The sequence below is a fragment of the Aliiglaciecola sp. M165 genome, assembly GCF_007197995.1.
In the GTDB taxonomy this organism is placed as follows: domain Bacteria; phylum Pseudomonadota; class Gammaproteobacteria; order Enterobacterales; family Alteromonadaceae; genus Aliiglaciecola.
The window spans coordinates 1-57,671 of sequence record NZ_VKKH01000006.1 but is presented as its reverse complement, the minus strand read 5'-3'; the positions used below and the strand labels follow the sequence as shown (position 1 = coordinate 57,671).

At 43.5% G+C, this 57,671-nt stretch carries 53 protein-coding genes and 2 rRNA genes (1 of these 55 running past the window's edge); 26 read left to right on the top strand and 29 right to left on the bottom strand.

The window, feature by feature from the left end:
* Nucleotides 1–218 carry the final stretch of an EAL domain-containing protein gene (locus FM019_RS12090; RefSeq protein WP_260681613.1) on the top strand. The gene continues 2,116 nt to the left of window position 1, outside the view, so the window shows 218 of its 2,334 coding nt (coding positions 2,117–2,334); the start codon falls outside the window, past its left edge; the stop codon is at nucleotides 216–218.
* A gap of 10 nt (nucleotides 219–228) precedes the next feature.
* The gene (locus tag FM019_RS12085; RefSeq protein ID WP_143836204.1) at nucleotides 229–1,446 is read left to right on the top strand and encodes a hypothetical protein; all 1,218 of its coding nucleotides are present in this window, start codon (nucleotides 229–231) and stop codon (nucleotides 1,444–1,446) included.
* 102 nt (nucleotides 1,447–1,548) lie between these two features.
* Here the strand turns inward: FM019_RS12085 and FM019_RS12080 are convergent, their stop codons facing one another.
* The 3 genes from FM019_RS12080 to FM019_RS12070 all read right to left on the bottom strand — a co-directional run bounded on the left by FM019_RS12080 (nucleotide 1,549) and on the right by FM019_RS12070 (nucleotide 4,332).
* On the bottom strand, nucleotides 1,549–2,307 hold the full coding sequence (locus tag FM019_RS12080; protein WP_143836203.1) for a YdiY family protein: 759 nt from the start codon (nucleotides 2,305–2,307) through the stop codon (nucleotides 1,549–1,551).
* Nucleotides 2,308–2,452: 145 nt separating this feature from the next.
* The gene (locus tag FM019_RS12075; RefSeq protein WP_143836202.1) at nucleotides 2,453–3,250 is read right to left on the bottom strand and encodes a YdiY family protein; all 798 of its coding nucleotides are present in this window, start codon (nucleotides 3,248–3,250) and stop codon (nucleotides 2,453–2,455) included.
* A gap of 242 nt (nucleotides 3,251–3,492) precedes the next feature.
* Entirely contained in the window at nucleotides 3,493–4,332 is an 840-nt protein-coding gene (locus tag FM019_RS12070) for an HDOD domain-containing protein (protein WP_143836201.1), read from the bottom strand.
* Nucleotides 4,333–4,568: 236 nt separating this feature from the next.
* Between FM019_RS12070 and FM019_RS12065 the strand changes: the two genes are divergently transcribed.
* The 3 genes from FM019_RS12065 to FM019_RS12055 are packed head-to-tail and all read left to right on the top strand — an operon-like array spanning nucleotide 4,569 to nucleotide 7,745.
* Nucleotides 4,569–6,026 carry a WS/DGAT/MGAT family O-acyltransferase gene (locus tag FM019_RS12065; RefSeq protein WP_143836200.1) on the top strand — a complete coding sequence of 486 codons (1,458 nt, stop codon included), beginning with the start codon at nucleotides 4,569–4,571 and terminating at the stop codon, nucleotides 6,024–6,026.
* Nucleotides 6,027–6,040: 14 nt separating this feature from the next.
* On the top strand, nucleotides 6,041–6,841 hold the full coding sequence (locus FM019_RS12060) for a hypothetical protein (RefSeq protein WP_143836199.1): 801 nt from the start codon (nucleotides 6,041–6,043) through the stop codon (nucleotides 6,839–6,841).
* 25 nt (nucleotides 6,842–6,866) lie between these two features.
* Nucleotides 6,867–7,745: an alpha/beta fold hydrolase gene (locus FM019_RS12055; protein ID WP_143836198.1), complete on the top strand. Its 879-nt coding sequence runs from the start codon at nucleotides 6,867–6,869 to the stop codon at nucleotides 7,743–7,745.
* A gap of 15 nt (nucleotides 7,746–7,760) precedes the next feature.
* Here FM019_RS12055 and FM019_RS12050 read toward each other — a convergent pair whose 3' ends face one another.
* Nucleotides 7,761–8,015, bottom strand: a complete 255-nt coding sequence (locus FM019_RS12050; protein ID WP_143836197.1) for a DUF1289 domain-containing protein — start codon at nucleotides 8,013–8,015, stop codon at nucleotides 7,761–7,763.
* A 155-nt stretch (nucleotides 8,016–8,170) separates the two neighbouring features.
* Here FM019_RS12050 and FM019_RS12045 point away from each other — a divergent pair, with 155 nt between their 5' ends.
* Nucleotides 8,171–8,878: a 2OG-Fe(II) oxygenase family protein gene (locus tag FM019_RS12045; protein WP_143836196.1), complete on the top strand. Its 708-nt coding sequence runs from the start codon at nucleotides 8,171–8,173 to the stop codon at nucleotides 8,876–8,878.
* 102 nt (nucleotides 8,879–8,980) lie between these two features.
* Here the strand turns inward: FM019_RS12045 and lpdA are convergent, their stop codons facing one another.
* The 6 genes from lpdA to ampD all read right to left on the bottom strand — a co-directional run bounded on the left by lpdA (nucleotide 8,981) and on the right by ampD (nucleotide 17,753).
* Nucleotides 8,981–10,402 carry a dihydrolipoyl dehydrogenase gene (gene lpdA, locus FM019_RS12040; RefSeq protein ID WP_143836195.1) on the bottom strand — a complete coding sequence of 474 codons (1,422 nt, stop codon included), beginning with the start codon at nucleotides 10,400–10,402 and terminating at the stop codon, nucleotides 8,981–8,983.
* A gap of 150 nt (nucleotides 10,403–10,552) precedes the next feature.
* Nucleotides 10,553–12,529 (bottom strand): dihydrolipoyllysine-residue acetyltransferase, encoded by a 1,977-nt coding sequence (gene aceF, locus FM019_RS12035; RefSeq protein WP_143836194.1) that lies wholly within the window; start codon nucleotides 12,527–12,529, stop codon nucleotides 10,553–10,555.
* A gap of 18 nt (nucleotides 12,530–12,547) precedes the next feature.
* Nucleotides 12,548–15,220: a pyruvate dehydrogenase (acetyl-transferring), homodimeric type gene (gene aceE / locus FM019_RS12030; protein WP_143836193.1), complete on the bottom strand. Its 2,673-nt coding sequence runs from the start codon at nucleotides 15,218–15,220 to the stop codon at nucleotides 12,548–12,550.
* A 127-nt stretch (nucleotides 15,221–15,347) separates the two neighbouring features.
* Nucleotides 15,348–16,103 carry a pyruvate dehydrogenase complex transcriptional repressor PdhR gene (pdhR, locus tag FM019_RS12025; RefSeq protein WP_143836192.1) on the bottom strand — a complete coding sequence of 252 codons (756 nt, stop codon included), beginning with the start codon at nucleotides 16,101–16,103 and terminating at the stop codon, nucleotides 15,348–15,350.
* Nucleotides 16,104–16,361: 258 nt separating this feature from the next.
* The gene (ampE, locus tag FM019_RS12020) at nucleotides 16,362–17,186 is read right to left on the bottom strand and encodes a beta-lactamase regulator AmpE (protein WP_143836191.1); all 825 of its coding nucleotides are present in this window, start codon (nucleotides 17,184–17,186) and stop codon (nucleotides 16,362–16,364) included.
* Nucleotides 17,187–17,201: 15 nt separating this feature from the next.
* Nucleotides 17,202–17,753, bottom strand: a complete 552-nt coding sequence (gene ampD / locus FM019_RS12015) for a 1,6-anhydro-N-acetylmuramyl-L-alanine amidase AmpD (RefSeq protein WP_143836190.1) — start codon at nucleotides 17,751–17,753, stop codon at nucleotides 17,202–17,204.
* Between the two features lie 69 nt (nucleotides 17,754–17,822).
* On the opposite strand from ampD, the gene FM019_RS12010 reads away from it, so the two are divergent.
* The 10 genes from FM019_RS12010 (at nucleotide 17,823) to FM019_RS11965 (ending at nucleotide 25,080) form a co-directional block, all read left to right on the top strand.
* Nucleotides 17,823–18,350: a TIGR02281 family clan AA aspartic protease gene (locus FM019_RS12010; protein ID WP_143836189.1), complete on the top strand. Its 528-nt coding sequence runs from the start codon at nucleotides 17,823–17,825 to the stop codon at nucleotides 18,348–18,350.
* Between the two features lie 42 nt (nucleotides 18,351–18,392).
* A complete protein-coding gene (gene nadC, locus FM019_RS12005) occupies nucleotides 18,393–19,232 on the top strand; it encodes a carboxylating nicotinate-nucleotide diphosphorylase (protein ID WP_143836188.1) in 840 nt (279 codons plus the stop codon).
* A 203-nt stretch (nucleotides 19,233–19,435) separates the two neighbouring features.
* Nucleotides 19,436–19,858, top strand: coding sequence for a prepilin-type N-terminal cleavage/methylation domain-containing protein (locus FM019_RS12000; RefSeq protein WP_143836187.1), 423 nt, complete (start codon nucleotides 19,436–19,438; stop codon nucleotides 19,856–19,858).
* Nucleotides 19,859–19,940: 82 nt separating this feature from the next.
* Nucleotides 19,941–21,149, top strand: a complete 1,209-nt coding sequence (locus FM019_RS11995) for a type II secretion system F family protein (protein WP_143836186.1) — start codon at nucleotides 19,941–19,943, stop codon at nucleotides 21,147–21,149.
* A gap of 130 nt (nucleotides 21,150–21,279) precedes the next feature.
* Nucleotides 21,280–22,158, top strand: coding sequence for a prepilin peptidase (locus FM019_RS11990; protein ID WP_143836185.1), 879 nt, complete (start codon nucleotides 21,280–21,282; stop codon nucleotides 22,156–22,158).
* Entirely contained in the window at nucleotides 22,155–22,760 is a 606-nt protein-coding gene (gene coaE / locus FM019_RS11985) for a dephospho-CoA kinase (protein ID WP_143836184.1), read from the top strand. Before FM019_RS11990 ends, coaE begins: the two co-directional genes overlap by 4 nt.
* 189 nt (nucleotides 22,761–22,949) lie before the next feature.
* Entirely contained in the window at nucleotides 22,950–23,702 is a 753-nt protein-coding gene (gene zapD, locus FM019_RS11980) for a cell division protein ZapD (RefSeq protein ID WP_143836183.1), read from the top strand.
* Between the two features lie 11 nt (nucleotides 23,703–23,713).
* A complete protein-coding gene (yacG, locus tag FM019_RS11975; protein ID WP_143836182.1) occupies nucleotides 23,714–23,950 on the top strand; it encodes a DNA gyrase inhibitor YacG in 237 nt (78 codons plus the stop codon).
* A 6-nt stretch (nucleotides 23,951–23,956) separates the two neighbouring features.
* The gene (locus FM019_RS11970) at nucleotides 23,957–24,511 is read left to right on the top strand and encodes a peptide deformylase (protein ID WP_143836181.1); all 555 of its coding nucleotides are present in this window, start codon (nucleotides 23,957–23,959) and stop codon (nucleotides 24,509–24,511) included.
* Nucleotides 24,512–24,600: 89 nt separating this feature from the next.
* The gene (locus FM019_RS11965; protein WP_143836180.1) at nucleotides 24,601–25,080 is read left to right on the top strand and encodes a DUF4920 domain-containing protein; all 480 of its coding nucleotides are present in this window, start codon (nucleotides 24,601–24,603) and stop codon (nucleotides 25,078–25,080) included.
* 23 nt (nucleotides 25,081–25,103) lie between these two features.
* On the opposite strand, the gene recJ is transcribed toward FM019_RS11965, so the two are convergent.
* From recJ to FM019_RS11930, 7 genes are all read right to left on the bottom strand, one after another.
* The gene (gene recJ / locus FM019_RS11960; protein ID WP_143836179.1) at nucleotides 25,104–26,828 is read right to left on the bottom strand and encodes a single-stranded-DNA-specific exonuclease RecJ; all 1,725 of its coding nucleotides are present in this window, start codon (nucleotides 26,826–26,828) and stop codon (nucleotides 25,104–25,106) included.
* Nucleotides 26,829–26,902: 74 nt separating this feature from the next.
* Complete coding sequence (gene dsbC / locus FM019_RS11955; protein ID WP_143836178.1) at nucleotides 26,903–27,628, bottom strand: bifunctional protein-disulfide isomerase/oxidoreductase DsbC; 726 nt, start codon at nucleotides 27,626–27,628, stop codon at nucleotides 26,903–26,905.
* A gap of 190 nt (nucleotides 27,629–27,818) precedes the next feature.
* The gene (gene xerD / locus FM019_RS11950) at nucleotides 27,819–28,721 is read right to left on the bottom strand and encodes a site-specific tyrosine recombinase XerD (protein ID WP_143836177.1); all 903 of its coding nucleotides are present in this window, start codon (nucleotides 28,719–28,721) and stop codon (nucleotides 27,819–27,821) included.
* 25 nt (nucleotides 28,722–28,746) lie between these two features.
* Nucleotides 28,747–31,458 (bottom strand): tetratricopeptide repeat protein, encoded by a 2,712-nt coding sequence (locus FM019_RS11945; protein ID WP_143836176.1) that lies wholly within the window; start codon nucleotides 31,456–31,458, stop codon nucleotides 28,747–28,749.
* Nucleotides 31,458–32,306 (bottom strand): co-chaperone DjlA, encoded by an 849-nt coding sequence (gene djlA / locus FM019_RS11940; protein WP_185969271.1) that lies wholly within the window; start codon nucleotides 32,304–32,306, stop codon nucleotides 31,458–31,460. Before djlA ends, FM019_RS11945 begins: the two co-directional genes overlap by 1 nt.
* A 2-nt stretch (nucleotides 32,307–32,308) precedes the next feature.
* The gene (murU, locus tag FM019_RS11935; protein WP_313901701.1) at nucleotides 32,309–32,974 is read right to left on the bottom strand and encodes an N-acetylmuramate alpha-1-phosphate uridylyltransferase MurU; all 666 of its coding nucleotides are present in this window, start codon (nucleotides 32,972–32,974) and stop codon (nucleotides 32,309–32,311) included.
* Between the two features lie 8 nt (nucleotides 32,975–32,982).
* Nucleotides 32,983–33,984: an aminoglycoside phosphotransferase family protein gene (locus FM019_RS11930; protein ID WP_143836174.1), complete on the bottom strand. Its 1,002-nt coding sequence runs from the start codon at nucleotides 33,982–33,984 to the stop codon at nucleotides 32,983–32,985.
* Nucleotides 33,985–34,218: 234 nt separating this feature from the next.
* Between FM019_RS11930 and FM019_RS11925 the strand changes: the two genes are divergently transcribed.
* From FM019_RS11925 to FM019_RS11895, 7 genes are all read left to right on the top strand, one after another.
* Nucleotides 34,219–36,435 carry an LPS-assembly protein LptD gene (locus tag FM019_RS11925; protein WP_143836173.1) on the top strand — a complete coding sequence of 739 codons (2,217 nt, stop codon included), beginning with the start codon at nucleotides 34,219–34,221 and terminating at the stop codon, nucleotides 36,433–36,435.
* Between the two features lie 53 nt (nucleotides 36,436–36,488).
* Complete coding sequence (gene surA, locus FM019_RS11920) at nucleotides 36,489–37,793, top strand: peptidylprolyl isomerase SurA (RefSeq protein WP_143836172.1); 1,305 nt, start codon at nucleotides 36,489–36,491, stop codon at nucleotides 37,791–37,793.
* Between the two features lies 1 nt (nucleotide 37,794).
* Nucleotides 37,795–38,775: a 4-hydroxythreonine-4-phosphate dehydrogenase PdxA gene (pdxA, locus tag FM019_RS11915; RefSeq protein WP_143836171.1), complete on the top strand. Its 981-nt coding sequence runs from the start codon at nucleotides 37,795–37,797 to the stop codon at nucleotides 38,773–38,775.
* Nucleotides 38,772–39,575 (top strand): 16S rRNA (adenine(1518)-N(6)/adenine(1519)-N(6))-dimethyltransferase RsmA, encoded by an 804-nt coding sequence (gene rsmA, locus FM019_RS11910; RefSeq protein ID WP_143836170.1) that lies wholly within the window; start codon nucleotides 38,772–38,774, stop codon nucleotides 39,573–39,575. Before pdxA ends, rsmA begins: the two co-directional genes overlap by 4 nt.
* An 8-nt stretch (nucleotides 39,576–39,583) precedes the next feature.
* Nucleotides 39,584–39,958, top strand: coding sequence for a Co2+/Mg2+ efflux protein ApaG (apaG, locus tag FM019_RS11905; protein WP_143836169.1), 375 nt, complete (start codon nucleotides 39,584–39,586; stop codon nucleotides 39,956–39,958).
* Between the two features lie 5 nt (nucleotides 39,959–39,963).
* Complete coding sequence (locus tag FM019_RS11900) at nucleotides 39,964–40,776, top strand: symmetrical bis(5'-nucleosyl)-tetraphosphatase (protein ID WP_143836168.1); 813 nt, start codon at nucleotides 39,964–39,966, stop codon at nucleotides 40,774–40,776.
* A gap of 215 nt (nucleotides 40,777–40,991) precedes the next feature.
* On the top strand, nucleotides 40,992–43,016 hold the full coding sequence (locus FM019_RS11895) for a methyl-accepting chemotaxis protein (protein WP_143836167.1): 2,025 nt from the start codon (nucleotides 40,992–40,994) through the stop codon (nucleotides 43,014–43,016).
* 50 nt (nucleotides 43,017–43,066) lie between these two features.
* Here FM019_RS11895 and lysC read toward each other — a convergent pair whose 3' ends face one another.
* On the bottom strand, nucleotides 43,067–44,419 hold the full coding sequence (gene lysC / locus FM019_RS11890) for a lysine-sensitive aspartokinase 3 (protein ID WP_143836166.1): 1,353 nt from the start codon (nucleotides 44,417–44,419) through the stop codon (nucleotides 43,067–43,069).
* A gap of 134 nt (nucleotides 44,420–44,553) precedes the next feature.
* Nucleotides 44,554–44,934: a GFA family protein gene (locus FM019_RS11885; RefSeq protein WP_143836165.1), complete on the bottom strand. Its 381-nt coding sequence runs from the start codon at nucleotides 44,932–44,934 to the stop codon at nucleotides 44,554–44,556.
* Nucleotides 44,935–45,052: 118 nt separating this feature from the next.
* On the opposite strand from FM019_RS11885, the gene FM019_RS11880 reads away from it, so the two are divergent.
* Entirely contained in the window at nucleotides 45,053–46,573 is a 1,521-nt protein-coding gene (locus tag FM019_RS11880) for an amidase (protein WP_143836164.1), read from the top strand.
* A 25-nt stretch (nucleotides 46,574–46,598) separates the two neighbouring features.
* Here the strand turns inward: FM019_RS11880 and FM019_RS11875 are convergent, their stop codons facing one another.
* From FM019_RS11875 to FM019_RS11855, 5 genes are all read right to left on the bottom strand, one after another.
* Nucleotides 46,599–47,042, bottom strand: a complete 444-nt coding sequence (locus FM019_RS11875) for a DUF192 domain-containing protein (RefSeq protein WP_143836163.1) — start codon at nucleotides 47,040–47,042, stop codon at nucleotides 46,599–46,601.
* A complete protein-coding gene (locus FM019_RS11870; protein ID WP_143836162.1) occupies nucleotides 47,027–47,245 on the bottom strand; it encodes a hypothetical protein in 219 nt (72 codons plus the stop codon). The genes FM019_RS11875 and FM019_RS11870 overlap by 16 nt, the downstream gene beginning before the upstream one ends.
* Nucleotides 47,246–47,318: 73 nt before the next feature.
* Nucleotides 47,319–48,530: a DUF819 domain-containing protein gene (locus FM019_RS11865; RefSeq protein WP_143836161.1), complete on the bottom strand. Its 1,212-nt coding sequence runs from the start codon at nucleotides 48,528–48,530 to the stop codon at nucleotides 47,319–47,321.
* 182 nt (nucleotides 48,531–48,712) lie between these two features.
* Nucleotides 48,713–51,325, bottom strand: coding sequence for a bifunctional aconitate hydratase 2/2-methylisocitrate dehydratase (gene acnB / locus FM019_RS11860; protein ID WP_143836160.1), 2,613 nt, complete (start codon nucleotides 51,323–51,325; stop codon nucleotides 48,713–48,715).
* Between the two features lie 163 nt (nucleotides 51,326–51,488).
* Nucleotides 51,489–52,619, bottom strand: coding sequence for a PQQ-dependent sugar dehydrogenase (locus FM019_RS11855; RefSeq protein WP_143836159.1), 1,131 nt, complete (start codon nucleotides 52,617–52,619; stop codon nucleotides 51,489–51,491).
* A gap of 155 nt (nucleotides 52,620–52,774) precedes the next feature.
* Between FM019_RS11855 and FM019_RS11850 the strand changes: the two genes are divergently transcribed.
* The gene (locus tag FM019_RS11850) at nucleotides 52,775–53,236 is read left to right on the top strand and encodes a hypothetical protein (RefSeq protein ID WP_143836158.1); all 462 of its coding nucleotides are present in this window, start codon (nucleotides 52,775–52,777) and stop codon (nucleotides 53,234–53,236) included.
* Here the strand turns inward: FM019_RS11850 and FM019_RS11845 are convergent.
* From FM019_RS11845 to FM019_RS11835, 3 genes are all read right to left on the bottom strand, one after another.
* Entirely contained in the window at nucleotides 53,214–54,335 is a 1,122-nt protein-coding gene (locus FM019_RS11845) for a serine hydrolase domain-containing protein (RefSeq protein WP_260681612.1), read from the bottom strand. The genes FM019_RS11850 and FM019_RS11845 overlap by 23 nt on opposite strands.
* Nucleotides 54,336–54,730: 395 nt before the next feature.
* The gene (locus FM019_RS11840; RefSeq protein ID WP_143836156.1) at nucleotides 54,731–55,456 is read right to left on the bottom strand and encodes a hypothetical protein; all 726 of its coding nucleotides are present in this window, start codon (nucleotides 55,454–55,456) and stop codon (nucleotides 54,731–54,733) included.
* A 422-nt stretch (nucleotides 55,457–55,878) separates the two neighbouring features.
* Complete coding sequence (locus FM019_RS11835) at nucleotides 55,879–56,208, bottom strand: hypothetical protein (protein WP_143836155.1); 330 nt, start codon at nucleotides 56,206–56,208, stop codon at nucleotides 55,879–55,881.
* Nucleotides 56,209–56,913: 705 nt separating this feature from the next.
* Here FM019_RS11835 and FM019_RS20815 point away from each other — a divergent pair.
* On the top strand, nucleotides 56,914–57,072 hold the full coding sequence (locus tag FM019_RS20815) for a hypothetical protein (RefSeq protein WP_185969269.1): 159 nt from the start codon (nucleotides 56,914–56,916) through the stop codon (nucleotides 57,070–57,072).
* A gap of 240 nt (nucleotides 57,073–57,312) precedes the next feature.
* On the opposite strand, the gene rrf is transcribed toward FM019_RS20815, so the two are convergent.
* Nucleotides 57,313–57,428, bottom strand: a 5S ribosomal RNA gene (gene rrf / locus FM019_RS11830).
* Between the two features lie 116 nt (nucleotides 57,429–57,544).
* A 23S ribosomal RNA gene (locus tag FM019_RS11825) occupies nucleotides 57,545–57,671 on the bottom strand; the annotation flags it as partial.

The following is a 57,671-nucleotide window of genomic DNA, read 5'->3' as shown; positions in this document are numbered from 1 at the left end:
CAGACAATAACGATGACAAAGTGATGGTCAAGACATTAGTTGCTCTGGCGACGAATCTCGGCTTGACAACAGTAGCCGAAGGCGTCGAGAATCAGCAATCTCTTGATTATCTTGCTGAAATTGGTTGCACAAAAGGGCAAGGTTTCTTTATGAGCCGCCCATTACCCATTGACAAGTTTGACGAATGGTTTGCTCAATACACAAGCAATAATAACTAAAATAAGAAACATGAATCATAAAACCCTATTTATTAGTGTGTTTCTATGGGCTGCCATCGCAGCTTCAAGTCACGCTAATCAACTCAAGGGGATTGTTCAAGTCTATCTTTCCCAAGCGAACGATCTGGCCAGCTATCAAAATCAAGGGACTGGTATACTGCGTTATGATGAAAACAAACTGGGTGTTCAACAAGCACTGTTAAGCGGCGATCTGGATCTTAGTTCATCACTTTCCTTAAACGTTGTGGCTAATTATTATCAAGATGGAGAGCAAAATCTTGGATTTACCCAGGCACAGTTGATCTACAAACCTCTGAGTAATGATACTGTTCGATTTAAAGGTCGTGCTGGCTTTTTCTACCCAAGAGTGTCGCTGGAAAACGTTGATGATGGTTGGCTCTCTCCTTTTACTTACACTCAATCAGCGATTAATAGTTGGATAGGCGAAGAACTTAGGACCGCCGGCGTTGAATTTTCCTTATACAGTCCTGGTAGAGCGAGAAATAGTCCATGGTCTTGGGAGTTAATTGCTGCTGGCTATAAAGCAAATGACCCGCTAGGTACCTTGATTAGTTGGCGCGGCTTTGCAATGCACGACCGGCAATCATTACATAACGATAAAATACGCTTTGCTCCCTACCCTACGGTGATAGATAGAGAAATTATCTGGCACCCTTCGTATGTTGAACCCTTCCATGAACTCGATGGTGATTTGGGTGTTTATATTGGTGTCCATGCAAATTATTTTAATAGAACAACCTTTCGCTATTACTACTTTGATAACTTGACCGATCCCCTAGAAATCAACGAACAAAGCTTATACGGCTGGCGCACAAAATTTCATTCAATGTCATTTCAACACAAGTTTACCCCAAAGACTCGGGTCATAAGTCAATGGATGTCTGGAAGCACTTTGATGGGAGAGCGTTTTGTTTTTGTCGATTTTAACGCTTGGTATGTAATGTTAAGCCACAAGATAAATCAACATAGATTTAGCGCGCGCTTTGATCGTTTTATAGTGCAGGAAGATGATGCCATCCCTGTCGATCAGAACGATAGTGATGGAATGGGTTTAACCTTTGCCTGGCGCTATGATCTGGACACTCGGTGGCAGCTTGGCTTTGAGCAACATTTCAATCGCAATTCTGCTCAAAACAGAGCTACATTAGGTCTTCCCGTCGATACCAATCAACAACAATCTTTGTTTGTCGTGCAATTTCGTTGGTAATGAATCACAGGCACACCGAAGCCTGTATAAAAAAACCGACAAAAATGTCGGCTTTATCACTTAAATTCAAATATTTACGAAATCATAGACTTCATTAAACGTTTAGAAGAACGTATAAACCAAGGTAACAGCTGTTTGCGTATCGAGGTTATCTCTATTGTCTGCTACATCAGAGTTATGATCCAATGTAATGGAAAACTTCATCGATAACGAGCCGTTAATTTGTGCCGATAGTGATGTTTCAGACTTTGACTTGGTATTGTCATCACCAACTTCTGTACTTAGCAATTGTTTGAACGTTGCTGTGTCAGAGATTTTCCATTGGTAATCCAGTGCACCACGAATGATCATGCCGCTAATCGTCTGATCATTATTGTCTTTAGCGTAAGAATAACCAGGACCGATACTGTACTCAAAAGAACTGGTTTCATCTGACCACACTTTTTGGTTCCAACCTGCAGCTATAGTTGATTGAAAATCAAAATTGCTGAAGCGATCATCCTCATAGGAAGCAAAGCCGAATATGCGATGATCTGGGTTTTCTAGTTTGTAGTTACCTTGACCAGAAACGAACCACTTCTGCGCAGTTGTTTGACTGGTCTCTACAGGGTCAACACCTACCTCGCCGCTGTCTACTAGTACTTCATCCTTTTTATATAAGCCTTCTGCGATAAAATCGTTGCTCCATTTGTCTAACTCCTGGTGCGCAGAAAGTTTTCCTTTTACTGAGGTAGTATCTGTATTGCCCGTGGTCACGATCAAGCCAAACTCACCGTCCATTGTAAATGGTTTCTGCTCTTCAGCAGCTGCGGTTGCGCTTACTACACATGCAATTGCAGCACATATTGTTGACATTTTCATTGTCTGTTCCTTAACCTAATTTTTTAAATAATGTTTTAGCTATTCTTTTTGTTATCGCTATTAAGTCTTAAATTTTTCCTGTTTATTTCATGAAAATAACAAGAGTTTGCCATCCAGAAAATTACCGCTTTTCTTGACGGTGTCGCTAAAAAAATTGATAAACTAACGTAACCGAAGTTTGAGTATCTAAGGGCTCATCTAATGTATCGGGGGCCCTATTGTGTACCATATTTATCGATAACTTCATTGCCAAAGCCCCATTGATTTTGGCAGAAAGTGAAGTTTCAGAAACAGACTTTGAAAAGTCATCATCTGTTTCTGTACTCAGATATTGCCTAAAGATGGCAGAATCGCTTAGTTTTTTCTCATATTCCAATGCTGCGCGGACGATCAATCCCGTTTGACTGATTGCGCTTGTATCTTGCTTGGCGATAGACCTTGCATATCCTGGTCCAACGGAATAAGTCAACTCACTTTCTTCGTTTGACCACAGCTGTTCAGTCCAGCCCAATGCAAATGCTGCCTGGTATTTGTAGGCGTTAAACCTATCATCTTCATACTCACCATAGGCAAATAATCGTTCGCTTGGGTTGTTTAACTTATAGTCAATTTGAGAGGACAAAAATACGCGTTGCGCGCTGGTCAACAATTCCCGCTGCTCGTTAACTTCACGTTCACTTTGGCGATATAAGATGTTGGCGGTATAACGGTTATACCAGTTTTTTAAATTCTGCTTGCCATTTAATTTAGTGGTCAAGGTAGTACCCGTTGTATTACCACTAGAATATATGACGCCTAATTCGCCATTCAGCTCAAAGAACTCTTTGTCTAGTTCTTCACCATGAAAAGGCGCTTCTGTTAAAAAAAGCGTTCTAAGTACGTCGGTGCGACAAGTCGCGGAAAACGAAGTTGTAATAAAAAGAATGGCGCAAATCAGCTTCATAAAATAACGAAAAACAAGTTGTTCTTAATTTTTGCCGTATTGTATAGAAAATCTCAGCACTTGTGCAGGGTCAAAACCGATTAAAAATCAATCAAATGCTAGAGATTTAATATTTAGTGTGAAGAGTAATACCTAAATGATGCAAATTGGAGACAACTAAGCAGTGAAATTCAACTAAACAGCCCGGTTTGCCTCAACATAGGCCTTTACGTTGCAGGCGGTTGTTTGACGGTAAATGTAGCTTAACTTGCCATTCCTGGATTGAAGATTGCCATCATCTTACTGATCTCTTGGCGACTAAAATTGACAGCGTCCTGTAGAATTTCCTCGCCGATTCCTGCATTTTTCATCACCACAGGGTTGGCAAGGCTGGTTATATCGCCGCTAAATCCCTTGGACAGCCCATAGCCAATGCGGGCACTCACAAACATTATCCCCACTTCCTTATTGTCGATAGCCTTGTCTTCGTTGTGGATGTCAGCAACAGGAAAAGACAACTGAGTGGGAAGATTCCAAGCTTGCAATATCTGAGAACTGCATTGCGCGTAGTTAAACCCAAATACTTTTTTTTGCAGCGCCCAAGGAGCTGTTTTACCGTCTTCAGGTAAGCATTTACGCGCTAAATCCGGCGATTCTTTAGTCACCACAAGTTCCGCTAAATTGTGTAGCAACCCGAGCAAAAAGAATCGTTCAGTACCTCTAACCCGCATTAATTTTGCCAGGTGTTTGGCTACCAATCCTGCATACAAACTTTGGTTCCAGAAGCGGTTCAGGTCAATGTCTTCACTAGAGAAATGCTCAAATGCGTCTTTAGCCGTTTCTGCCATAACCAAGTTGTACAAGGCTTCGCCACCTAAAACATTAACAGCCTTGGCGATACTGTCTACTTGCGAACGGAATCGAAAAAGCGGGCTATTTGCCAACTTTAAAAGTTTTGCAGCTAGCGATGGGTCCATGCTGACCAAATTACCAATATCTTCAATGTCGGAATTATGATCATCAAGCATTTGACGGATACGCAGACATATATCTGGTAAGGCGAATGACGTTGCAGCTCTGGTGGCATAATCTATTGCTTGCATAAAACTTTGGCTAGTAACCTGTTCAGTAATAGTAGCTCGACATTATAGCCATGCTCACGGTGAATTGCGGTATTTTTTTCACTAGTCTTATCTATAAAAACACACCTTTGACCAAAACAACCCGGAATATGACCTCTGCAGCACAATTAAGCAATTCGTGGCGTTAAAATAGTTGTTGATATTTTTTAGGGTATGAGTACCGTAGACTGATAACAATTTATTAACAGGATGCAATTGTGGAAGAATTATCAGGTCTTGATGCGTCTTTTTTATTTCTAGAGACTGAAAAAATTCCGATGCACATAGGTGGTGTAGCGATTTTAGAAGGGTCTATGAAGTTTGAAGACTTTTATACCTTCATCCAAGATCGTGTGCATCTAGTTCCTAAGCTGACACAGAAATTGGTGTCTATGCCGATGAGCATGGATAAGCCCTGCTGGGCAGAAGATCCTGACTTTGATCTCAATTTGCATATTCGACGCACCAAATTACCCGCTCCTGGCTCGTGGAAAGAATTGCGTTATTTGGCGTCGCAGCATTTTTCTAATGTGATGGACCGTAATCGACCGCTTTGGGAATTCATTTTTGTTGAGGGCCTGGACAATGTTTCCCAAGTACCTAAAGGGTCAGTTGCGCTTATCAGCAAAGTTCACCATGCAGGATTTGATGGAAAATCCGGCGCTGATTTAATGGCTATGTTATTTGATGTGTCGCCCAAACCTAGACCTTTTCCGGCACCCAAACCAAAAATTAAAGAAGAAATCCCAGGCACGATGGGATTAGTTGCTCGTAGCGCGTTTAACCTTGTAACCAAGCCTGGAAAACTTCCCGGGTTGTTATGGGAATCAGGCAAAGCAGCGTTTAAAGCAGGCTATTTGTCTAGAGTTCATGGTATTAAAATGCCGACGCTTCCTTTTAGTGCGCCGAAAACACCATTTAATGACGTTGTGGAACAAGAAAGAAAATGGAATTCAGCACTACTCGACTTGAAACGGGTTAAATCACTGCGACATATCGTTGATGGTGCAACGCTTAACGACGTCGTCCTGGCCATATGCGCTGGTGCATTGAGACGTTACCTGCTGGATAAAGGCGAACTTCCAGACAAACCCCTAGTAGCGATGGTGCCCGTTTCGACGCGCACGGAAGAAGAAAAGAACGCCATGGGTAATCAAGTGTCGGCGATGTATATTCAATTGGCAACAGACATCGAAGATCCGTTAAAACGTCTCGAGAAAATTCATATCAATACCCTGGTAGGTAAGTTGTATCAGGATGCGATAGACGCGCGAAGTCTGATGGGCTTTGCTGAAATGATCCCTTTTGGTTTAGCTGGTGTGGCGTCTCGATTTTATTCTCGGACTGCGCTGGCGAAAAGACATAGCCCATTTTTTAACTTGGTGATCACCAATGTACCAGGCCCAAATATTCCTTTGTATCTGGCGGGCCACAAGTTGTTGGCTAACATGGGAACAGCACCGGTTTTTGATGGTATGGGGTTAATTCTTCCTGTACTGAGCTATAACGGCACGATCACGATTAGTCCAACAAGTTCGATGAATTTAATGCCCGATCTAGATCTATTTACCAAATATATTCTGGACTCAGCCAACGAACTAGAAGAAGCCGTGCAACAAAAACAAACCGCAATGGCGGCATTCAATGCACTGTTAAATGATAAATCCGACCAATAATATAGGTAGTAGTTATGACGTCATTGGCCCACATAAAATCTAACCGACCCAAAATTAGACACCTATTGAGCGAAGGACGCGCCTTATTCGAATTTGGCACCACCAGCATGTTGATGCCTTTGTTATTGCAAGCCCCCCGTGGTGATGATCATCCTGTTATTGTTATCCCTGGCTTTTTGGCCAGCGATATAAGTACTAAGCCTTTGCGCAGTTTTCTTAAGCTCAAAGGTTATCAGCCCTCTGGTTGGAATTTGGGACGCAACCTTGGCACCCACATAGTCGGTGGTAAGCACATTGTGAGTGATAAACTCATTAACCAGGTAATTAAAGCCCACGTCAAACATGATCGAAAAGTGAGTATTGTCGGCTGGAGTTTGGGAGGCATCTTGGCCCGCGAAATAGCGAGAGCTATTCCGGATTGCGTGCGTCAGGTTATTTCCCTTGGAAGTCCTTTTAATGGTCCGCAAGGCTCTGCTCCTGTTGCATCAAAAATGTTTGAGTTGATCAACGGCGACCTGTCCAAACGAGAACCCCATGCTGTTGCAAAAATTATCCCTCCGCCACAAGTTCCGTGCACTGCAATATTTTCGCGAAGCGATGGCGTTGCGCATTGGAAAGCCTGTAAAAATCATGATGAGCACCTACACGAATTGTCTGAAAACATTGAAGTGAAAGGCAGTCATATGGGATTGGGTCATAATGCTCAAGTTCTATGGATCATTGCCAACAGATTGGCTCAAAAAGAAGGTCAATGGACACCTTTTTTGCACAAAAACCTTCATCGGATCGTGTATCCTAATCCCAATAGAGCCTAGTAGCCCGAGGTAAAATTTACGTCATATGAGTGAATTGTTTGTAGAGCTGGACCAGCTGTCTATTTGTTACGAAACCTTTGGTGATGAAAACGATCAACCTTTGTTGCTAATCATGGGGCTTGGCACCCAAATGATTCATTGGGATGAAAGGTTTTGTCAACAATTGGCTTCTCAAGGTTATTGGGTGATTCGTTTTGATAATCGGGACATCGGCAAAAGCACTAAACTCAGTCAGCTAAAAGCCCCCAGCATGCCTTATGTACTGGCCAATCAATTGTTTGGTGCCAAATTAAAAGCACCATATGATCTTAATGACATGGCCCGCGATGCCTTTGCATTACTGGACCATTTGAACATCGATAGCTGCCACGTCGTGGGCGTATCCATGGGTGGAATGATAGCGCAATGCATGGCGATTAACGCGCCCCACCGCGTGTTGAGTTTGACATCAATTATGTCCACTACCGGCGACACTTCCTTACCCAAAGCTAAAAAATCCTTCATGCTTAAAGTGATGCAGCCACCACCAAAAGAATTAGATGAATATGTACAATACGCCACTAAACTGTGGAGGTTATTGCACGCCAACCATTTCACATTTGACCAAGAAAGAATCGAAAAATTAATGGTAAGAGCCCGAGAAAGAAGTTTTTGCCCCGCTGGCGTATGGCGTCAAACATGTGCCATATTGGCTTCTCCTGACCGGACTAAATCGCTCAACACTTTGCGAGTGCCCAGTCTGGTGTTGCACGGAGATCTCGATCCTTTGGTACCACTGGAGTGTGGTTTAGCCACCGCAAAGGCGATTCCTGATGCTAAGTTGAAAGTCTTTGAAGGTATGGGCCATACGTTACCAGAACAGTTGTGGCCAAGCATGATTGACGAGATTCGAACATTGCGCTAGAGCAGTTTTCTTCGCTTACTCATCATCAGAAAACAAACTCTCCTGAATATTCATCGTCTCACTGAATTGCTCAGTTCGAATTTGTTTTTCCGCAACTTTTTTACGCCGAATACACGCTTTCACAATCATCCGTTTTGCATAGGGTGTCGCTTGGTTCCAATAAAGTCGCTCGTCGCGACTGCGAAAACATCCCACACAATACTCGCCCTTCCCTGTTTGGCAGACGCCGATACAAGGGCTGGGAATATCAAAAAATTCGAGCTGATCCATAAAACAAGTTAAGGTTGCTAAAGACTTCTAAACACCAAGTATGACCTGTATTCCCACCTAGTTGAATCTTTGCCTATAAAAAACTGTTAAAACCCGACAAAATTCATTGAAGATACGTTAAAATCCGCTGAAGTCTCAATAAGAAGTAAAACACAATGACAATTGAATTTAATTCCAGTGTCGACATAGACGCTGCAACCGCTGAATATGCGGTGGACAAACGCGCTCGTATATTTAATGTACTTGATCTAGAAACCGCTGGCGATCTCACCATGTATATCCACGGCAATGTGCCGTTTGAAGCAGCCTATGTATTAAATGGCGAATTCAAATCATCGGGCCTTGACGAGCTTCGTGCAATGCCTAAAGCGCAACTTGATGGAATAATGCAACAAATCCACGCTGACGCAGGTAAAGGTGTGGGATTTTACTATGGAAGACATAAAGTCGATCCCAAGCCAATTGCTGACAATAAAGTCCAGGAGGCGTTTGAGTTTCTCAACGCACCAGCTACGTTGGATGCGATCAAAAAAATATCAGGTTTTGACGATATTGTCGCCGCTAGCGCGCAGGTGACACGTTACCATCCAGGAAACTTTCTGACTCGCCATAACGACATTAATGCCAATGAAGAACGCCGTGTTGCCTATGTCTTAAATCTGACGCCGGACTGGCATCCTGATTGGGGTGGTTTGCTACAATTTTACCAAGCGGATGGCACTCCCAGAGATGCTTGGGCGCCTATGTTTAATTCTCTGGCATTATTTGATGTCAATCATGTGCACGCCGTTACCTATGTCGCGCCCTACGCAACAAAACCTAGATTCTCAATTACCGGTTGGTTCAGAGCAAAACCTTTGTGACGGAGCTTTGTTAATCTGGCAACGGATAAACTAGAAAATGACGAACACAAAAAAGGCGATGAGATATCATCGCCTTTTTCATATTTTTGAAGCGTTAAATCGTTATTTTTTCTTCGCTTTGGGATTCGGTAAGTCAGTAATACTGCCTTCAAATATCTCCGCTGCTAAACCAATAGACTCATTTAACGTTGGGTGAGCATGAATGGTTAAAGCAACGTCTTCAGCGTCCGCGCCCATTTCGATAGCCAAACCAATTTCTCCCAACATTTCACCTGCATTGATACCAATGATTGCACCACCAATGACACGGTTGGTGTCTTTTTCGAAGATCATTTTTGTCATGCCTTCGGTTCGACCCGATGCGATGGCTCGACCTGAGGCCGCCCACGGGAAGGTTGCAGATTCATACTTGAGCCCTTGCTCTTTTGCTTCTTTTTCAGTGACACCGACCCAAGCAACCTCAGGATCAGTATAAGCCACAGAAGGAATACATTTAGGATCAAAGTAGTGTTTCTTACCAGCGATAACTTCCGCAGCAACATGGCCCTCGTGAACAGCTTTGTGAGCTAGCATTGGCTGGCCTACCAAATCACCGATAGCGTAAATGTTTGCGACGTTAGTACGCATTTGTTTGTCAACATTGATAAAACCGCGTTCATCAACTGCCACACCTGCTTTTTCAGCATCAACCAAACTTCCATTTGGACGACGACCCACTGCAACAAGTACTTTGTCATATTTGACAGGCTCTGCCGGGGCTTGTTTACCTTCAAAAGTAACGTATAGACCATCTTTTTTGGCTTCTACGGCAGTCACTTTTGTTTCTAACATGACATTGAATTTATCTTTAACGTACTTTTGATAAACTTTGATGATGTCTTTGTCAGCAGCAGGGATGAGCTGGTCAAGGAACTCAACCACGTCAATTTGTGAGCCTAGTGCACGATAAACGGTTCCCATTTCCAAACCGATAATACCGCCACCAAGGACCAACATTTTGCCTGGGATGTCTTTCATTTCCAGGGCGCCCGTTGAATCGATTACTCGCTCATCATCATGAGGAATAAACGGCAGCTCTACAGGCTCAGAGCCAGCCGCTATAATCGCATTGTCAAAAGATATCGTCGTTTTACCGTCTTTACCTTCAACTTCTAACGTATTGGAACCGGTAAACTTACCATAACCTTGCACATGCTTAACTTTGCGCATTTTGGACATGCCAGACAAGCCTTTGGTCAGCTGAGAAACAACACTATCTTTCCAGCTACGGACTTTATCCAGATCAATTTTTGGCTCACCAAACACAACACCGTGATGTGCCATGTCCTTTGCATCATCGATAACTTTTGCTACATGAAGCAATGCCTTCGAAGGGATACACCCAACATTTAGACACACACCGCCCAAGGTTTCACGGGCATCTACAATTACAGTTTCTATACCTAGGTCAGCGGCTCTGAATGCAGCTGAGTAACCACCGGGTCCTGCGCCTAGCACTACCAGTTGTGTTTTAATTTCGCTCATTATGACCTCAAATTTTAGCGTTCTATTCTGTCAGACCTGCAAAATTCTACCTATCCAGCGGTCTGTTAGCAAAGAAAAGCGCTCGTAAACGCTTAAAAACTCATAAAAAATTGTGCAACTGAGTGAACAGTTGCGCAAAAATTTATTTACCTATAACAAAATTTGTCTTAAATCAGACAATACACTGCTCAAATGCACTGCAAATCTCGCGGCCACTGCACCATCAATGACTCGATGATCGTACGACAAAGACAATGGCAGCATGAGTTTAGGCTCAAATTCTTTGCCATTCCATTTTGGTTTCATTTCACTTTTTGAAACACCCAATATGGCAACATCTGGCGCATTCACAATAGGAGTAAATGCGGTGCCACCAATTCCACCCAAACTGGAAATGGTAAAACAGCTGCCTTGCATGTCAGCCGCCTTGAGTTTTCCGTCTCTGGCTTTAAGACTGATTTCCGTCAACTCACGAGAGATGTCTAAAATACCTTTTTTGTCTACGTCGCGCACAACAGGAACAACTAAGCCTCCCGGTGTGTCTACCGCAATACCAATGTGGTAATACTTCTTCTGGATCAGGCTCTCACCAGACTCAGATAACGATGTATTAAACACCGGATAAGCTTTTAGCGCATCGGCAACAGCTTTCATCATAAACACTAACGGCGTGATCTTGACACCTAACTTGCGTTTTTCTGCAATCGCGTTTTGCTCTTTACGAAACGCTTCCAATTCAGTGATGTCGGCTTCCTCAAATTGTGTAACGTGAGGAATCGTTACCCAGTTGCGATGCAAATTTGGGCCGGAGATTTTCTGAATTCGGGTAAGTGGTACTTCTTCAACTTCGCCAAATTTGGAAAAGTCGACTTTAGGTGGCGCAAGGACTTGCAACCCACCAGAGCCTGACCCGACCGACGAGCCTGGCGTCATTTTAGGACGAGACAATTCGTATTTCACATAAGATTGCACGTCTTCTTTAAGAATTCGTTTTTTCGGACCACTTCCAGAAACCTGAGAAAGATCAACACCAAACTCTCTTGCCAAACGTCTTACCGAAGGTGAGGCATGGATAATGCCACCTGGCTTTTTATCTCCTGCTGATGGATGGTGCGGCACTGGAGGAGGTTTAGGCCCATCGGCCGGCTTAGCAGCGCTAGACGATGCAGCTTGCTGCGCCGGAGCAGGTTCAGGTGCAGATTCGGCAGCTGGTGCAACACCTTGCTCAGTTACTTCTAAGGTAATAACCAAAGATCCTTCTGAGACTTTGTCACCGGTTTTAACTGCAACACTTTTGACCGTACCAGCTTTAGGCGAAGGCACGTCCATTGTTGCTTTATCGGTTTCCAGAGTGATCAGCCCCGCCTCAGCTTCAATCTTTTCACCAGGCGCTACGAGCACGTCAATGACGTCAACATCGGTGTCACCACCAATATCTGGCACTTTTACGTCAATAACACTAGTGGTGGACGTTGCTGCAGCGGGTGATGCCGATTCTGCAGGTGCTGGTGAAGGTGCCTCTTCAGAGTCGGGCGCTTCGCTAGCTGCTGTTGGTGCAGCACCACTGGTTTCAAGCAACAATACAAGGGTGCCTTCCGACACTTTATCACCCGTTTTAATTTTCAAAGACTTAACTGTACCGGCAACAGGTGACGGTACATCCATCGTTGCTTTGTCTGTTTCAAGGGTGATCAAACCCGTCTCAGCTTCGATTTTGTCCCCCTCGGCAACCAATACCTCGATGACATCCACATCCGTATCATCACCAATATCTGGCACAGTAACTTCAATAACTTCGCTAGCGGAGCTAGTGGCAGGTGCTGAAGCAGGCTCAGCGGCTGTAGGTGAGTCAGTAGATTCCTCTGCTGGCGCTTCTGTTGCCGCTCCATTGCTGGTCGCAAGTTTGGCAATAAGGGTGTCTTGACTAACTTTGTCGCCAACCTTGACTAAAATTTCACTGACGTTGCCGGCAAAAGGCGCTGGAATATCCATGCTAGCCTTATCGCTTTCTACGGTAATCAGTGCGGTCTCCGATTCAACATCTTCACCGACAGAGACACATATTTCAATGACTTCAACCTCTTCACCGCCGACGTCGGGGACCAATACATCTTTCAATTCTGACATTTTGATTTTCTCCCTATTTTACGCGTACAGCGGGTTAAGTTTGTCGCCGTCAATGCCAAACTCTTTAATTGCAGCTGAGAGCACTTTTTTCTCCACATCGCCAGACTTAACTAGCTCGTGTAGTGCAGCGACAGCAATAAATTTTGCGTCCACTTCAAAGTGATGACGCAAGTTTGCACGACTATCTGAGCGGCCAAAACCATCGGTTCCTAACACTTTATATTGGCCAGGCACAAATGCTCTGACTTGATCAGCATAGTTTTTAACATAGTCAGTTGCGGCTATGGTTGGGCCATCAAAACCTTCTTGTAATGCGGTAGTGATGTAAGGCACTTTTTCTTTTTTGCTCGGGTTAAGCATGTTGAAACGTTCACAGACTAAACCTTCTCGCGCCAACTCATTGAACGAAGGCACACTGAACACTTCTGATGCCACGCCAAATTTGTCTTTAAGTAATTTGGCAGCTTCTCTGACTTGCAGCAATATCGTGCCACAACCCAGAAGTTTTACTTTCTTCTTAGTTTTGGCAGTCCCCACTTTCTCCAGCGAGTAGATTCCCTTGATGATCCCTTCTTCGGCACCTTTTGGCATTTCTGGTTGAACGTAGTTTTCGTTCATAACGGTTAAGTAGTAAAAAACGTTTTCACGGTTTTCACCCATACGTCTTAAGCCGTCTTGAACAATGACTGCCACTTCGTAGCCGTATGTTGGGTCGTAAGTAATACAGTTGGGGATCAGTGCAGCCTGAACATGACTGTGACCATCCTGATGCTGCAGGCCTTCACCATTTAGTGTTGTGCGACCGGCAGTTCCACCCACCAAGAAGCCTCTGGCTTGGCTATCCCCTGCTGCCCAAGCCATGTCACCGACACGCTGGAAACCAAACATCGAGTAATAAATATAAACAGGGATCATTGGCAGATTGTTAGTGCTGTAAGACGTCCCTGCTGCCAACCATGACGCCATGGCTCCTAGCTCGTTAATCCCTTCTTGTAACACCTGTCCTTTTTTATCTTCACGATAATAAGCCACCTGGTCAGCGTCTTGCGGCACGTATTTTTGACCTTGACTAGAATAAATACCAACTTGACGGAACAAGCCTTCCATGCCGAAGGTGCGCGCTTCATCTGGGATGATAGGTACTATACGGCCACCCACTTGTTTGTCTTTGAGCATCACGGTTAAGACACGAACAAATGCCATAGTGGTGGAGATTTCACGCTCACCGGAGCCTTTGGTTACCGCTTCAAAGGACTTCAGCGGGATTGCAGGCAGATCTTCTGTGGTGTCTTTCAGACGCACAGGCATGAAACCGTGCAAGCTATCGCGACGCTGCTTTAAATATTGCAGCTCGGGGCTATCCTCTGCAAATTTGTAGTAGGGCAAATTCTCTAGATCTTGATCGGATACTGGAATGTTAAATCGGTCACGGTATTGACGTACCGCTTCGATATCCATCTTTTTCACGTTGTGGGCGATATTTTTTCCTTCGCCTGCGGTACCTAACCCATAACCTTTTACTGTTTTAGCCAGGATAACCTGAGGGCGGCCTTTGGTATCGGTTGCGCGCTTGTATGCAGCGTAAACCTTCACCGGATCATGACCACCACGATTTAATCTCCAAATGTCGTCATCAGACATGTTGGCAACCATTTCTTTTAATTCAGGATATTTACCGAAAAAGTTCTCACGGGTGTATGCACCACCTTTGGCTTTGTAGTTCTGATACTCACCATCAACGGTTTCATTCATGACATCAAGTAATTTACCTGACGTGTCTCTGGCTAAAAGAGGATCCCAGTAACGTCCCCAAATGACCTTAAATACTTCCCAGCCGGCACCTCGGAATGTCCCTTCCAATTCCTGGATAATTTTGCCGTTTCCACGAACAGGGCCATCCAAACGTTGTAAATTACAGTTGATGACAAATGTAAGGTTATCGAGGCCTTCTCGTGAAGCCAGACCAATCGCGCCTAAACTTTCTGGCTCATCCACCTCACCGTCACCCATAAAACACCAAACGCGTTGTTCAGAGCAATCTTTTAATCCTCTATTAGTCAGGTATTTAAGGAAACGTGCAAGATAAATGGCTTGCATTGGCCCTAAGCCCATTGACACTGTTGGGAACTGCCAGAAGTCAGGCATCAACTTAGGATGAGGGTAAGAGGACAAGCCGTTGCCATCAGCTTCCTGACGGAAGCCATCTAATTGTTGTTCAGATAAACGCCCTTCGATATAAGCTCTGGAATAGATACCTGGTGCAGAATGTCCCTGAACAAAAAGGAAGTCACCACCGTCTTTTTCATTTGGGGCGCGGAAAAAATGGTTAAACCCAACATCATAAAGCATGGCTGACGAGGCAAAACTCGATATGTGTCCGCCAAGTTCTAGGTCTTTTTTGGAACCTCGAAGCACCATCATCATTGCATTCCAGCGGATCGCATTGCGGATTTTTGCTTCAACTGTCTGATCGCCCGGCATTGTGGGTTCTTGCCCAGCAGGAATCGTATTGATGTAAGCGGTGGTAGCAGTGTAAGGCAAATGTGCTCCGCTTCTTCTACCTTTTTCTATTAGGCTTTCCAATAGAAAATGCGCGCGCTCTACCCCTTCTTCTTGCAATACTGCTTCAAGGGCCTCTATCCATTCCTGGGTTTCTTGTGGATCCACATCCGGATGCATCATATCAGCCATGGTGCTTTCCTTTAGTTAATTAAATTGAGTTTACTGGCTAAGAAAGTTAAGAATAGTGCACAACACATAATTTTCCTTTCTTTTCCAATACGTTAATTCAGAAAAAGCAGCTATAACTGCTCAATCTCTATTTTTTTACTTCGATTCTTCTCAGCGCTCGTTGAATTCGAGTGTCCTGTCGATTAATTTCCAAAAGTGTATCTTCAATAAATGCTAAATGTTCGTTACTGGCTTGACGGGCCAATTCAGGGTCCCTGGCGAGTATGGCGGCCAAAATGCCTTCCCGCTGCTTTAGGATTTCTTGCGACGTAGCTTGGTTGTCTACAAGCATTTCCAAGTTTGCCCGAATATTGTCTTTCATCATGGGTTGCAAGCTTCGCATAACATGAATCAACACCATATTGTGAGAGGCCTGGGCCATCGCTAAATAGAAATCAGACAACGCAGCGGCCTCTTCTTCTTTTTCCACATTAACTGACAACAACTTCACTGAAGCCAAGGCTTTGTTCAATGCAACGTGATCATCGGGTTGCCCTCTCAGTGCAGCGTAATAGGCAGCCATTCCTTCTAGCGCATGACGAAACTCTAATAGGTCAAACTGTGTTTCTGGACGCTGAGCAATAAGCTCTAAAAGCGGGTCAGTGACCGAAGCAGTCAATTTTCGTTTAATGAAAGTGCCACCGCCTTGTTTACGTAGCAATAATCCGCGCGCTTCCAAGTTCTGAATGGCTTCACGCAGCGAAGGACGCGATACTGCGAACTTTTCAGCTAGCTCTCGCTCGGGCGGCAGCTTTTGTCCGGCCAGCAATCGTCCGTCAATAATCATCGACTCCAATTGTTCGGTGATCACATCGGACAGTTTTCGAGACTGAATTCGCTGCATATTTGCTTACTTAACCTTTTGCTGACAATTAATCATTGACCAACCCGCCACCTTCGACCTTATATACAAATTGGCCTCACCAACAAAATTGGTAAGACCATTTAACCCAATAGCATAGTCTAGTTGAAAGCGTAGGTAAACATTCTTCCTATAATTGCGAAGATAAACCTGAACATAATTGTACGTTTAGCCCCGAATTACGAGGCTTTGAGAAGAATTAAGTGCGTGGTCAGACCAATGACCAACGACGGAAGAAAGTTAGCGAAGCCAGCCTGAAAGAGATAAAACAGAGATAAATACAACTAAAAACATCACGTTTCGCTTCGCCAACCTGACCAAAGTGCAAGGTTCTTCTGTGCAGTCATGTTCATCCGGTTCGACGTCTTCAGCCGCTTTTGCGACTTCACAGAGTAACTCTTTGGCAGGTTTATCGACACTTGCGAAATGAGACAACCAAATAGGTAGCGCCTTGGAAAAATGCCCGACAAGCAACAATCCTAACGCAGTAATGCGCACGGGTAACCAGTCCAAAACCATCATCACCTTCTTGGCAGCAGGCAGCTCTACCTGCTTTTCATTTTCTAACCAATGGTGAGTGCTCAAAGCAAGAACGTACAATACAGAGCCTGCGGGGCCGAGGATCGCAAACCAAATGATAACTGCCGCATAATGCTGATAATTCAACCAAACCAGGTTTTGTCCGAAAGAGCTGGGGCTATTGCTAGAGTGTCCAAGTTGGTCTGCATACATACTGCACGCTTGAAAATCTCCCCGGTTAGCCGCTTGCAAATAACTTTTGTAAGTTGCCCGTAATGATGGGCAGCCAATACATACCATTAAAATTGCGGAATCAAACACCAGTCTGAGCAATGCACTGTCAACGGTACCTAGCAATAGATATAAGACAAGGGGAGGAATCGCCACAATCAGCAGATAATGACTGCCTTTACTGTTCTCGTCTAACCATCTCCGTTTTATCAGTTGAGATTGGTACAAGCCGTTGTAAAAACTTTCTTGCCAGAATTTGGATTGAATCGCGATCCGTTCTGCAAGCAAAACCACAATCAAACTAATTAATGTCATTCAGTGCTCTCTATTTTATTGTTGTAAGCAAACCTGTTGGCGAAATCTGGTCCAGTCAAATGCCACCCCAGGATCGGTCTTACGTCCCGGCGCAATATCAGCATGTCCGACGATTCTTCCCAGAGAGATATTCGGATAAGCATGCATAATCTGACAAGTGACCTGCTTTAACGCAATGTACTGCTCTTCTGTATAGTGAATATTATCTGCGCCTTCCAGCTCAATGCCAATGGAAAAATCGTTACATCTGGTACGACCTTGAAAACTGGACACCCCAGCGTGCCACGCCCGATCTTCAAAACTGACAAACTGAACAACTTCGCCCGTGCGTCGTATGTACAAATGTGAAGACACTCTCACTTGATAAATGGATTCGAAGAATGGATGCTCTGTTGGGTCAAGCTTTCCGGCAAAAAAAGTTTCAACATGATCCGAGCCAAATTGATTTGGCGGCAAGGAAATATTGTGAATCACCAGCAGACTGATATCATTGGGTGAAGGGCGAGCGTCATAATGCTCACAAGGCGCGCGTGTTGATGTTGTCAACCAACCTTGCAAAATATCCATACAAGCTCCACAACATTAAATAAGAACGTATTTTTCATGACCGCTAGCATAACAAGGTAAAGTACTTAAATGGAACAAAATCAGCCACAATCTGACAGCTCAAAATCCATGGGACGCTGGATGCTTTTGGCTTTTTGGATTGTCGGCTTGGTATTACTTACCAGTTTCTTTGTTGGCGTGCTTGAGCGTCAACATAATCCAAATCAAAACCCGATTAGTCAGGTTGAAGGCCAATCAATAGAGGTAAAACTGAAACGCAATCGCATGGGTCACTATGTTGCTACAGGGTTTATCAACAACCAACCTGTTACCTTTTTACTAGACACTGGGGCGACTAACGTTTCTGTTCCCGCCCATCTTGCGGGCGAATTGGGATTGGTAGCCGGCCAGCGCTACACCGCATCAACGGCTAACGGCAATGTAACGGTAGCGCAGACCACTATTGATCAACTTGATTTGGGTGGTATTCAGCTCAACGATGTAAGAGCCAGTATCAACCCAGGTATGAGAGAAGACGAAGTGTTGCTTGGCATGAGTGTACTAAAGCACTTAGAATTCACCCAACGAGGCGATTGGTTGATTCTGCGTTATTTATAATCCTCCATATATCCTAATTACAGATTTCAATAAGAATTAACTATGACTCAACTAACCATTGAACAAGACGTTTTGCGCGCGTTACAAGAAGATCTCAATAATGTATCTGCCGAACAAGGCGATATCACTGCTGCACTGATCACAGACAATAGAGAAGTCACCGCTTCGATTATCACCCGCGAAGATTGCGTTTTATGTGGTACAAAATGGGCCGAAGAAGCCTTTCATCAGGTAGATAGACGGATATCCGTCAACTGGCTCAAACTCGATGGAGATTTTTGCCAAGCCAATACCTTGCTGTGCGAGCTGACTGGCCCTGCCAAAGGGATATTGACGGCTGAGAGAACTGCTTTGAACTTTTTGCAAACGCTATCCGCCACGGCCACCACAACTCGGCACTATGTAAAACAGTTGGAAGGCTCAGGGATCACACTGTTAGATACGCGAAAAACAATACCTGGATTAAGAATGGCACAAAAATATGCGGTGACCTGCGGTGGTGGCAAAAACCATCGTATAGGATTGTTTGATGCTTTCTTGATCAAAGAAAATCACATAATCGCCTGCGGTAGCATTGCCAATGCCGTTTCACAAGCTCGAACAAACCACCCTGATGTTAAAGTTGAAGTCGAAGTTGAAAGTATAAAAGAGCTGGAACAAGCCATAGATGCCGGCGCAGACATCGTTATGTTAGACAATTTCAACCATGACATGCTTTGTCAAGCGGTTGCAATCAACAAAAAACAAGTGAAATTGGAAGTATCGGGCAACATTAATGATAAACAATTGGCGAAATTGTACGATACAGGTATAGATTTCGTCTCATCTGGTGCATTGACCAAGCACATTCAGGCTATAGACTTATCTCTAAGAATCAAATAGTTAAGATGCTTTAGCGGGGAAAAATGTTTCACTTCGTACACTTGAGTATGTTTCTACATACTTGTCAGTAAGCAAACTCGTTCTATACTGATTATGAATTCAACGAGGACGCCAGTTTACACACACAGGAATTTGGCAGTAACTATTTAAATTTATACTTTACAGTAACTTAATCGCACTTCGCCGTGCAGGAGATCGACACCATGAAAATGACTCAAATGACAAACAACAAAGGCTTTACATTAATCGAATTGATGATCGTGGTAGCGATTATCGGTATTCTAGCAGCTATCGCGTTACCTGCATATCAAGGCTTCACTGACAAAGCGAAATTCTCTGAAGTAGTTAATGCTACTGCAGGGGCAAAATCTGCGGTTGAGGTTTGTGCAAACATCGAAGGTAACGACCCAATCACCTCGTGTGGCCAAACGCAAAACGGCGTTCCAGCTGACGTAGTTCTTAGTGCAACCACTCATGGATTGACTACTTCTGCAGCTGGCGTAATCGTTGGCACATACAAGAGTGATCTTTCTTCATTGGATGGCGAAACTATCACGATGACACCAGCATTCGCCAACGGCCGCGTAGAATGGACTGTAGTTTGTAGTGACCCAACTCTTTGCTAAGCAACGCTTTGTTCATTAAAAGATAATTGTTCGAGCCCAGCTTAGCCTGGGCTTTTTTATTCTTTCTTTAGGCAACCTAACTATGGCAAAAACAGCGGATATTTATGTTTGGAGCGGAACAGACCGTTCCGGTCAATCGCAAAAAGGTGAAATCAGTGCAACCACACTAAATGAAGCCAAAAACCTGTTGCGTCGCAAAGGTATTTCTGCGACCAAAGTGAAAAAAATGGCCACGCCTTTATTTGGCAAGAAAGACAAAATAAAAGCAACAGATATCTCGATATTATCTCGACAGATTGCAACCATGCTAGGCGCCGGTGTAACCCTTATTCAGTCCATCGATATGATTGCGCAGGGACATTCAAAAGCGAGTATGCGCAAAATGCTCACCGCCATTGCGGATGATGTGAAAGCGGGTAATCAGCTATCTAGTGCACTTAGAAAACACCCTGAACAATTTGAAGATTTATATTGTGATCTGGTCGATACCGGTGAGCAATCCGGCGCGTTAGAAACCATTTACGATAGAATCGCAACCTACAAAGAAAAAGCCGAAGCCCTCAAGTCGAAAATCAAAAAAGCGATGTTTTATCCTGTTGCAGTCATCGTCGTTGCATTTATTGTAACCACCATCCTGCTAATTTTTGTTGTGCCGCAATTCCAGGAAATATTTAGCAGCTTTGGCGCTGAATTGCCTGCATTTACTCAATTTGTATTGGCAATATCACAATTTGTACAAGACTACGGAATATTTATTGCGGCTGGAATGGCCACTGCGGGTGTATTGTTTATCAGGGCACATAAAAAGTCGAAAAAACTCAGAGATGCGGTAGATGTTAAGATTTTAAAAATTCCGGTTATTGGCGAAATTTTGAAAAAGGCCTCAATCGCTCGATTTACTCGCACATTATCCACTACTTTTGCCGCGGGTGTTCCGCTTATCGGCGCCCTTGATTCAGCTGCTGGCGCGTCAGGCAACGCAGTGTTTCGAGACGCTATTCTATTTATCAAAAAAGAAGTCGCCGGCGGTATGCAAATGAACACGGCAATGCGCGCTACAGGGGTATTTCCTGACATGGTTACGCAAATGATCGCTATTGGTGAAGAATCCGGTGCTGTTGACGATATGCTAAGCAAAATAGCAACTATCTACGAAGCCGAAGTAGATGATATGGTTGATGGCCTGACGAGTCTTTTGGAACCCATGATTATGGCCGTACTGGGTGTGGTCATTGGCGGATTAATTGTTGCCATGTACTTGCCTATCTTTCAAATGGGTAACGTGGTTTAAGTCAATCATCGGTGATGAATCGCCATCACAAGATCGGGTTGTAATATTTATGCCAGAACATTTCCGCCAACGGGGATTTTCTGGCATTCTAATATGAGTATCCGTTCGCCAAATCAAAAGAATACAATTTATGCCAGCAATGTTTGAGCTTCTCGCACAATCCCCCGCGTACTTTTTAAGTTTTGTTTTTATATTGAGTTTACTAGTTGGCAGTTTCCTAAATGTAGTGATATACCGGCTACCCGTTATGATGGAAAAGGGGTGGAAACAAGAATTTCACGCCTACTTTCACCCTGAGCAGGTTGAAGATGAACAGCAGGACACCTTCAATCTCGTCAAGCCAGATTCGACCTGCCCTAAATGTCAGCACAAAATCCGCGCTTGGGAAAATATCCCGGTAGTTAGCTGGCTTTTGCTGCGCGGCAAGTGTAGCCAATGCCAAAACCCTATCTCAGCACGCTACCCTGCCGTTGAACTACTCACCGCTTTGGCGAGCGTGTCAATTGCTTGGCATTTTGGATTTGGCTGGCAAGCTGCTGCTGCGGTCTTTCTGACCTGGTGCTTGATGGCCCTAATTTTCATTGATATCGACAAGATGTTGCTGCCTGATCAAATTACCCTGCCGCTTTTGTGGCTGGGGTTGTTGTTAAGTACTGCAGGAGTATTCGTCGATGCAACTGATGCCATTATTGGCGCAGCGGCAGGCTATTTGAGTTTATGGAGTGTTTACTGGTTATTTAAACTGTTAACCGGAAAAGAGGGCATGGGTTACGGCGACTTCAAATTACTCGCAGCCCTGGGTGCGTGGATGGGTTGGCAGCATTTGGCAATTATCATTTTGTTGTCTTCTTTTGTTGGTGCTGTGATTGGTATTTCTTATTTGATCATAAAAGGAAAAGAAAAAGGTAGTCATATACCTTTTGGCCCCTACCTGGCAATAGCTGGATGGTTAACGTTAATGTTTGGTGGACAAATCGCAGATCTTTATTGGCAGTGGGCTCTGGCATGAGTCACATCGTAATAGGGTTAACCGGTGGTATTGGCAGTGGTAAAACTGCTGTGTCTGATATGTTTGAGACTTTAGGAATCGATGTTGTAGACGCGGATATCGTCGCCAGACAAGTCGTCGCAAAAGGTTCAACTGCCTTAGACGCCATCGAAGCACATTTTGGCAAACAGGCGATTACAAATTCAGGCGAACTAGATCGACAATATTTGCGTGAGCGAGTATTCGCAAAACCCAGTGAAAAGCGTTGGCTGGATGATTTATTACACCCTTTGATTCGCCAGCAAATGGTTGCCGATGTTAAGGCTGCCAACTCTGCGTACTGTATACTGGCAGTACCGCTACTCGTCGAGAACAATATGATGGGAATGGTGGACCGTGTTTTAGTTGTTGATGTTGATGAACAGCACCAATTAACTCGAGCAGCGGGGCGCGACCAACAGTCTATAGAAAAAATCCAACAAATCATGTCTCATCAAGCGACACGTCAACAGCGGCTAGCCGTTGCGAATGATGTGATCGACAACAACAAAAATTTAGACGCCTTAAAAAAACAAGTTTTACAGCTCGATAAGAAATATCGGATGCTTGCGAGCAATAATTAACTTCCTAGTTCGCTGTAGCGAAAATTGCTTGCAACAGGACTTGAAATCTCTTTCGATTTGCGTTGTAGTGCGCATTTCCAGATAACCTGAACTCGCAGGCAAGCTGACTGTCTGATTTATTGTTATTCTTGGAGTGCCTATTGAATTGCACTGATACAAGTGCGCCAATTCGAAACAAAAGGAAAGCGAATGTCGCAGGCTGTTTATGAATTTCCATTGAACGAAAAGGTCAGAACCTATCTGCGCCTAGAACAGCTTTTCTTACAAATTGAACAGTGTACCGAAGCTGAAACTAACTGGCATTTCATCAGTTTTTTCGAAGCGCTATTCACGCTGCTTGACTTGTTAGAACGTCTGGACATCCGCAATGATGTACTCAAAGACATAGAAGTACACGAAAAGAATCTGGTTTTTTGGTCACAACACCCCAAGATTGACTCGGAAGCACTGCAAGCTGCATTGCAAAAAATCTTGCGATTAAGAGATCAGCTTAAACATTCAAAAAAAGTGGGCGCAAATTTGAAAGAAGACAAGTTTTTGGCTTCTATTCGCCAAAGGTTTTCAATTCCAGGCGGTACCTGCAGCTTTGACTTGCCGAATTTGCACTACTGGATAAACCAACCATTAGAAACCGTTCGTCAAGATATTGTGGGTTGGTTGCAGGAATTTGAGCTAATCCGAGAAGCCATTGAAATTACCTTATCTTTTTTACGAGAACGGGGACGATTTGCTTCAACATTAGCAAAAAATGGTTTTTATCAGGGCGTAGCGGATGATAAAAACGAATTAATACGGGTGAAAAGCCCAATCGACAAAGGCTTTTACCCTATGTTGAGTGGCAATAAATACCGCTATGCCATTCGTTTTATGTTGTTTACTCCAGATGAACATGGTAGCAACCAGGTAAATGAAGATATCGAATTTCACCTCGCAAGTTGTTAAAGAGGCCCTTAATGCAAGTAGACTGTCCAACCTGTAAAACAAAAGTGGAATGGCATAATAAAAATGAATTTCGCCCCTTTTGCAGTAAACGATGCCAATTGATTGATTTAGGCGAATGGTCAAATGAAAGTCATGTCATTTCAGAACAATCGAAATCCGATCCTGACTTAACTGAAAAGCCCGAAATCGATGTAGAAGAAATTGAGGCGATGCTGGCTCAACAAAATCAATCGTTCTTCAAGGAGTGAAAAAGCATGCGTATCAAGCAGTTTGGCGATCCAATACTACGGAAAGTGTCACAACCGATTTCTCAACAAGATATTCATTCTGATCACATCCAATCTACGTTGCAAACAATGAAAAACGTATTGAATGGAATAAAAGCTATTTCTGATGAAAACGGAAACGCATTGTCTGCACCTCAGGTCGGCCATTTGGTGAGAATGGTGCTTCTCAGGTTAGATGGGCAGTTTGTTCCTATGCTAAACCCAAGTATTAAAGCTCTGAACGAAGGTGAATTTGAATTTGAAGAGGAGTGCTTTAGTTTTTATAACTTACGCGCAAAAGTCAGCCGTGCGAGTAAAGTGGAGGTCAATTATTGTGACGAGCATGGCAAAGCTCATTGCATTGTTTTAGAAGGCGAAGCCGCTGGTTTAATTCAGCATGAAATTGATCATTTAGACGGTGTGCTATTCTTGGATCGTGTAAAGAACACGTCATCGCTAGTTTCAATCGATTACCTGCTGCAAAACAATCAACCAAGACTTCAACAGGTAAAGTCTATGATTGATTACATGACAAGTGACTAATCTATATTAATTTTTTTAGGCAGCGCAGTGAAGTATTTGACCCCACGCCTGGATTGGGGCTATTTAACGGACGTAAAGGAGTTTATAGTATGACGAAAACACTGTTAAGTTTCATAATGTTTTTTTGCCTATCAAGTGCGTTGGCCGATACCATCAGATTGTCGGAGCCTGTCTTTCAAAATCCCAACAGTGAAACTTTCGGTACCAAACTAGATATGTCATTACCCAAGACAAGTTTAGCGTCATTGCTCACTGAACCAGATGGACACCTAGGCAGTCGTTTTATTGTAGAAACGCGGATATCAAAAGTTTGTCAACGCAAAGGATGTTTCTTTATTGCCCAACAAGATCAACATATGGTTCGCGTATCGTTCAAGGATTATGGTTTTTTTATTCCCACAGACAGCAATGGCAAAACTGTAATGCTCTCAGGTGAACTTATTGAAAAAGAACTGAGTGTTGAACAAGCAGCCCATTTCTCATCAGATTTAGACTCAAACTCACAGGCGATCAAGCCCGGTGTAGTCTATGAGATCGTTGCAGACAGCGTCACAATTCCTCGTACCTAGGGCGAACTCATCTTCATAATCATTTACAGCGGCTCAAGCGCTTCAATCATTAACTGTAAGTTGGTTCGTCCTCGAAAGACATTGATATCCAATTTATAAGCTAATTTGACTCGTTCGGCCCGTTCACTAGGCAAGCTTTGAGTGTCGACGTTAAATGCAATCCCATCAATAAGCTGACCATCAGACGAACTCAATAGTAATTTGAGGTGTTTGCCTGAGAGCAGTTTTTGTTCATGAATACGAAATTCACCGTCAAAAATTGGTTCAGGAAACCCTTGTCCCCAAGGCCCTGCATTTTTTAGTTGTTGGGCAAAATCAATACTAAAATCAACGTCCTGAAGCTCGCCATCGGTCATGACATTGTCGGTCAAATCATGTGCTTCGAGCCACTTTTGACTCACATGCGCGAATGCGCGTTGAAACGCCTCTAGTTGCTCAAGTTTCAATGTTACGCCAGCCGCCATGGCATGCCCGCCAAATTTATCAATAACCTGAGGAAACTGATTGTTGATATCCTCCAATAAATCGCGGATGTGAATACCTTGGATGGAGCGAGCGGACCCTTTCAGGAGACTGTCTGTTTGATGAGCAAACGCAATGGTCGGACGATTATATTTGTCTTTGATTTTGCCAGCCAAGATACCCACTACACCTTGATGATAGTCTTGTTTGTAAAGCACAATACCTGCACGGGATTCAAGGTCAGAGTGTTCGATGGACTGTAAAGATGACAGCGCTTCTTGCTGCATCGACTCTTGAATTTCACGCCTTTCTTTATTGAGGTTGTCCAGCTGCAACGCCATTTTTCTCGCGTCACGGGGGTCATCACATAAAAGACACTCTATTCCCAACGACATGTCGTCCAAACGTCCTGCTGCGTTGAGTCTTGGCCCTAATACAAAACCAAGATCTGAGGCAACCATGGTGCTAGCATTTCTTCCTGCGATGTCGATAAGTGCAGTAATACCCGGACGACATCTGCCACTGCGGATGCGCTGCAGACCTTGATGTACCAAAATCCGATTATTTTCATCCAATGGCACTACATCAGCAACAGTTCCCAGGGCAACAATATCTAAATATTCAGCCAGATTTGGCTCGACAATAGCGGTTTTTTCAAACCAATTTTTCGACTTCAGGTGGCTTCTTAAGGCGAGCATGACGTAAAATGCCACACCAACGCCAGCTAAATGCTTGGATAAAAAGTCGCAACCTGGTTGATTAGGATTAACGATGGCATCTGCATTTGGCAGCTGGTCTGCGGCGAGGTGGTGGTCGGTCACTACCACACGCATATTATGTTGTTTAGCTCTGTCGACACCTTCGATACATGCAATACCGTTGTCAACTGTCATGATTACTTGTGCGCCCTGCTGATGGGCAACATCTACAATCTGTGGGCTCAAACCATAACCAAAATCAAAACGGTTGGGGACTAAATATTCAATGTTTTCAGCGCCCATGCGACGCAGACTTAATATGCTCAATGCGGTACTTGTTGCACCATCTGCATCAAAATCACCGACAATAATTATTTTTTGCTTGTTGGCAATTGCGTCAGCAAATACCTGAACTGCACCATCAATCCCCTGCAATTGCTGGTAATGCAACAAAGCGTTCACGCGTTTATCTAACTGGGTAGTCGAGTCTACGCCTCTATTGGCATATATTTGGCGAATAACCGGATGAGAAATATCACTGAGATGACTATCGTCTACCGGGGCTCTTCGTTTTATTGCAGTTGGCATGATTCAGAAGAAGGCATAAAAAAAGGTAAGATAGTGTACCTTACCTTTTGTACTTCATTTAACAAATGTGTACTTTAAATATTCTTTAACGTATTGAGCAACGCATGGGCGGGTTGGTAACCAGGCACCATAGAGCCATCAGGTAGAATGATGTTAGGAGTTCCTGTCACACCAACTTGTTGACCAAACGCGTATTGTTGCGCGACGCTGTTAGCACAGCTTGACTCAGCGACACTGCCGCCACTTTTGGCCGTTGTCATTGCGTCATGTTGGTCTTTAGCACACCATACGGATACCATATCTTTATATGATTTGCTGCTCAGTCCACCACGAGGAAACGCCAGATATCTAACGGTAATACCATTAGCATTATATTCTTCAATTTCGCGGTGAAGCTTGCGGCAATATCCACACGATATATCGGTAAAAACGTTTACCACAAATTTTTCGTCTGGTGCTTTGAATTCAATGACTGATTGATTGAAATCGGTAATTCCATCTAGACGCAACTTCGCTAAAGATTTTTCTGTCTCATCACGCATACCTTCTTCTACGTTGAATATTTTACCGCTGATAAGAAATTTCCCATCAACGCTGGTGTAAAAGAAACCGCGGTTAGTGGATACTTGAACCAGTCCAGGAACTGGCGCGTCACCGATTGCTAGCACTTCAAAGCGCAATATATTTTCAATATTCTGTTTGACCGCTTCATAATCCTTGCCTTCGCTTTCAGCCAGGCTGCTCGGAGCGATAGTGCTAAGTGATACAAAAAGGGCAAATGCTTTAATCCAAAATTTCATACTAATTCCCAAGTTTAATAATGCTATGAATGTTCAGACCACAGTCTTGCCGGAATAATTGCATTATTATATGACTAAATTTATTTGTGTAAGTGTAACGCCAATTGCACGCCGAACCAATGGCCTATAGTCATCAAATGCTATACCCATGAATAATACCCCGTGGTAGTACTAAAGATGATCAGAAAGTTTAACCCCGTGGATGGTGCTGTGCCACCAAACTCTGCAGGCGCTCAGTGGCAACATGCGTATAGATTTGGGTCGTAGACAGATCGCTGTGACCGAGTAATAGTTGCACCACACGCAGATCAGCCCCGTGATTTAATAAGTGTGTTGCAAAGGCATGGCGCAGAGTATGCGGAGAGAGATGCACGCGCACGTCTGCTTTTTGTGCATAAAATTTAATTCGGTGCCAAAACGTTTGTCGGGTCATCTTCACCCCGCGGCTACTAGGAAAAACGATATCTGACTCTGTCTTGAGCAGGGCGGGACGTCCCACTTTTAGAAACGTCTGTAGCCACTCTATCGCCTGCTCCCCTAACGGCACTAAACGTTCCTTATTGCCCTTGCCAACCACCCTAATGACACCTTGCTGCAAACCCAATTGATCCATTCGTAGAGATACCAGCTCAGTCACTCTTAACCCTGTTGCATAAAGCACTTCGAGCATGGCTTTATCTCTCAACTCAATCGGGTTTTCAGTATTTGGCGCAACTAACAGATCTTCTACTTGTTGCTCTGATAGCGTCTTAGGCAGGGGCTGAGCAAGTTTTGGGTTGCGCATTTGACCCATTGGATTATCTTCACGTTGTTTTGATTGGATCAAAAAAGCGCAAAAAACACGTAAACTACTCAACAAACGGGCAACACTTCGCTGAGACAACCCGGAATCGATTCTTGATGCGACATAAGCATCGATATCGTCTTTATGAAAATGCAAAAAAGAAAAAGGTTTGGAACTCATCGCGCCGTAGGCAGCAAATTTGCTCAGATCAGTGCGGTAAGCATTTAGGGTGTTTTCGCTAAGACCTTTTTCAATCCAAAGATTATCAATGAAGGCTTCAATGAGCTCTTCGTCACTGAGTATTTTCATTTAGGCAAGCCAGAAGAGCAACGTTTCATAAGCTATTAAGGACATTTTTTGCCTCTTCAGAGCCCTCAGATATTGCTTTTTTCAACCAGTCTCGAGCTAATGATTTATTCGTTCGAGTGCCTAAGCCTTTTATGTAGGCGTTGGCAAGTGCAATCATTCCATCGATGTACCCCCATTGGGCACTTTGTTCGTAATATACTTTTGCTAACACTGCGTCCTCTCTAACGCCTTCACCGGTTTCGTAAAGCTGACCTAATTGATACGCTGCTCGTGGACTTTGCAATTTATAGGCACGTTTTAAATAGTCTAACGCCAAGGGTACATTTCTTTCGACCAACTCCCCGTCGGAATACAAATATCCCAGTTCCACCATAGCTTCGGGATTATCGACCTGTACGCTACGCTCTAATAACTTTAGGCCTTTTTCAACGTCTTGTTCTCGACCTTCTCCATAGACAAAACAATAGGCCAGATCATAGAGCGCGTCAGTGGCACCTCTGGTCACTGCCTGTTCATAAAAATGGCATGCTTTTTCATAATCTGGTTCACCAAGCTCGCCAAAATAATACATGTCACCCAAATTTTCTGCAGCATAGGTATTACCTTGTGCATAAGACTTTAAGTACAGTTTATAAGCAGCTTGAGGGTCTTTTTCAACGTTGGTGCCGTAACGTAAAAATGAAGCGTAATTGTTTTGCCCGGTAGCAGACCCTCGGTCCGATGACAATTTGTAGTAGTGCAGTGCTTTAGCATTGTCTTTTGTGACGCCTTCTCCCGACTCGTAGAGATAGCCAAGATTTGCTGCAGCTCTGCCACTACCTTGTTCAATGGCGCGTTGATAATAGGTTATTGCCTTATCTGCATTAGCCTCCACACCTTTGTTATCTGTGTATATGATACCTAGTTCAAACATAGCATTTTGATCACCCAAATCAGCAGCCATATCCAACATTTTTAGCCCCGCTTGATAATTCTCCAGTTCGTGAAACTGAACATACCCCAACCCAAATGTGCAGGCTTTAATAGCTTCTGCATCACTATCTTCAGCGTTAATGGTCGCTTGGTATGCCTGCACTGCCAACTCATAATTGAGCACATCAATTTCTTCGCTGTAGATATCACCTATTCGACAACCTGCTAGGTCAAACCCGTTTTCCCAGGCTTGTTGAAAATATTCAATCGACATGACCAAATCTTTTTCTACGCCTCGCGAATATCGGTAGGCTAAACCTAGATTATAAAGGGCGCTTCGATTCCCCTGCTCGGCTGCCTTTTGGTACCAATAAAACGCTTTCGTTCGGTCCTGTTCGATACCATACCGTCCCGCTGAATAAAAAAGACCATAATCCAATTGGGCACTGTCATAACCTGACTCCGCCAAAGATTCAACTAAAGCCAGTCCTTTATCTATATCTTTTGGGATCCCCCACCGCCCGCTAATATTTAGATAGGCATAATCTAATCTTGCTCTGGGGTAACTCTCTCCTAGCGCCACCAGCAATCGCTGCAATTTTGAATAAATGGTGTTAGAGACCCCACCAAAAACATTATCGTAGCGGTAAATGCTATTGCGCCAATTGGCGTAATAAGACGGCTCTAATTGGTTGATCAATATCAAGAAAGTGTCAACACCGTCAGTCTGTTTAAGCAAGGCATCGAGCCATATCCATGTTGCCTCACTACCCCCTAATTGCCTGACATTTACTCTAAACAAGTTTGCTGCGTCTTGCTGTTCCATTACATCATCAGAGGACAGCATGGATACGCCGAGAATAGCGCTCGCTTCTACAAAACCGATCTCTGAAAACATCAACAAATTATCTATTTGTTGCTCAAATTTCTTCGTTTCACTTTTTTGAAAATAGGCTTGTGACAAAAGAACACTTGCCAATGGCCCTAAATCGCTGGATGTAGACAATCGTTCAATGACTTCATCAGCTTTGTTATTGCGCAACCAATCCGAAAATTGCAACAGTTGCGCAGGAACACTCCCGCCGTTCAGGAGTGCTGCTACCAAATAATCAGCAATTTGTTGTTTGCTGTACGACTTAGTGGCCATCGAATGGATGTTTCGAGAGAAATATTCAGTATTGTCGGCGTAAAACACCACATATTGACCTGAATCAGGCATCAATGCATGTATGCGAAACAGCGCTTTATCTGCCAAACGCAGAAGTTCAACGTCAAACACGTTGTAACCCGCCCATTGAAAAATGATTTGAGCTTCGTACGCGTCTCTTGTTTTAACCGCAGTCGAAGGCGATTGGGCATTCCCAGAGCGCATGAGCAAATCGGCTATAGCGAATAGAGCTTTTTGTGATTGCTCTGACAACTCATCATCGCCTAAACGTTGACCACAATGGGCATTTAACGAATAAGCAAGCAAGCTTGTCCTGTTCAACTCAATAGCTTGTTGGATCTTTTCCATGTGAGTATCGGTGCAGTATTGCTCTTCAGGCCAATTGTCTAACTCATTTATCAAACGTACATGTGGTATTTTTACCGTGCGTAAATCTGCTCGATAAAACTGATTAATTTGATCTTGCCAATAAATTTGTTCAGGCGTAAGTTCGGCGGGATCAAAGTCTAGCATTTTGTCCGGAAGTGCTTGGATATGCGTCACACTTGCAACATTTTCAGTGCGCAGAGAGCTCGCACACCCAGTTAAAATCAACATAAAACTTATCAGTGCGATAAATCGCCAGTGCTTAGTCAAATCGGCAAATCCGTTGTACATTACTTAAATCCTTTGTGTTGCTTGACTAGATCATAGGCAGCTTGAATGTCTTGTGCTTTATGTTTAGCAATTTCGATTGCTTGTTTAGGAAGCCCTTTAGAAACAAGTTTGTCTGGATGATGTTCAGCCATTAATCTGCGATAACTGCGTTTGACAGTTTTGACATCGTCAGTCGATTCAACTCCCAGTATTTTGAAAGCATCATCAATTGACTGTTGTTGTGAATAGGCGCCTGAACTTCGATGAGTACGGGACGAGCCTTGTGCCCCTCTTGCAGAGCGAAATCGCACCTCAGCCTCATACATCGACAGCAAGTATAAAAATTCGTGCTCTTTAAAGCCTAATTGTTGTGCCACTTTCTCGAGCAATTGTTGTTCTTTTTTGACGAGACGCCCATCAGCGAAAGCGGCTTGAATAAGGATTTCCAGGAAAACCTGCATAACATCTCGCCGACCATGGCAAGACGCTTTAAATTCCTTTAGTATTTGTACAACCGGAAAATCAGCGTCTTTACCATCCCTGAAAGCTTGTTGCGCTTCCTTTCTTGTTTCTCCTTGCAGATCCATCTGATCCATCAGCGTAGAGGCCATCCTAATTTCAGCATCCGTGACTTGACCATCTGATTTGGCTACGTGACCCATCACGGAAAACAACGCGTGGAAAAAAATTGCCTGGGATTTTAGTTCATCTTGGCTGGTGAAAAAGCGGCTAAAGCCTCCCATCTGATTAAAATCTTGGCTATATCCGCGATCAAATAAGTGACCTACAATAAAGCCAATAATTGCACCTACCGGCCCTCGAAACATAAAGCCAAATATCGTACCAATTATTTTTCCCCAAATAGGCATGTTTAGATCTCCATTTGATTCAAATAATCAAGACGCTGCGGCGTGCCAACATCAAACCAAAAACCATTATGCAGTTGCCCGCTCAGTCGATTTTGAGCAACTTTTTCAAACAATAATGGCGCCAGCGCAGATTTTTCTGCAATTAATGAGGAAAACATCTCTTTATGGTACACAGCGATTCCACTGAATGTGAATTGATTTTTTTTCAGCCTATGCATTTCACTGCCTTTTAAACTGAAGTCTCCATTGGGATTGTGAACAGGATTGTCAACGAGTATCAGGTGGCCAAGCTTGTCTTCAAGGTTTGTGGGTAAAGCAGAAAAATCAAAATCGGTGAAGATGTCCGCATTGATCACAGCAAACTCTTGTTGCTGTTCAAGTAATGGAAGCAATATTGGCAAGGCATTGACGATACCTCCGGCAGTTTCTAGTGCTTCTTTCTCATCACTAAAATGTATTTTTAGATTGAAACGAGAACCATCACCTAATGCATGAATGATTTGTTCACCTAACCAGGCGACATTGATAACGACATGGGTAAAACCAGCCAAAGCTAGTTTGTTCAGATGATGCTCGATCAATGGAATACCCTTCACGGTCAATAGTGGCTTAGGAGTTTGGTCTGTAAGAGGTTTCATTCTTTCCCCTCTTCCAGCAGCCAGTATCATTGCAACTTTCATTCAAGGGTGCTCAGCATTGCAGGCTTAATTACCTGATCTACAAAGGTCGCCAGCGAAGTGGTTTCCTCGTAGCGATATCCAACATTGACAATATAATCTAAGGTGTGAGGAATATCATTCAAATACCCTGATTTACCATCGCGATGCCACAACCGACAAAATATGCCGCTAGCCTTAATGTGGCGTTGAATACCGGTCAAATCAAACCAGCGTTCAAAATCACTCCAAGAATGTTGTGGGTAGTATTGATGATGAAAGTCCTGAAGTAGCGCAGAAATAGAAGATTCTGGCCAATCTTGGTAACAATCTCTAAGCAGCGAAACCGCATCATAGGTGATGGGTCCCACAACAGCATCTTGAAAATCAATAATGCCGAGGCGATCGTCGGCTAGTATCATCAAATTTCTTGAATGGTAATCCCGATGCACTCCTACTTGCGGTTGCTGGACAAAAACCTCTGAAAGAAAAGCATAGGTGGTTTCAATCATTTTGCGATCGGCTTCACTCAGTGTTAGTCCCAAATGTCTTTCGATTAACCAATGAGTAAATAAGGTTTTCTCAGCTTCCAATAACGTCTCGCCATAATTAGGTAATGGTTGGCCATCAACCGAAACACAGGATTGAATGGCGGGTAAATGGCTGAGCGCTTGTTTGTATAAATTGTGCATGGTTGTTGATGATAATGCTTGAGCAAACTGACCATTACCAAAATCCTCAATACAGTAGAACCCTAAATCTGCATCATGAGCGAGCACACCGGGCACCTCGACTCCCTGTTTTTTATAAGCGCGCGCAATCGAAACAAATTTTTCACTGTCTTCAAATTTGGGAGGCGCATCAACCGCGACAATAGAATTGTTTGATTTTTCATCATCAAAGCGAAAATATCGTCTAAAGCTGGCATCTCCTGAAACCATTTGTAGAGAAATACATCGAAAGGGCGTAGAAGTATTAATCCATTGCTTAAGGGCCTGTTCTCTTTGCCGCTTTTGTGTCACGATCTACCTCTTTTTATGATATAAATACAAATGTGGATATGCATTTACGAAAAGTAAGCGTATTGAAACGACTTTTCAACACGGAATACGTATAACACATGCATAATAAAACAAAGAAAATGAATCTGATGCATTATTTGAGTACTTAGAAGCGTAATCATGTCCAAACTTCCAAAAATAGCACTTTATATGTCACTTTGCGGCCATTTCAAGGCAGCTTGACTTAGTAACTGTATGCAAATTAATCAGCTTATTTTTTCTTTGTTTGCCATCCTACCCGGTTCGGTTTGGGCACAACAAGTCACATCTTGTCCGACCCCTATAGAGGGTTTTGTCGCAGATGAAGATATTTTACAAGACCAGATCCGAGTGTCGGCAAATCGTGCTGATATCCAAAGAAATCAAATTGCGCAATTTGACGGAAATGTCACCATTGTTAGTGATAAATCAAAGATTGAAGCGCAGAGCGCAACGATTGACGTGCCTAATACCCAATTAACTGCTATAGGCGACGTTACTTTTCAAGACAAATTGATGGTTGTCAACAGCAAGGATGTTTTGCTAAATACTGACTCTGGCAAATTATCCATGGCGGATACTAATTATCAGCTTACTCAATTTGGCGGACGAGGCGCAGCGGATAGAATTGAAATTGACCAGAATCAAGGCGTGGAATTGCAAGGCGTGAGTTATACAACTTGCCCGGTTGGCCAGGAAGATTGGAAAATTTCAGCATCCAGTATAGGCATAGAAGAAGGCGAACTTTGGGGTGAAGCTTACAATACGGTTTTTTATGTAAAAGATGTACCCGTATTTTATTTACCTTATTTTGTTTTCCCGGTTTCTGATCAACGCCAATCAGGCCTGTTGTTTCCCGAAATAACCACCTCTAGCGCAACAGGTCCTTCATACGAACAACCAATTTATTGGAATATTGCGCCCAATTTTGATGCCACCTTTTCACCTCGTTTTATGTCTAAACGTGGCACGCAGATTAAAACTGAGTTTCGCTACTTGTTTGACCAGAGTGCCGGGCAATTTAATGTTGAGTACTTACCCGAAGATCGCGAAGATATTAATCAGGCGGATCGTTATTTTTATCGATATGCTCACAGTGGCAAACTGGCTAAAAACTGGCAACTTAATATCGATTTCAATGGGCTCAGTGATGACAACTATATCGTGGATTTTGGCTCGGATTATTATAATCGTGCTGACACGCATCTATATAGAACCTTAGGCATTAATTATTACTCTCAAAACCTCGATTTTTCTATGAATTTTCGTGACTTTGCGGTTATTGGCGACCACCCTGCTAATTATCGTGCATTACCTGAGATGAAATTGAATTATCAGACGGACAAATTTTCAGGGCTTGAATTTCGCGTTACCTCTGAGCTTGCCTACTTTGACAATCAACAGGAAGGTGAACCCAAAGCGACGCGTTTCCACATTGCGCCGAGTTTAGCTCTGCCATTGCGCTCTCAGTGGGGCGAGTTTCTTGCCGAAGCAACCCTTTTAAATACCTATTACAAACAAGAAAACGTAGCAGGCACCCAGCTTGCAGAAGAAACCAACCGAACGTTAGGGCAAGGTCGAGTTTTCGGGGCTCTTTTTTTAGAACGGGATATTAATTGGTTAGGCGAACAACAAACGCAAACATTGGAACCCAAAATTCAGTATCTGTATACTGAGTTTAAAGAACAAAGCGAAATCGGATTATACGATACGACACAACTACTCAACGACTTTAATGGGCTTTTCAGAGGCCAAGAGTTTACTGGTCTGGACCGTATCAGTGACAACAACCAAGTAACGGTTGGTCTTACTTCTAGAATATTAGATAAAAATAGTCGGGAACAATTTAAGTTAAGTTTGGGTCAGATTTTCTACTTAGAAGACAATCGTGTTGAAGCAGCGAGCAAAAATGATGATCGCTCCGCACTGGCCTCTGAGTTGGATTGGCAGATAGGTAGTAAGTGGTTTGCTCACACAGAATTACAGCTATCGACCAAAACAGATAAAGTTGAACGCAGTAGTATTTCACTGGAATACCAATTAACAGACGATAAAATCTTGCAGTTTAACCACAGGTTTGTGCGAAGCCTCTCTGGAGAGCAAATTGATCAGTTTGGTATCACTGCGAGTTGGCCGCTATCTACAAATTGGCATTGGGTTGGGCGTTGGTATAAAGATTTATCTACACAACGCACGATTGAGAGCTATATGGGTGTACAATACGAGTCATGTTGCTGGTCATTCAGTTTAGTTTCGCAAAGGCACCTTAGTAATAGGTTTGATGCACAAGGAATGCAAAACACCCAAGAGTTTGAAACCAGCGTAAATTTGAAATTTAGTTTCAAGTTCACTGGTTCAGAGGCGCGTTCAGGACGCCGCAAAATGCTTGAAGACGGCTTGTTTGGATATCGACAAGCCTACCTTATTAATTAGAATGGTAGTCGCCAAAGAAGTCTATCTTTTTACCCTAACCAAAAGTATGGAATATGAAATATATAGTAGTCGCTTTTAGTTTATTGTCCTTCTTCACCTTCAACGTGTCGGCACAGCAAGTTGCGTTGGACAAAGTCGCCGTTATTGTAGACCAAGGTGTCATTTTAGAGAGTGAAATCGAGGCGCTAGTCGCTCAGGTTAAACGCAATGCAATTGCTAATAACCAAACACTGCCCTCTGATCGCGCACTGAGAACCCAGGCTATTGAAAGGTTAGTCACTGACAGTCTGCAGACCCAAATGGCTGAAAAAATGGGGATTCAAGTCAGCGATCCACAACTCGATCAGACCATTACTGGTATCGCCGCTAACAACAACCTATCGATGGAAGACTTCAGAGCACTTATTGGTAGAGATGGCATCCCTTTCGAGGTTTATCGCGAAGATATCCGTAAAGAAATGATAACCGGCGAAGTGAGACGCGCAAACGTCCGTCGCCGCATCTATATAACCAATCAAGAGATAAACAATCTAGTCAAACTTATCGAGGAGCAAGGTGCAAAACAAGCAGAATACCACCTTGGCCATATTTTAATCGGGTTTCCCCCTCAACCGAATGACGATGATATCAGTAAAGCCAAGGATACAGCGGACAGAGTTATTGAACTTTTAGAGGGAGGTTCCGACTTCACACGTATTGCGATTGCGTCTTCATCAGGTCCAAAAGCCCTTGATGGCGGTGATTTGGGCTGGATGAACATCAACGCGATGCCCACGCTTTTTGCTGAAGCCGTGCAAGGAAAAGACAAAGACACCTTGGTAGGCCCATTTAGAAGTGGTGCTGGATTCCATATTTTGAAAGTGAAAGATTTGCGCGGTATTGAAATCGTGAAAGTCGAAGAAGTAAACGCTCGTCACATTTTGATAAAACCTTCGGTTATTTTAAGTGAAGATAAGGCCCGCGAGAAGCTCGAAGAGTTTCGCGAACAGGTGATAAACGGAGAGGCGGATTTTGCCGAACTTGCCAAAGAGCACTCGGCAGATCCTGGCTCAGCTCTAAGGGGTGGAGAACTTGGCTGGAACGACCCAGAAATATATGTGCCTGCGTTTAAAAATGCGTTAGCCAATATGGAGAATGACGAAATTGGACAACCCTTCCGATCTGTCCATGGCTGGCATTTAGTGCAAATGATTGGTAAGCGTGTTGATGATGCCACTGACAAACGTAAAGAAGAAAAGGCTTATCAGTTGATCTTCAACCGCAAATTTGCAGAAGAAACTGAGGCATGGTTGCGTGAAATGCGTGACACTGCATACATTGAAGTCATTGAAGAAGACATCAGCTCAGCAGGAAACTAAATTGCCTTTTAAATTAGCTATTACCCCCGGTGAGCCTGCCGGCATCGGCCCTGATTTGATCATAAAATTGGCTCAACAGCAATGGGATGACCAGTTGGTTGTATTTGCCGACAGAAACATGCTGCATGAACGTGCAGAACTGTTAGGACTGCCACTGGAGTTGATAACGTATCAACCTTCTCAATCAAAGGTACAGGATGCTGGCCAAGTATTTGTTGTTGATATTCCAACGCAGGTTCCCGTTAAAGTAGGTGAGCTTGATCCTGCAAATGGCCAATACGTTGTCGAGACACTGCGCCAAGCGTGCGCGAAAAATATGGATGGCGAGTTTGATGCCGTTGTGACTGGACCGGTACACAAAGGAATTATCAATAAAGCTGGTATTTCATTTAGTGGTCATACTGAATACTTCGCTAGCCAGTCAAATACGCAAGATGTGGTAATGATGTTATCGACCGAAGGGTTAAGAGTCGTGCTTGCTACCACTCACATTCCTCTTGCATATGTAGCCAAGGCCATTACCCGAGAGAGATTGCACAAAGTCTTACATATCGTTCATACCGACATGAAGCTCAAGTTTGGCATCCCGTCACCGCGTATCTATGTTTGTGGACTTAATCCCCACGCAGGAGAAGATGGGCATCTTGGCAGAGAGGAATTGGACATTATTATTCCAGCATTGGATGAGTTACGCGCTCAGGGGTTAAACCTTATTGGTCCGCTCCCTGCTGACACCATGTTCCAGCCCAAGTATTTAGAACAAGCGGATGCTGTCCTGGCCATGTATCACGACCAGGGTTTACCTGTTTTGAAGTACAAGGGATTTGGTGACTCTGTCAATATCACTCTAGGCCTGCCTTTTATACGCACCTCAGTTGATCATGGTACTGCCCTGGATTTGGCTGGCACTGGCAAAGCCAACTCAGGTAGCTTTGAACGTGCAATTAAAAAAGCACTAAAATTGGCTTATAAGCAAAAATGAATAAACAACATCTAGGCCACACCGCCAGAAAACGATTCGGGCAAAACTTTCTTCATGATGCATATATCATTGACCAAATTGTCAGCGCAATTAATCCCAAGTCTGGTGAAAACCTGGTAGAAATTGGGCCTGGTCTGGCTGCACTGACGGAGCCTGTTTGTGCGTTAGTCGATCGACTCAACGTCGTTGAATTAGATAGAGATCTTGCGCAGCGATTAAAAACTCACCCTTTTCTTTCTAAAAAATTGAATATCGTCGAAGCGGATGCCCTTAAGTTTGATTTCACCGAGTTAATCAAACCCGATGCGCCACTGCGTGTCTTTGGAAATTTACCCTATAACATTTCCACGCCTTTAATGTTTCACTTGTTCTCGTATGCAGAGCAGGTGCTCGATATGCACTTTATGTTGCAAAAAGAAGTTGTCAATCGGTTAGCCGCAAAAGCGGGTGAAAAAAACTACGGAAGATTGTCGGTCATGGCTCAATACCATTGTCAGGTGATCCCCGTGTTGCACGTACCACCAGGCGCATTTACCCCTCCTCCAAAAGTCGAATCTGCTGTCGTTCGATTGGTGCCACACAAAGAAAAACCTGTCCAAGTGAAAAGTGAAAAAATGCTAAACCAGGTTTGTGCAACGGCTTTTAATCAACGCCGCAAAACCATCCGAAATAGTCTTAAGAAGTTGATATCGGAGGAAAATCTACAAGACTTGGGTATTTCTCCTGAAAATAGAGCGGAAAATCTAACGCTTGCAGATTTTGCGAAAATCGCAGACTCTATCACTATCCAACCTAGCTAATAGCACACATGGCAGCTAACGATATTTGCATCAGAGTACAGACTCAATTTTTAGAAGATCAATTTAATGAATCCGACCCCAAATATGCCTTTGCATATCGTGTGACCATCATCAACAACGGTAGTGTATCTGCTAAGTTACTTCGTCGCTATTGGCTGATTACTGATGGAAATGGTGAAAAGACCGAAGTATCCGGCGAAGGTGTCGTTGGCGAACAACCCGTTATCGAACCAGGTAAATACTATCAATATACTAGTGGCGCGGTCTTAGATACACCAGTTGGAACCATGCAAGGTCATTACGAATTTGTTGGCGGCGATGAATCTGTTTTTAAAGCACCCATTGACGTGTTTCGCTTAGCGGTCAATAACATGGTCAATTAACCATTATGGCACAGTATGTTGTAGGTGATATCCAAGGATGCTACGAAGGGTTACGGAGACTGCTTGACAAAGTAGAGTTCGATCGCAAATACGACAAGCTCTGGGCCGTCGGTGATTTAGTCGCACGAGGCCCTGACTCGCTCAAAACCCTTGTTTTCTTACATGGTTTGGGCAATGCCTTTGACACTGTTTTAGGCAATCACGACCTCCACTTTGTAGCCATTCAGGCAGGTATCAAACCGGCAAAAAGAAGTGATTTGTTGGCTCCTTTACTTAAATCAAAAAAATCAGACGAATTAGCGGCTTGGCTTCGCTCAAAACCGCTTGCCCATAGGTTAGACAAAGACACATTAATTAGTCATGCTGGTTTGTATCCGCAGTGGTCACTAAAAAAAGCGGTAAAACTTAGCCAAGAAGTGCAACAACAATTAGTGGGAGAAAATTGGCTGGCTCTGATCAGCGCAATGTATGGGAATAGCCCGCGAGAATGGGACAAAACACTGCAAGGTTTTGATCGTTATCGTTTTATTATCAATGCTTTCACACGAATGCGTTTTATTCATAACCAAACCACTTTGGAATTTGAAACAAAAAGTGCTCCAAGTGCTGGTTCTGGCGCGCTTAGGCCCTGGTTTAATGTGGCGAACACTAAGTTAAAAAAGCAACAAACCGTCATTTTTGGTCACTGGGCTACACTAATGGGACAAACCCTTTCAAGCAAGTTCATTGGACTTGATACCGGCTATGTATGGGGCAATTCAATGACTCTTTTTGATCTAGAAAATCGGAAAAAAATATCAATTCGAAATAAAGGTTAGTTTCATATTGTCGATACCCATATACAAATCAAAACATTTTGCCAAAAACTGTGTAAATTTAAGTGTCTCGGCATATAATTGTTAACTCAATGATAAGACGAGTATTTTTTCGTGACCTTTACTGCGGAATTTGTCAGACTTGGTAAGCTGGTCAGTTAGCTTGAAACTTGATCTATGAAAAACTCAAAACGCAATGTAGTAAGAGGAGTATCTGAATGAAAATAACGGTCGCTATGCGGGTCATTGGCGGGTTTGCGCTAATTTCTCTTCTACTACTGGTGATAGGCATATCTTCATTAATCAACTTTAGTTCGATTGAAAGTGCCACAGAAGAAGTTAATGATTTAGCAATACCAACCTTAATTGGCAGTAATCAACTCAAGGTATCTTTTCTTAACATGGGTCGGTTAACGGTAGAGGGATATCACGAATCTGATTCTACCGCCCTACAAAAAAATCTCGAAAATTATCAATCTAGCCAAGCTAACTTCGAAAGTGAATATGCGATTGTTCGCGACAAAGTAAGCCGTGATGCAGACTTCAGCTCAGCCCTTAGAACGGTTGATGGAATTTATCAGCAATACGCAACCAATGTGGCTAACATGTTTGGCAGCAGAAAAGATGATCTAGATTTTGGTAATAAGCTAAGTGATATCGTCAGTTCCGTGGAAGACAATGCTGATGATTCATCTACACTTTTACTCGATTTTGCAGATTTGGACAGCGTTCAAAATAATAGCCGCCTCAGACAAGCCGCCGAGTTAGGTAGTAACTTAGAAACCTCTTTATTGACTCTGCTCACTGTCAGTGCAGACTACATCAAAACTCAGACCCTGGTACGAGCTGGAACAATTGGCAATGAAGTTGAACTAGTGATTACACAAATATCTGAACAGATGGCTGAAATGCAGAATTTGGTCGGTGACCGCGATGACAGCGGCACTATGGATGAGATTTCTGAGCTAGTTGGTGCGGTGATCAGTTCTGTTACTGCTTCGGATGGGCTACTCAATACCCAAGTAGCACGCCTTAACAAACAGATCCAAGCCAGAGAAGCTTTGGCTGCATCCGAAGTGAATATTCAAGAAGCTTCTGCCGAACTCGATAAAATATTAGAACTCGCCGATTCCAAGACCAATATGATGAATGATCAAGTGTCGAGTCAGATATCTGGTGGAACAACTATCATCTGGATATTCATGTTGTGTTCTGCTGCTGCTGCAGCGCTGATAGGTTGGACGAGCGTACGAGCGATTACTGTCCCTCTCAAGCAAGTCAATGATGTATTGCATGTGGTGTCTTCAGGCGACCTAACTAAAAAGCTTGATGAGTCTTCTGATGATGAATTTGGTGAACTGGCTGAGAGTGTCAACAACCTAATCGATAGCTTAAAAACGCTTATCAGTGGCATTAGCTCCCGCGCTGCACAATTGGCCGCAGCCTCAGAACAAACATCGGCTGTGACAACACAGACGACGCATTCGATTCAGAACCAAAAATCTCAAGTGGCTCAAGTGGCGGCTGCCACGACTGAAATGCATAGCACTTCACAAATGGTGACGCAAAGTGCTGAAGACACGTTAAACCAGATCAAACATGCTGATAAAGAAGCTGAAAAGGTTAAAACGATTTCGGCTGAAAATAAATCCACAATCGAGAAGCTTGCAGTAGATGTAGATGATGCTGCAAATGTTATAAACAAACTGCATCAAGATAGTGCCAGCATCGGCGGAATACTTGACGTTATCCGTGGTGTTGCCGACCAAACTAATCTACTGGCCCTTAATGCAGCAATTGAAGCAGCACGGGCCGGCGAACAAGGTCGTGGTTTTGCGGTTGTTGCGGACGAAGTTAGAACTTTGGCGAGCCGTACTCAAGAATCCACACAAGAAATCAACGCAATGATTGAAGTACTTCAGGCGGGTGCTGAAAAAGCCGTTACGGTTATGAATCAAGGAAAAGAGCAGACTACCGTATGTGTTGAGCAGACTGAAAAAGCCACACAAGCTTTAGACCTGATCACAGAAGCCGTTCACAAAGCGCATGATGTAAGTAGCCAGATTGAGCAGTCAGCTCGCGAGCAAAATATTGTGTCGCAAGAAATCAGTGAAAAATTGGAAAATATAGTCGGTATTGCTGAAGAAACTTCTGTCGGGGCACAACAAACTGCAGATTCTAGTGAGGAAGTGGCAAAACTTGCTGAAGAGCTTCAAGCTTCGATACAACAATTTAGAGTCTAACCGGAAATTTAGACGCGCTATACAACAACGCCGCTTTATGCGGCGTTTTTTTATTCAAATAAACTTTTGTGCAACTCTTTGACTATATTGGTACTGTTGTCCTGGTGAACGAGGAACGACATGTTATGAGGGTTTGCACCATAACAAATCATCCGCAAATTATAATCTCTGACTGATGAGAATATTTTACTAGAAACTCCTGCAGCACTGTGCATATTGTTGCCAACAACTGTTACCAAATCGTAGTCGCTCTCTACTACCACCTCACAAAACTCTCGAAGCTCGTCTAAGGTGTCACGATTAAGTTTTTCAGCAACTGAGTTGGCAGGGTTATCAAGCGTGAACGACACGGCGATTTCTGATGTTGTCACCAAATCCACACTCAAATTATGTTTGGCAATAATGGTAAAGACCTGTTGCAAAAAACCCGGTGCATGCATCATTTTAGGTGTTTTGACCGTTACCATAACCTGCTGTTTACGACGGGTGATCGCACGATAAGGTGGCTCTTGTTCACAGTCGCGGACTATCCAGGTGCCACCCTTTTCTGGCTCTTTGCTCGATCCCACAAACACTTTGATGTTTTTACGTAAAGCTGGTTCCATAGTTGCTGGATGTAACACTTTGGCACCAAAGTTAGCCATTTCTGCCGCTTCTTCAAAGCTCAGTTCTGGCAGTGGTCGCGCCCTGTCTGTTATTCTTGGGTCGGTTGTATAAACTCCTACAACGTCAGTCCATATTTCGCAGCTCGTTGCATCAAGCGCCTCAGCTAGCAGCGCGGCGGTAAAGTCACTTCCTCCACGCCCTAAAGTCGTTGTATTGCCGTTGAAATCAGCACCAACAAAGCCTTGCGTTACTAGCACTTTGGAACTGAGTTCTGGCAACATGAGACGTTGCGATAAGTCTCGAATATCATCAATTTGGGGAACCGCTTCAGTATAAGTTCCGTCGGTTCTAAGCACTTTACGCACATCAAAATTTTCAGCATTTACACCTGTTGATTTTAACACTTCAGTAAAAAGCAGCGACGACATGCGTTCACCAAAAGATAGTAGCGCATCTTTTAAATCATATCTGTGCAACAACTCTTCATGAAGAGCCAGCTCCGTGAGGCCATCTAACAGCGATTCAAGCTTGTTTTCGATAGCATTTCTATTTTCTAGCTCTTTTAGAATGCCATATTCAATCGTTTTAATTTGATCAATGACTTGCAACGATTGTGATTGCGTTAAAGGGGTATTGGCCAGAGTGACCAAGTGATTAGTAACGCCAGCAGAAGCGCTTACTACAACAACTTTTGTTGCTGTGTTTTTGGCAATAATATCAGCGCAGTTTTGCATGGCTGAAAAATTCGCCACACTGGTTCCGCCAAACTTTGCAATATTCAGATTTAATGAAGTCACAGTTGATCCTAAGGAAAAGCAATCGCAGTAAACTAGCAGAATTTTGCGCTTAATAAAGTAAAAAGTGCCTTGTGTTACCAATCACTTTTGCATTAATTATGCGCTTTTTAGGCATTCTGATTCAGTGCAGAACTTCACTCTTTACTCTTATGTGCCAAGGAAGCTGCATTATCTTCCCAATTTTGTCCGTCAAATGGCACTATGGTAATTTTAGGCGGTTTAGTATCCAGGCATCTTACGTTGACGTCTACGCCATCTGGGTTGGATCTCGGAATATAGAAAGGTTTAGCTCCGCATTTTGAGCAAAAGAAGTGCTTTGCTACGCCAGTATTGAACCGATACTCCGTCAGCATGTCTTCGCCACTCAGTAGTGTAAATCGCTTCTTAGGTAATATCAGATGTAGAAAACCAAATTTACTGCAAACTGAACAGTTACAATCTTCAACTTCAACTTCTTCACCACATTCAATTTTAAATGTCACACTGCCACAATGGCAGCTGCCTTGGTATGACATAAATACATCATCCTTTTGCTATACACACCAGGAGCATATCAATAATTGTGCTTTGTAGAAACCAACGCTATTGTCTACAGGCGCTATTTATTTGTTGACCACACATAGGAAAATCCTAATGAGAATTTTAATACTGCTAATAGGCTTGGCGACTTGGTTTGCGTCTGCGCAAACTCATAATCTGAATAATTTGTCGTTAGCACAAACGCAATCATTGCTAAAATCTGGCGCGGTCACCTTTCCCATGTTGCTTGATCATTATTTAAATCGGATTGAAAAGCACGACAGAAATGGTGCTTCGATAAATTCAGTCGCAATATTAACGCCCAACCTGGTTCAGCAAGCGAACGCGATGCAACAAAGATTAGACTCTGGAGACCCCTTAGGTCCACTTTTTGGTGCCTTTGTCGTTGTGAAAGATAATATCGACATAGCTGGAATACCTAATACCGCAGGCTCGTGGCTAATGCGCGAGCATATTCCTAAAAAAGATGCTTTTATCATCACCCAATTACGCAAATCTGATGCAATCATATTGGGCAAAACTAACCTCTCTGAATGGGCAAATTTTAGATCGAATATGTCGTCTAGCGGCTGGAGTAGCCTCCATGGTCAGACGTTGAATCCTCATGATCCAACTCGTTCTCCTTGTGGCTCAAGCTCCGGTTCTGGTGCTGCCATCGCAGCAGATTTTGCACTGATGGCTATCGGTACTGAAACTGACGGTTCGGTGACATGCCCATCAGCACTCAACGGCATTGTCGGCTTTAAACCCAGTTTAGGCTTATTGAGCCGTACCGGTATTATCCCTATTGCCCACTCTCAAGACACTGCGGGTCCCATGACCCGGAATGTTGCTGACGCCTATGCGTTATTTAAAGCTTTGTTGGGCAAGGACAGCCAAGATCCGGCTAGTTACCAAAACGTTATTTTTCCAGAGAAATTAACCGCGGGTGCACTAAAGGGAAAACGAATTGGAATTGTGCGAAATTTAATGGGCTATCACCCGCGAGTCGATCAGGTATTCGAACAACAACTCTCCGTTCTGCGCGATGCCGGAGCAACAATTGTAGACAATGCCAATATTAGTACTCACGGCAAATGGGGAGAGCACGAGTATCTTGTTTTATTAGCTGAATTTAAAGCGGGATTAAACGCCTACTTGGAAAAAAGCGACGCACCAGTTAAAAGCTTGCAAGATCTTATAAACAAGAATCAGCAATATGCTAAAAAAACGATGCCTTTTTTCGCACAGGATACCTTTATCACTTCACAGAATGCACCGACGCTAACAGATCCCAAATATCTGAACGCACTTAAAATGAGCAAGGCGTTAACAACAGAGCAAGGAATCGATGCGACTTTGGCAACAAACAATCTTGATGTGCTGATTGCACCTACAGGATCTCCTGCATGGAAAATCGATCATATCAACGGTGACCATTTTAAGGGTTCGGCCTCTTCGGCTTCTGCTGTGAGCGGATATCCTCATTTGACTGTACCAATGGGCACTGTCTCAGATATGCCGGTTGGAATAAGCTTTTTAGGAGGGCATCAACAAGACTTACTCATTTTCCAAGTTGCCTATGATTATGAGCAAATGACCCACGCTTTAATCGTACCCAAAGCGACCAAGTAGCCGGATTACATCTGAGCCAAGAAGTCTATTGGGGGAGAGAAAATCGCATTATTTGACCAACCTCTACCCCATTAGATTTAAACCATCCTTGATTCATTTCAAGCGCATATAAAACTTCTTTTGAGGACGAAATTGACGTGAGATCATGAGGTTGCATAGCTTTGATATCGATGATTTTACCGTGCTCATCGATAAAGGCGACATCAAGGGGAATGTTAGTGTTTTTCATCCACATACCGGCGATACGAGGACGTGAATATTTAAACAACATGCCACAATTTGTACACAAAGACTGCCGATACATCAAACCTGTGGCCCGTTGCTCAAAGGTCAACGCATACTCAACATCAAGCACTATGTCATTGACCTGCACTTTTGCACGTTCAAATTCTATCCCATAGCTGTTCTGCAATGGGATCAAAACCATCGCTAATATCAATACAATGAACCCGCCTAAAGTTTTTTGCATGAACACCCTTCTACCCCATCACTGGTTTCCCATTCTTCATAAATGCCTTGTGCGCATTGACTTTTGACTGCAAAACATTGCCTTCCATATCCGACTTGTGTATTGCTCGCCTCACCCGCCGCATTGCCAAGGAGGTTCTTGCCTGCCATCGTTGAACACCCCCCTAACATCATTAGGGTAGTTAAAAAAATTAAGTATTTCATTTTGCGCTCATCTTTTGATTTCTTAAAACGTTAGGAGTCACTTTCCTTGATGAAGTTCCCAAACAATTATTGCTTAGCCAGCCATCAGTGTGGCGATAGCCAATCCCAGAGGCGTACCGACTATGTACCCGGCAACACCGACAAGTACACCAGGCGTAACCAACGCAGGCCACCCTCGTGCCATTGCAAGTGCCGGGGCAGTTGTCGCACCAAGCACCGCAGCATTAGATGCAATAATCAGTTCGGGAAGTGACAACGCGAGTCCAGACTCTTTGTTGCCGGTAACTTTGGTGGCTATTGCGGTAATGAGCGCGCCGCCTGCAAACACCACTAAACCATGGATAAACAGCAGTATTACCACAAATGCCAACAAAATTGGCGCAGTTCCAAGCAATTTAGCTACATCAGCACCTGCTGCGATTGCAGCAAAAAAAACAAACGCCAAGACTAAGCCGATACTTTGTCCGCCTTGCATTTTTTGCATTTGTACTGGCGCTAAAGTAGCCGGGATTACGGCAAACAAAGTGATGAATACATATCGCAATCCATTGAAGTCAAAGTCTCCAGCCACCGCGTGATTTAGCCCTGCAACCACGGCATCTGACAAGGCGACAACAACAAGTGCAAAGGTGAGAGCCGCCGCAACGCTATAACCAGTAACATTCTGCTCGGTTGTTGAAGTTTGTTCGCCTTCACCTTCACTATGATCTCGCTGCGCAAACTTTTCCATTAACCAAACTGAAGCCGGCATCAATGCTAAACATGCAAGAAAAACTGCGCTCATCAAATTATCAACAGCCGTTGCGGCCGAAATGATATTCGCATCATCAAAACCTGTTGATTGGATGACTGCCGCATAATTAACAGAGCCTCCTGTGTAGGTGGCGGTAAAAATACCTGCTAAATCCCCCTCTTTGGCCCCCAAATCTAATAGACTCGCTGCTACAACAGCACCAACTGCGGTACCGATACAGGCAAGCAGGAATCCGATCCCAACTCGACCGCTTTCTCCAAGAATGCGTCGCACATCTGCATGCATTAAAAACAGTGGGATCAGCACGGGTACCAGATACCTAAAGACAAAACTGTATGCGGGTGCGTCTTTTGGAATGAGTCCAATGTTAGACGCTAGTATTGACCCAAGAATTGCCCATACGGCGCCAGTTATTAGTTTTCCCCAACTTTTCCGTTCGGCCCAGAAACCGAAAAGTGCGATAGCAAACAAAGCTCCGAGCACCGCAAAATGTTGATCTGCAGAAACGAGCGAACCACCGTCTGAAAACATGATGACTTCCTTTATTGTTATTATTTAGATGTTCTTTAAAGGCAACTAGAGCCAGACCAACTGACGCACTCAACATATGAATTATTGACGTACATACAGTCTTCGATAGATTCTAGTGTGCATAAAAAAACCGGACTTAGCAAAGGCAAAGTCCGGCTTTTAACTCTTTCAAATTTAAGACATTAAGCGATATTTAACGCTGGAATGATATTCGCTTTAGCTGCTTCTTCAGCTTTCTTAAACTCATCCATTCGATCGAAGTTTAAGTAGCGGAAGACATCACCACTCATTGACTCAATCTTGCTCGCATATTCCATGTACTCTTCAGTAGTAGGAATTTTGCCAACAATAGAGCCTACAGCGGCAAGCTCAGCTGAACACAAGTAAACATTGGCACCATCACCTAAACGGTTAGGGAAGTTACGAGTAGAAGTCGATAACACCGTAGCACCTGCAAGTACACGGGCCTGGTTGCCCATACACAAAGAACAACCTGGCATTTCTGTTCTAACACCGGCTCGGCCATAAATGTTGTAATAACCTTCTTCCATCAACTGCGCTTTGTCCATCTTGGTAGGTGGAGAAATCCACAGCCGAGTTGGAAGCGTTCCATTAAATTGCTCGAGCAACTTACCTGCAGCGCGGAAATGTCCAATGTTCGTCATACATGAGCCAATGAATACTTCATCAACTTTATCACCGGCAACGTCTGATAATGTTTTTGCATCATCTGGGTCATTAGGACAGCACAAAATTGGCTCTTTTATTTCATTCAAATCAATTTCAAGCACTTCAGCATATTCTGCGTCAGCATCAGCTTCCATTAATTCTGGGTTAGCCAACCATTCTTCCATCTTACGCGCGCGACGCTCTAGCGTGCGAGAATCACCATACCCTTCGTTAATCATCCAGCGAAGCATCGTGATATTGGAATTTAGATACTCAGCGATGGATTCTTTAGACAACTTAATAGTACAGCCCGCCGCTGAGCGCTCTGCAGAAGCATCTGACAATTCAAATGCTTGCTCTACTGTCAGGTTATCTAGCCCTTCAATTTCTAATACTCGACCAGAGAACGCATTGGTCTTACCTTTTTTGGCAACGGTCAGAAGGCCATTTTTAATTCCGTATAACGGAATTGCATGAACCAAATCACGTAGCGTAATACCAGGTTGCATTTCGCCTTTAAAGCGCACCAACACAGACTCTGGCATATCTAAAGGCATAACACCTGTCGCCGCAGCAAAAGCCACTAGGCCTGAACCAGCAGGAAAGGAAATACCAAGTGGGAATCGAGTATGTGAATCTCCACCCGTACCCACAGTGTCAGGTAACAACATACGATTCAACCAAGAGTGGATAATACCGTCTCCTGGACGCAACGAAACACCACCACGATTCATGATGAAATCAGGCAGTGTGTGCTGTGTGTCAATATCGACAGGTTTAGGATAAGCCGCAGTATGACAGAATGATTGCATAGTTAAATCGGCGGTGAAACCTAAACACGCTAAGTCTTTAAGCTCATCTCGAGTCATAGGCCCTGTGGTATCTTGGGAACCTACCGTTGTCATTTTAGGTTCGCAATATGTGCCAGGTCTCACCCCGTCAACACCACATGCTTTACCAACCATTTTTTGCGCCAACGTGTAGCCTTTGTCGGAGTCTGCAGGTTGTTCTGGTTTACGGAATATATCCGAGGCGCCTAAACCAAGGGACTCGCGTGCTTTGTCAGTTAATCCACGGCCAATGATTAGGTTGATACGACCGCCAGCTCTTACTTCATCCAGCAAAACTTGTGATTTGTAGCTGTATTCAGATACTGTCTCGCCCGTCGCGTTGTTGACAATCTTTCCTTCCATCGGATAAATGTCAATCACATCGCCCATTTCCATTTTGTCCACGTCGGCTTCAAATACCAATGCACCAGCATCTTCCATGGTATTAAAAAAGATTGGGGCAACTTTACCGCCAATACAAATACCACCACCACGTTTATTAGGTACACCTGGCATATCATCGCCGAAGAACCACAAAACGGAATTCGTAGCAGATTTACGTGATGATCCTGTTCCTACAACGTCACCCACAAATGCGACTGGATAGCCTTTAGCTTTGATCGCATCAATCTGACTCATCGGACCAACTTCACCATGCTTTTCTGGCTCTAGTCCATCACGAGTCATTTTGTACATGGCACGAGCATGAAGTGGGATATCAGGACGTGACCAGGCATCAGGCGCTGGTGAAAGGTCATCGGTGTTAGTTTCACCTGTCACTTTAAAAACGCTTAAGGTAATTTTTTCTTCCAGATTTGGACGCTGGGTAAACCATTCTGCATCAGCCCAAGACTGCATGACATCTTTAGCGTATTGGTTGCCTGCCTTAGCTTTTTCTTCAACATCATGGAAAGCATCAAACATAAGAAGCGTGTGCTTCAATTCTTCCGCGGCCAACTCTGCTAGTTCTTCATTGTCTAGCGCTTCAACCAAGGTGACGATGTTGTATCCACCGTGCATGTTGCCAAGTAATTGAATCGCTGCGTCTTTAGAAATAAGTGGAGATGTCGCTTCGCCATTTACAATGGCTGCTAAAAAGCCAGCTTTGACATACGCGGCTTCATCAACGCCCGGAGGAACGCGTTCAGAAATCAACTCTAGCAGGTATTCTTCTTCTCCTGCCGGTGGATTTTTCAATAATTCAACTAATCCGGCAACTTGCTCTGGATTTAATGGCTTAGGTGGGATCCCTTCAGCTGCGCGCTCTTCAACGTGTGTACGATAAGCTTCTAACACTATTTAGCCCTCTTAGATTTTGACTATGAAAAGTTGTGTGGCGTAAGTATAAAGGTAAACGCAAAAAATATAAATTTTTCAGTGCTTTTGTTTGTTTATGACCGCTATACACAAGGCTTATAGCTTTTAGATCGCTCAGTTTTTATGCGCACAAAAAGCTAAGTTAATTAATTTGAGGTGTGACCCGCAATATTTTTCCTTCAGCACTATCAACAAGTAGATAAAGCGAACCATCTGGGTGCACTTTAATGTCCCGAAAACGATAGCCAAGATCTGCGAACAATGATTGTTGCTCGACGACTTTATCGCCTCGCATTTTGATCCATAGAATCTCTTTGGTTTTTAATGTGCTGACCAATAGGTCGCCGCGCATTTGAGGAAATAAACTTCCATAATAAACCGCCATGCCCGAAGGAGCAACAGACGGCGTCCAATCAACAAGTGGCTGTTCCATTCCCGGATAGGATTTAAAAGGCGAAATAGTAGCACCAGAATAATCTTTTCCGTAAGTAATGATTGGCCATCCATAGTTTTTTCCCATTTTGATAATATTGATTTCATCACCACCTGCGGGACCATGTTCATGAGAAAACACTTTATTGCGGTTTAGGTCGTATACCAAACCTTGTGGATTGCGATGACCCTTAGTAAAAACAGCGGCTGACAAATTCTTTTCCGTCTCACCAATATACGGATTGTCTAGAGGAATAGAGCCATCATCTAATACTCGAAGAATCTTGCCCATTTGATTGTTGTCTCTTTGTGCATCTTCCCGATAATCAAAACCATCGCCCGAGGTGATCAGGAGGCTGTTGTCCTCAATAAAGACCATTTTGGCACCATAATGAACAGGGGTGTCACGGTAGGGCAGTACCTCGAAAATATCCTGTTTTTCCACCAATTGATTGTCACGAAGCTTGGCTCTGATAACCTTGAGCGTGTTGTTGCTATCGGTTCCTGAGGAGTAACTGAGGTAAATCCATCCATTTTGGCGATACTGCGGGTGCAGCACGACATCCAAAAGCCCGCCCTGCCCTTTAACATAAAGATCGTCAGGAATGCCGGCTATGGGTTTACTCACTGTTTTATTGACGACATGTCTTAATGTGCCGCCACGTTCAGTCACTAGCATTTGATTATTTGACAGAAAGGCCACAGACCATGGAAACGTTAGATCCGTTACGACTTCTTCAACTTTAAAACCCGCTGATGCGTTTTGTTCTTGTGCCGATATGTGGAAGCAAGATAAAAATAAAAGTACTAAAGAACAAGTTTTGACGTGGGGTGTACTCATCAGATTCTCCTTTAACCTGAAACAGCTTAATCTGATTGACCGAGATTTCAACTTTAAGCAATCAACGTAGTGTCAAATTTCAACAATCTGGGTTGGTTAAAGTATCAATAATGATTTAGGCTACTAAAAGTTAGATTTCTGCTCAGGAATTAAATATGAAAAAAGCAATAAGACTTTTTGTCGATTTTGTTGCTGCTGTGACCGCCTGTTTTGTTTTGGCCAGTTTGTTTCATACTCAATCGGTCCTCTATCGCCTCATTGAACTTGGTGTGGACATCGACTTCAGTACGCGGCTATCCACCAGTTTAGATGATATGATTGGACTTTTTCCTGCTTACGGTGGGACAATATTTTTAGCACTTTTAATCGGCTTTTCTGTCGCTGCACTTATCCAGAAAATCATTAAAAGAAGCGTTCCTGAACTGTATCTTTTGGCCGGTTGTTTTGCCATGTTAACCGCGCTTTTAGCAATGCACCCTATTTTAAATATAACCTTAATCGCTGGAGCAAGAAGTTCCTTTGGTATGGGTTTGCAATCCATCGCAGGTATTTTTGGAGGTTGGGTGTTCATGTACCAGCGCAAAAGGGCCAATGCTAGCGAAAATGCTGTTCAATAGCGCGAAACATTGCCATGTGCTTGGCGCTCCAATTATAGGTTTTGTCGTTATAAAGATGGTTGGCTGAGTTTTTTACGATGACCAAATTTTTATCGGGATCAATGTAAATATATTGGTGATAGATCCCCTGCGCGACAAATTCATCTTCTGCTTCCGAAGGTATCCACCACTGATAACCATATCCAAAACTCGAGCTTGATGCTGGATTTGGTCCCGGTATTAAATGGGGAGCGTCGGGCATAACAGAGTCCTCAACCCATTTAGCGGGTACAATTTGCTTACCAAACCAATTGCCTTTGTTTGCATATAACCAGCCAAATTTAGCATAGTCTCTCAACGTAACATTTAGTCCGCCGAGCGCAAGCTCCATATCATAATCGTCCTTTAACCAATAGGTAGGGTATTCCATTCCTAAAGGCTCCCAAATTTTGGTTTGTAAGTACTCCGTTAAGCTCACGTCTATAGCTCTATCAAGCACCATCCCCAAAACTTGCGTATCAATACTGACATAATGGTGATAGGTTCCCGGCTCGCGTTGTCTGGTTAACGAAGCTGAAAATTCATCCAGCGATGTACCAAATGCGACAGCGCGTGAAAAGCGATTGATGTCAGAGTAAAAATCACCGTAGTCTTCATTAAATTTTACGCCAGATGACATTTGCAAAACGTCTTTGATTCGCACGCTGTCATAACCACTCCCTTGTAATTCAGGCACGTAATCCGTGACAGCCTGTTCAATATTGTCAATATGACCTTCTTCGATAGCGATACCAAATAGTGCGGATAAAAAAGATTTACCCACCGACCAAGAGATATGTTGTTTTTGTTGTTCGTGGCCGCGGTAATAGTTTTCATATTTTATTACGCCGTCTTTGATGACCAATAGGCCAGTTGTTCCGCTTTCCCTGATAAAATTTTCCAATGAAAAAGAATGCTCATCTAATTCGAAATTCGTTGGCAGCTCTGATAATTGTTGAGGAAATTGAAAAGGCGTTTGGCTAGCTGGAATTTTGTTCGCATTAAAATTTTGATAAAGAGTCAAAAAATTGTTTACTATTTTGCCTTCATCATAAAGGGTAATCGCAGTGTACAGTCTCACTAGGTTACTACTAAATATCAGTAACAGCATTAATATGGTTACTAAAAAAAATATGACGAATGACCTGACATTAAACAGTGAGCGCACTCAAAAATCCAACTTCATCTTTATTTGAAACAATAGTCTAACGGCGTTTCGAGTCGATTCCCACCAATTTTATATCGGATGTTGAGCACAGTTGTTGCAAAGACAACGAATAAAGTTTTTCGGCCGAAAACGTTTCTAGCGCTGCTTTAGAGACCTGCGTGGGGCCCAAAAAGTCATATTTGACATCTGTCAATCGTTGCTATCCTGTTAACATACCGAGCAAAAGATAGCGGTTACCCATTATGGTAAGTTGACCAGACTGAACCCTTTGTAATTTGTCATGCTGCACCAAACAAAACACCGTGCATTCATTTCTTGCTTCGAAAAATAAGGTTATCAAATTGGTAGCTTTCCTGCACAGCACTACCAAATCCTGCATACGAGCAGCTTACCGTTATTTTCGCACCGCCAATGCTCGGATAATTGGGAACAAAGAAGCCATTACTACTTATGGGTTGCCCTCCAGCGAAACTTATTTTTAAATTGCCAGTATTCGCTCCGGGTTGCAGCGTAATCCAAACCTGATGAGGCAGTGACGACGGCAGCGCGCCAACCTGTATGTCGTAATCGGTTGACAATATAAGCAGTGCGTTGCCGTTCGCGAAGCGAAGCGTAAACATAAGGTCGCCATCACTTATATCTCGAAAGATGCAATCCATTGTCTGGTATCCTTGTTTCTCGCCATCCCAATAAAATGTCCGCTTCGTATGATCGGGGTCGGCTGATACAGGTCGAAACTCTATGGTAGGGCTGACAGTAGCGGTCACTGGATTAGGACCAAGCAGTAAGGCTGTACCTGCATCAGGTAAGAAACTATTGACAAATTTTACACTGCTTTGCTCGAGATTACTTCCCAAAACCACATCGCCTTGTGGAGAGCTACCTTGTTCGAAACTACCGGTATCCCCGTTCGAAAATGGTCCAAGCGGTGAGCCACTAAAATTAGCCCTGAATAATGGTGTTGAGCATGCAGAACATACCAACAATACGCAAATAAGGGCTAACCTCGTTAGATAATTTATGCTGTGCTGCATAGACCCTCCCAACGTTTAATTTAATCCGATAAACGGATAAACATTGAAACTTATGCTGCAACAGCACACTATTTTAAACAACGCGATAACACTACAAACATCAGTGAGCGGCGCCGATATAACACCTTTACCGGCAAGCCAAGTTTAAAGTTTCACGCAAAACTTCTCTTATAAATATAAGCAATTTTAAAGTAAACTCAAATTTTCAGCCCCGTCTAGAACATCAAGTGTCCTGCAAATCCTCTCACCTTTGTGCTTTTCGACGTCCAACTCTTGGTATCCCTCGATAGAATATTACTCATGGATAGGTGTAAAAAGAGGTACTTCTTAAAAGTATGAAGGGAACCCATGGTTTGCCAAAGGTGATGATCAACACCATATGGATTTAGCGACGGAGTGAGATAAAGAAAGGTATCCAAATACTAATAATACGGCTCTGCAATAAAATCTTGAACCTGGGAATCGGAAACATCGAATCCCGCATTATTTAGAATGCGAATGGTTTCTGAAATACTGTCAGAAAATCTTAGTTGATACCCTTCAGAAACGACAGAAAGCATTCTCTCCAATTGGAATTTGGCGACTGAGTTTTTAACAATCACAACGTGTAGTTGGCAATTAAGGCTTGCCACTTGTTGAAACAATTCGATTATGATTTGCTCAATATCGGGAGTGCCAGGCTCCCAATCAACACCATATCCTATGCTCGCCCAAGGAGCATTATGTAGTTGATTGGCGCAATCTGACTCCAATTTTGCTTAGCCAATAACGGCTTGCTTATTCCAACTCCCCTTACCTTTTTGTAGCAATACTTTTTGTGCCGCTAGAATTTCACAATCCCAACTGCCGTGGGTTCTTTTTTCAAATTCCACGGTGATTTCCTTTTATCCATGTTCCATGCTGATGGCTACTATAGACTAAAACCAAAAAGTTGCTAAATAGATACAGTTTTTTTGTGATGAGTTAACAGTTCTACTCGTTGACTAGATCCTCGTTCTGCATTTGAAAAACAAAGATATCTTAGGGATGAGGTCTCAGCTTTAATATAAAACTCATTGGGTATTCATGAGGACTCGATATGGTGGTTTGAGAGATAACCCAAAGGTGTATTTTCAGAGAGACTCATGTACCAGGAGAGTAGTAACGCAGCACAGCCATCTATGTTTTTCATGGATGAAAAACCTAAGCGTACAGGGACGTATTTACCGCGTGGTGGCTGTGCAGGGTTAATGCTCTCTAGAGTTCTCGATAACAGCTTGAGAGATCCCCGACTGCGTGCGCGACATAAGAGCGCTTCGGGGATGATGTTTCTTCGATAACCTCTCGCATGGGGGTGAAGGCGGTGTTTTTAGCTTCGAAGAAGCGTTAACCGACTGAACGACGTTCAGGGAGGAACGGCTGGGAGCAACCACATGGATGTGTGACACCTATCTATCTACTACGAAGTAAAGTATTGCATGACACTAGATGGGTTAGGTTTCCCCTTTGGAATTGCTCTTGCGCGCAGCGCTTTAAGGAAAAAGCCACCTTTGGCATTGCTGGATAAAGGTGGGGATGTTTTGACGTCTCAAAAACGAAAAAAGCCACCCGATGAAGGTGGCTTTTATCTTGAATAGGAGCCTGACACACTAGCGTGCGCGTGTAACTACACTCGCATGGGGAAACCCCACACTACCATCGCCGCTAACACGTTTCACTTCTGAGTTTGGGTGAAGGCAGTTGTTTTTAGCTTCGCAGAAGCGTTAACAGACTGAACGACCGGCATGGATGCCGGGCTGGAAGGCGCTACATGGAAGTATTGTTACTTGAAATGAAAAAAGGGCTACCCATATGGATAGCCCTTCTTCTAAATAGGAGTCTGGCAATGTGCTACTCTCACATGGGGAAACCCCACACTACCATCGCCGCTAATACGTTTCACTTCTGAGTTCGGAATGGAATCAGGTGGTACCGTATCGCTATGGTTGCCAGACATAAACTGGTTACAATTTCGAAAGCTGTGTAATCTCAAAGAGTCTGCGTACTCTATTTGTTTGTGTTGTCTTGTCACGTACACCCATCTTCCAAAGGAAGACATTTGGGTGTTGTATGGTTAAGTCTCACGGGCAATTAGTACAGGTTAGCTTAACGCCTTGCAACGCTTCCACACCCTGCCTATCTACGTCGTAGTCTTCAACAACCCTTTAGGATAGTTAAACTATCAGGGATGACTCAT

Excerpts from the sequence above, each read along its gene's own strand:
- FM019_RS20815 (WP_185969269.1), top strand. The coding sequence starts at position 56,914 with ATGACACTAGATGGGTTAGGTTTCCCCTTTGGAATTGCTCTTGCGCGC.
- pdhR (WP_143836192.1), bottom strand. The coding sequence starts at position 16,103 with ATGCAGCGAATTCAGTCTCGAAAACTGTCCGATGTGATCACCGAACAA.
- surA (WP_143836172.1), top strand. The coding sequence starts at position 36,489 with ATGAAATATATAGTAGTCGCTTTTAGTTTATTGTCCTTCTTCACCTTC.
- dsbC (WP_143836178.1), bottom strand. The coding sequence starts at position 27,628 with ATGAAATTTTGGATTAAAGCATTTGCCCTTTTTGTATCACTTAGCACT.
- recJ (WP_143836179.1), bottom strand. The coding sequence starts at position 26,828 with ATGCCAACTGCAATAAAACGAAGAGCCCCGGTAGACGATAGTCATCTC.
- FM019_RS12075 (WP_143836202.1), bottom strand. The coding sequence starts at position 3,250 with ATGAAGCTGATTTGCGCCATTCTTTTTATTACAACTTCGTTTTCCGCG.
- FM019_RS11995 (WP_143836186.1), top strand. The coding sequence starts at position 19,941 with ATGGCAAAAACAGCGGATATTTATGTTTGGAGCGGAACAGACCGTTCC.
- murU (WP_313901701.1), bottom strand. The coding sequence starts at position 32,974 with ATGATACTGGCTGCTGGAAGAGGGGAAAGAATGAAACCTCTTACAGAC.
- rsmA (WP_143836170.1), top strand. The coding sequence starts at position 38,772 with ATGAATAAACAACATCTAGGCCACACCGCCAGAAAACGATTCGGGCAA.
- FM019_RS11965 (WP_143836180.1), top strand. The coding sequence starts at position 24,601 with ATGACGAAAACACTGTTAAGTTTCATAATGTTTTTTTGCCTATCAAGT.
- FM019_RS12060 (WP_143836199.1), top strand. The coding sequence starts at position 6,041 with ATGACGTCATTGGCCCACATAAAATCTAACCGACCCAAAATTAGACAC.
- FM019_RS11855 (WP_143836159.1), bottom strand. The coding sequence starts at position 52,619 with ATGAGTACACCCCACGTCAAAACTTGTTCTTTAGTACTTTTATTTTTA.
- FM019_RS11875 (WP_143836163.1), bottom strand. The coding sequence starts at position 47,042 with ATGCAAAAAACTTTAGGCGGGTTCATTGTATTGATATTAGCGATGGTT.
- FM019_RS11900 (WP_143836168.1), top strand. The coding sequence starts at position 39,964 with ATGGCACAGTATGTTGTAGGTGATATCCAAGGATGCTACGAAGGGTTA.
- FM019_RS12085 (WP_143836204.1), top strand. The coding sequence starts at position 229 with ATGAATCATAAAACCCTATTTATTAGTGTGTTTCTATGGGCTGCCATC.
- FM019_RS11895 (WP_143836167.1), top strand. The coding sequence starts at position 40,992 with ATGAAAATAACGGTCGCTATGCGGGTCATTGGCGGGTTTGCGCTAATT.
- zapD (WP_143836183.1), top strand. The coding sequence starts at position 22,950 with ATGTCGCAGGCTGTTTATGAATTTCCATTGAACGAAAAGGTCAGAACC.
- FM019_RS11850 (WP_143836158.1), top strand. The coding sequence starts at position 52,775 with ATGAAAAAAGCAATAAGACTTTTTGTCGATTTTGTTGCTGCTGTGACC.
- FM019_RS11945 (WP_143836176.1), bottom strand. The coding sequence starts at position 31,458 with ATGTACAACGGATTTGCCGATTTGACTAAGCACTGGCGATTTATCGCA.
- aceE (WP_143836193.1), bottom strand. The coding sequence starts at position 15,220 with ATGGCTGATATGATGCATCCGGATGTGGATCCACAAGAAACCCAGGAA.
- yacG (WP_143836182.1), top strand. The coding sequence starts at position 23,714 with ATGCAAGTAGACTGTCCAACCTGTAAAACAAAAGTGGAATGGCATAAT.
- FM019_RS12000 (WP_143836187.1), top strand. The coding sequence starts at position 19,436 with ATGAAAATGACTCAAATGACAAACAACAAAGGCTTTACATTAATCGAA.
- ampD (WP_143836190.1), bottom strand. The coding sequence starts at position 17,753 with ATGGATATTTTGCAAGGTTGGTTGACAACATCAACACGCGCGCCTTGT.
- nadC (WP_143836188.1), top strand. The coding sequence starts at position 18,393 with ATGACTCAACTAACCATTGAACAAGACGTTTTGCGCGCGTTACAAGAA.
- FM019_RS11990 (WP_143836185.1), top strand. The coding sequence starts at position 21,280 with ATGCCAGCAATGTTTGAGCTTCTCGCACAATCCCCCGCGTACTTTTTA.
- apaG (WP_143836169.1), top strand. The coding sequence starts at position 39,584 with ATGGCAGCTAACGATATTTGCATCAGAGTACAGACTCAATTTTTAGAA.
- FM019_RS11870 (WP_143836162.1), bottom strand. The coding sequence starts at position 47,245 with ATGAAATACTTAATTTTTTTAACTACCCTAATGATGTTAGGGGGGTGT.
- lpdA (WP_143836195.1), bottom strand. The coding sequence starts at position 10,402 with ATGAGCGAAATTAAAACACAACTGGTAGTGCTAGGCGCAGGACCCGGT.
- coaE (WP_143836184.1), top strand. The coding sequence starts at position 22,155 with ATGAGTCACATCGTAATAGGGTTAACCGGTGGTATTGGCAGTGGTAAA.
- FM019_RS12010 (WP_143836189.1), top strand. The coding sequence starts at position 17,823 with ATGGAACAAAATCAGCCACAATCTGACAGCTCAAAATCCATGGGACGC.
- FM019_RS11925 (WP_143836173.1), top strand. The coding sequence starts at position 34,219 with ATGCAAATTAATCAGCTTATTTTTTCTTTGTTTGCCATCCTACCCGGT.
- FM019_RS12045 (WP_143836196.1), top strand. The coding sequence starts at position 8,171 with ATGACAATTGAATTTAATTCCAGTGTCGACATAGACGCTGCAACCGCT.
- FM019_RS12050 (WP_143836197.1), bottom strand. The coding sequence starts at position 8,015 with ATGGATCAGCTCGAATTTTTTGATATTCCCAGCCCTTGTATCGGCGTC.
- aceF (WP_143836194.1), bottom strand. The coding sequence starts at position 12,529 with ATGTCAGAATTGAAAGATGTATTGGTCCCCGACGTCGGCGGTGAAGAG.
- FM019_RS12080 (WP_143836203.1), bottom strand. The coding sequence starts at position 2,307 with ATGAAAATGTCAACAATATGTGCTGCAATTGCATGTGTAGTAAGCGCA.
- FM019_RS12070 (WP_143836201.1), bottom strand. The coding sequence starts at position 4,332 with ATGCAAGCAATAGATTATGCCACCAGAGCTGCAACGTCATTCGCCTTA.
- FM019_RS12055 (WP_143836198.1), top strand. The coding sequence starts at position 6,867 with ATGAGTGAATTGTTTGTAGAGCTGGACCAGCTGTCTATTTGTTACGAA.
- FM019_RS11880 (WP_143836164.1), top strand. The coding sequence starts at position 45,053 with ATGAGAATTTTAATACTGCTAATAGGCTTGGCGACTTGGTTTGCGTCT.
- ampE (WP_143836191.1), bottom strand. The coding sequence starts at position 17,186 with ATGACATTAATTAGTTTGATTGTGGTTTTGCTTGCAGAACGGATCGCG.
- FM019_RS11865 (WP_143836161.1), bottom strand. The coding sequence starts at position 48,530 with ATGTTTTCAGACGGTGGTTCGCTCGTTTCTGCAGATCAACATTTTGCG.
- FM019_RS11970 (WP_143836181.1), top strand. The coding sequence starts at position 23,957 with ATGCGTATCAAGCAGTTTGGCGATCCAATACTACGGAAAGTGTCACAA.
- xerD (WP_143836177.1), bottom strand. The coding sequence starts at position 28,721 with ATGAAAATACTCAGTGACGAAGAGCTCATTGAAGCCTTCATTGATAAT.
- djlA (WP_185969271.1), bottom strand. The coding sequence starts at position 32,306 with ATGCCTATTTGGGGAAAAATAATTGGTACGATATTTGGCTTTATGTTT.
- FM019_RS11885 (WP_143836165.1), bottom strand. The coding sequence starts at position 44,934 with ATGTCATACCAAGGCAGCTGCCATTGTGGCAGTGTGACATTTAAAATT.
- FM019_RS11840 (WP_143836156.1), bottom strand. The coding sequence starts at position 55,456 with ATGCAGCACAGCATAAATTATCTAACGAGGTTAGCCCTTATTTGCGTA.